Annotated in this window: 50 protein-coding genes (1 of these 50 running past the window's edge); 26 read left to right on the top strand and 24 right to left on the bottom strand. The window is 43.4% G+C overall.

Annotated elements, in window-relative coordinates; genetic code table 11:
* Positions 1 to 412: the final stretch of a PTS transporter subunit IIC gene (locus ACP7AA_RS12290; RefSeq protein WP_296177429.1), read on the top strand. The gene continues 686 nt to the left of window position 1, outside the view; the window shows 412 of its 1,098 coding nt (coding positions 687-1,098); its start codon lies beyond the left edge, outside the window; the stop codon is at positions 410 to 412.
* Between the two features lie 107 nt (positions 413 to 519).
* On the opposite strand, the gene ACP7AA_RS12285 is transcribed toward ACP7AA_RS12290, so the two are convergent.
* From ACP7AA_RS12285 to rdgB, 7 genes are all read right to left on the bottom strand, one after another.
* Complete coding sequence (locus ACP7AA_RS12285) at positions 520 to 1,515, bottom strand: c-type cytochrome (protein WP_426223737.1); 996 nt, start codon at positions 1,513 to 1,515, stop codon at positions 520 to 522.
* Positions 1,516 to 2,259: 744 nt separating this feature from the next.
* Entirely contained in the window at positions 2,260 to 3,258 is a 999-nt protein-coding gene (locus tag ACP7AA_RS12280) for an SDR family NAD(P)-dependent oxidoreductase (protein WP_426223736.1), read from the bottom strand.
* A 222-nt stretch (positions 3,259 to 3,480) separates the two neighbouring features.
* On the bottom strand, positions 3,481 to 4,794 hold the full coding sequence (clpX, locus tag ACP7AA_RS12275; protein ID WP_201620100.1) for an ATP-dependent protease ATP-binding subunit ClpX: 1,314 nt from the start codon (positions 4,792 to 4,794) through the stop codon (positions 3,481 to 3,483).
* 150 nt (positions 4,795 to 4,944) lie between these two features.
* The gene (gene clpP / locus ACP7AA_RS12270; protein ID WP_201620118.1) at positions 4,945 to 5,592 is read right to left on the bottom strand and encodes an ATP-dependent Clp endopeptidase proteolytic subunit ClpP; all 648 of its coding nucleotides are present in this window, start codon (positions 5,590 to 5,592) and stop codon (positions 4,945 to 4,947) included.
* A gap of 604 nt (positions 5,593 to 6,196) precedes the next feature.
* The gene (gene tig / locus ACP7AA_RS12265; protein WP_201554876.1) at positions 6,197 to 7,540 is read right to left on the bottom strand and encodes a trigger factor; all 1,344 of its coding nucleotides are present in this window, start codon (positions 7,538 to 7,540) and stop codon (positions 6,197 to 6,199) included.
* A gap of 53 nt (positions 7,541 to 7,593) precedes the next feature.
* Positions 7,594 to 7,719 carry a hypothetical protein gene (locus tag ACP7AA_RS12260; RefSeq protein ID WP_265089023.1) on the bottom strand — a complete coding sequence of 42 codons (126 nt, stop codon included), beginning with the start codon at positions 7,717 to 7,719 and terminating at the stop codon, positions 7,594 to 7,596.
* 352 nt (positions 7,720 to 8,071) lie between these two features.
* The gene (gene rdgB, locus ACP7AA_RS12255; RefSeq protein ID WP_426223735.1) at positions 8,072 to 8,761 is read right to left on the bottom strand and encodes an RdgB/HAM1 family non-canonical purine NTP pyrophosphatase; all 690 of its coding nucleotides are present in this window, start codon (positions 8,759 to 8,761) and stop codon (positions 8,072 to 8,074) included.
* Between the two features lie 519 nt (positions 8,762 to 9,280).
* Here rdgB and ACP7AA_RS12250 point away from each other — a divergent pair.
* Positions 9,281 to 9,910, top strand: a complete 630-nt coding sequence (locus ACP7AA_RS12250) for a superoxide dismutase (protein ID WP_426223734.1) — start codon at positions 9,281 to 9,283, stop codon at positions 9,908 to 9,910.
* Positions 9,911 to 10,011: 101 nt separating this feature from the next.
* Here ACP7AA_RS12250 and ACP7AA_RS12245 read toward each other — a convergent pair whose 3' ends face one another.
* The 3 genes from ACP7AA_RS12245 to ACP7AA_RS12235 all read right to left on the bottom strand — a co-directional run bounded on the left by ACP7AA_RS12245 (position 10,012) and on the right by ACP7AA_RS12235 (position 12,964).
* Positions 10,012 to 10,785 carry a hypothetical protein gene (locus ACP7AA_RS12245; RefSeq protein ID WP_426223733.1) on the bottom strand — a complete coding sequence of 258 codons (774 nt, stop codon included), beginning with the start codon at positions 10,783 to 10,785 and terminating at the stop codon, positions 10,012 to 10,014.
* Between the two features lie 180 nt (positions 10,786 to 10,965).
* Entirely contained in the window at positions 10,966 to 11,784 is an 819-nt protein-coding gene (locus ACP7AA_RS12240; protein WP_426223732.1) for a DUF72 domain-containing protein, read from the bottom strand.
* A gap of 34 nt (positions 11,785 to 11,818) precedes the next feature.
* On the bottom strand, positions 11,819 to 12,964 hold the full coding sequence (locus ACP7AA_RS12235) for a polyprenyl synthetase family protein (RefSeq protein ID WP_426223731.1): 1,146 nt from the start codon (positions 12,962 to 12,964) through the stop codon (positions 11,819 to 11,821).
* 778 nt (positions 12,965 to 13,742) lie between these two features.
* Here ACP7AA_RS12235 and fadB point away from each other — a divergent pair.
* The 3 genes from fadB (at position 13,743) to ACP7AA_RS12220 (ending at position 18,152) form a co-directional block, all read left to right on the top strand.
* Positions 13,743 to 15,902 (top strand): fatty acid oxidation complex subunit alpha FadB, encoded by a 2,160-nt coding sequence (gene fadB / locus ACP7AA_RS12230; protein ID WP_201565841.1) that lies wholly within the window; start codon positions 13,743 to 13,745, stop codon positions 15,900 to 15,902.
* 244 nt (positions 15,903 to 16,146) lie between these two features.
* Positions 16,147 to 17,319 carry an acetyl-CoA C-acyltransferase FadA gene (gene fadA, locus ACP7AA_RS12225; protein WP_201629586.1) on the top strand — a complete coding sequence of 391 codons (1,173 nt, stop codon included), beginning with the start codon at positions 16,147 to 16,149 and terminating at the stop codon, positions 17,317 to 17,319.
* 257 nt (positions 17,320 to 17,576) lie between these two features.
* Entirely contained in the window at positions 17,577 to 18,152 is a 576-nt protein-coding gene (locus tag ACP7AA_RS12220; RefSeq protein WP_173239808.1) for an isochorismatase family protein, read from the top strand.
* A 136-nt stretch (positions 18,153 to 18,288) separates the two neighbouring features.
* Here ACP7AA_RS12220 and ACP7AA_RS12215 read toward each other — a convergent pair whose 3' ends face one another.
* Positions 18,289 to 19,557: a CynX/NimT family MFS transporter gene (locus ACP7AA_RS12215; RefSeq protein WP_426223730.1), complete on the bottom strand. Its 1,269-nt coding sequence runs from the start codon at positions 19,555 to 19,557 to the stop codon at positions 18,289 to 18,291.
* 262 nt (positions 19,558 to 19,819) lie between these two features.
* Here ACP7AA_RS12215 and ACP7AA_RS12210 point away from each other — a divergent pair, with 262 nt between their 5' ends.
* Complete coding sequence (locus tag ACP7AA_RS12210; protein WP_426223729.1) at positions 19,820 to 20,479, top strand: HD domain-containing protein; 660 nt, start codon at positions 19,820 to 19,822, stop codon at positions 20,477 to 20,479.
* A 164-nt stretch (positions 20,480 to 20,643) separates the two neighbouring features.
* Here the strand turns inward: ACP7AA_RS12210 and asd are convergent, their stop codons facing one another.
* Positions 20,644 to 21,480, bottom strand: coding sequence for an archaetidylserine decarboxylase (asd, locus tag ACP7AA_RS12205; RefSeq protein ID WP_426223728.1), 837 nt, complete (start codon positions 21,478 to 21,480; stop codon positions 20,644 to 20,646).
* 129 nt (positions 21,481 to 21,609) lie between these two features.
* Between asd and dtd the strand changes: the two genes are divergently transcribed.
* On the top strand, positions 21,610 to 22,062 hold the full coding sequence (gene dtd / locus ACP7AA_RS12200) for a D-aminoacyl-tRNA deacylase (protein ID WP_426223727.1): 453 nt from the start codon (positions 21,610 to 21,612) through the stop codon (positions 22,060 to 22,062).
* Between the two features lie 80 nt (positions 22,063 to 22,142).
* Here the strand turns inward: dtd and ACP7AA_RS12195 are convergent, their stop codons facing one another.
* Positions 22,143 to 22,751, bottom strand: coding sequence for a M23 family metallopeptidase (locus ACP7AA_RS12195; RefSeq protein ID WP_426223726.1), 609 nt, complete (start codon positions 22,749 to 22,751; stop codon positions 22,143 to 22,145).
* A 232-nt stretch (positions 22,752 to 22,983) separates the two neighbouring features.
* Here ACP7AA_RS12195 and ACP7AA_RS12190 point away from each other — a divergent pair, with 232 nt between their 5' ends.
* Positions 22,984 to 23,673, top strand: coding sequence for a putative quorum-sensing-regulated virulence factor (locus tag ACP7AA_RS12190; protein ID WP_426223725.1), 690 nt, complete (start codon positions 22,984 to 22,986; stop codon positions 23,671 to 23,673).
* A 36-nt stretch (positions 23,674 to 23,709) separates the two neighbouring features.
* On the opposite strand, the gene ACP7AA_RS12185 is transcribed toward ACP7AA_RS12190, so the two are convergent.
* Positions 23,710 to 24,600: an alpha/beta fold hydrolase gene (locus ACP7AA_RS12185; RefSeq protein WP_426223724.1), complete on the bottom strand. Its 891-nt coding sequence runs from the start codon at positions 24,598 to 24,600 to the stop codon at positions 23,710 to 23,712.
* A 475-nt stretch (positions 24,601 to 25,075) separates the two neighbouring features.
* Here ACP7AA_RS12185 and ACP7AA_RS12180 point away from each other — a divergent pair, with 475 nt between their 5' ends.
* Entirely contained in the window at positions 25,076 to 25,753 is a 678-nt protein-coding gene (locus ACP7AA_RS12180) for a TIGR00730 family Rossman fold protein (protein WP_201541104.1), read from the top strand.
* A gap of 117 nt (positions 25,754 to 25,870) precedes the next feature.
* Here ACP7AA_RS12180 and ACP7AA_RS12175 read toward each other — a convergent pair whose 3' ends face one another.
* A complete protein-coding gene (locus tag ACP7AA_RS12175) occupies positions 25,871 to 27,421 on the bottom strand; it encodes an FAD-dependent oxidoreductase (RefSeq protein ID WP_426223723.1) in 1,551 nt (516 codons plus the stop codon).
* A 658-nt stretch (positions 27,422 to 28,079) separates the two neighbouring features.
* On the opposite strand from ACP7AA_RS12175, the gene ACP7AA_RS12170 reads away from it, so the two are divergent.
* The gene (locus tag ACP7AA_RS12170; protein ID WP_201565752.1) at positions 28,080 to 28,514 is read left to right on the top strand and encodes a COG4315 family predicted lipoprotein; all 435 of its coding nucleotides are present in this window, start codon (positions 28,080 to 28,082) and stop codon (positions 28,512 to 28,514) included.
* A 342-nt stretch (positions 28,515 to 28,856) separates the two neighbouring features.
* Positions 28,857 to 29,138: a type B 50S ribosomal protein L31 gene (locus ACP7AA_RS12165; protein ID WP_426223722.1), complete on the top strand. Its 282-nt coding sequence runs from the start codon at positions 28,857 to 28,859 to the stop codon at positions 29,136 to 29,138.
* 150 nt (positions 29,139 to 29,288) lie between these two features.
* Here ACP7AA_RS12165 and ACP7AA_RS12160 read toward each other — a convergent pair whose 3' ends face one another.
* The 5 genes from ACP7AA_RS12160 to ACP7AA_RS12140 form a co-directional block, all read right to left on the bottom strand.
* The gene (locus ACP7AA_RS12160; protein ID WP_426223721.1) at positions 29,289 to 30,161 is read right to left on the bottom strand and encodes an SGNH/GDSL hydrolase family protein; all 873 of its coding nucleotides are present in this window, start codon (positions 30,159 to 30,161) and stop codon (positions 29,289 to 29,291) included.
* Positions 30,155 to 31,552 carry a nicotinate phosphoribosyltransferase gene (locus tag ACP7AA_RS12155; RefSeq protein WP_426223720.1) on the bottom strand — a complete coding sequence of 466 codons (1,398 nt, stop codon included), beginning with the start codon at positions 31,550 to 31,552 and terminating at the stop codon, positions 30,155 to 30,157. Before ACP7AA_RS12155 ends, ACP7AA_RS12160 begins: the two co-directional genes overlap by 7 nt.
* Positions 31,553 to 31,683: 131 nt before the next feature.
* Positions 31,684 to 32,730 carry a bifunctional nicotinamide-nucleotide adenylyltransferase/Nudix hydroxylase gene (locus ACP7AA_RS12150; RefSeq protein ID WP_426223719.1) on the bottom strand — a complete coding sequence of 349 codons (1,047 nt, stop codon included), beginning with the start codon at positions 32,728 to 32,730 and terminating at the stop codon, positions 31,684 to 31,686.
* Positions 32,731 to 32,896: 166 nt separating this feature from the next.
* The gene (locus ACP7AA_RS12145; protein WP_426223718.1) at positions 32,897 to 33,910 is read right to left on the bottom strand and encodes an alpha/beta fold hydrolase; all 1,014 of its coding nucleotides are present in this window, start codon (positions 33,908 to 33,910) and stop codon (positions 32,897 to 32,899) included.
* 243 nt (positions 33,911 to 34,153) lie between these two features.
* Complete coding sequence (locus tag ACP7AA_RS12140) at positions 34,154 to 34,501, bottom strand: carboxymuconolactone decarboxylase family protein (protein WP_201565742.1); 348 nt, start codon at positions 34,499 to 34,501, stop codon at positions 34,154 to 34,156.
* Between the two features lie 660 nt (positions 34,502 to 35,161).
* Between ACP7AA_RS12140 and nfuA the strand changes: the two genes are divergently transcribed.
* Positions 35,162 to 35,845: a Fe-S biogenesis protein NfuA gene (gene nfuA / locus ACP7AA_RS12135; protein ID WP_183621311.1), complete on the top strand. Its 684-nt coding sequence runs from the start codon at positions 35,162 to 35,164 to the stop codon at positions 35,843 to 35,845.
* 269 nt (positions 35,846 to 36,114) lie between these two features.
* A complete protein-coding gene (locus ACP7AA_RS12130) occupies positions 36,115 to 37,419 on the top strand; it encodes an O-acetylhomoserine aminocarboxypropyltransferase/cysteine synthase family protein (protein ID WP_201565740.1) in 1,305 nt (434 codons plus the stop codon).
* Positions 37,420 to 37,717: 298 nt separating this feature from the next.
* Here the strand turns inward: ACP7AA_RS12130 and ACP7AA_RS12125 are convergent, their stop codons facing one another.
* Positions 37,718 to 38,737 (bottom strand): adenosine kinase, encoded by a 1,020-nt coding sequence (locus ACP7AA_RS12125; protein WP_201619278.1) that lies wholly within the window; start codon positions 38,735 to 38,737, stop codon positions 37,718 to 37,720.
* A gap of 71 nt (positions 38,738 to 38,808) precedes the next feature.
* A complete protein-coding gene (rsmI, locus tag ACP7AA_RS12120; RefSeq protein WP_426223717.1) occupies positions 38,809 to 39,762 on the bottom strand; it encodes a 16S rRNA (cytidine(1402)-2'-O)-methyltransferase in 954 nt (317 codons plus the stop codon).
* A gap of 128 nt (positions 39,763 to 39,890) precedes the next feature.
* Between rsmI and ACP7AA_RS12115 the strand changes: the two genes are divergently transcribed.
* The 8 genes from ACP7AA_RS12115 (at position 39,891) to hisC (ending at position 48,176) form a co-directional block, all read left to right on the top strand.
* The gene (locus tag ACP7AA_RS12115; RefSeq protein WP_426223716.1) at positions 39,891 to 40,406 is read left to right on the top strand and encodes a YraN family protein; all 516 of its coding nucleotides are present in this window, start codon (positions 39,891 to 39,893) and stop codon (positions 40,404 to 40,406) included.
* Positions 40,407 to 40,666: 260 nt separating this feature from the next.
* Entirely contained in the window at positions 40,667 to 41,503 is an 837-nt protein-coding gene (locus ACP7AA_RS12110; protein ID WP_426223715.1) for a BON domain-containing protein, read from the top strand.
* Positions 41,504 to 41,695: 192 nt separating this feature from the next.
* Positions 41,696 to 42,679, top strand: coding sequence for an alpha/beta hydrolase (locus tag ACP7AA_RS12105; RefSeq protein WP_426223714.1), 984 nt, complete (start codon positions 41,696 to 41,698; stop codon positions 42,677 to 42,679).
* A gap of 164 nt (positions 42,680 to 42,843) precedes the next feature.
* On the top strand, positions 42,844 to 43,095 hold the full coding sequence (locus tag ACP7AA_RS12100) for a BolA family protein (protein ID WP_011514505.1): 252 nt from the start codon (positions 42,844 to 42,846) through the stop codon (positions 43,093 to 43,095).
* A gap of 119 nt (positions 43,096 to 43,214) precedes the next feature.
* The gene (gene murA / locus ACP7AA_RS12095; protein ID WP_201565732.1) at positions 43,215 to 44,483 is read left to right on the top strand and encodes a UDP-N-acetylglucosamine 1-carboxyvinyltransferase; all 1,269 of its coding nucleotides are present in this window, start codon (positions 43,215 to 43,217) and stop codon (positions 44,481 to 44,483) included.
* 100 nt (positions 44,484 to 44,583) lie between these two features.
* The gene (gene hisG / locus ACP7AA_RS12090; RefSeq protein WP_201619273.1) at positions 44,584 to 45,279 is read left to right on the top strand and encodes an ATP phosphoribosyltransferase; all 696 of its coding nucleotides are present in this window, start codon (positions 44,584 to 44,586) and stop codon (positions 45,277 to 45,279) included.
* Between the two features lie 288 nt (positions 45,280 to 45,567).
* Entirely contained in the window at positions 45,568 to 46,863 is a 1,296-nt protein-coding gene (gene hisD, locus ACP7AA_RS12085) for a histidinol dehydrogenase (protein WP_426223713.1), read from the top strand.
* A gap of 179 nt (positions 46,864 to 47,042) precedes the next feature.
* Positions 47,043 to 48,176 (top strand): histidinol-phosphate transaminase, encoded by a 1,134-nt coding sequence (gene hisC, locus ACP7AA_RS12080; protein ID WP_426223712.1) that lies wholly within the window; start codon positions 47,043 to 47,045, stop codon positions 48,174 to 48,176.
* 271 nt (positions 48,177 to 48,447) lie between these two features.
* Here hisC and ACP7AA_RS12075 read toward each other — a convergent pair whose 3' ends face one another.
* Both ACP7AA_RS12075 and ACP7AA_RS12070 read right to left on the bottom strand, forming a co-directional pair.
* On the bottom strand, positions 48,448 to 50,154 hold the full coding sequence (locus ACP7AA_RS12075) for an anthranilate synthase component I family protein (RefSeq protein WP_426223711.1): 1,707 nt from the start codon (positions 50,152 to 50,154) through the stop codon (positions 48,448 to 48,450).
* 2 nt (positions 50,155 to 50,156) lie between these two features.
* Positions 50,157 to 51,392, bottom strand: coding sequence for a beta-ketoacyl-ACP synthase II (locus ACP7AA_RS12070; protein ID WP_426223710.1), 1,236 nt, complete (start codon positions 51,390 to 51,392; stop codon positions 50,157 to 50,159).
* Positions 51,393 to 52,019: 627 nt separating this feature from the next.
* On the opposite strand from ACP7AA_RS12070, the gene ACP7AA_RS12065 reads away from it, so the two are divergent.
* From ACP7AA_RS12065 to ACP7AA_RS12045, 5 genes are all read left to right on the top strand, one after another.
* A complete protein-coding gene (locus ACP7AA_RS12065) occupies positions 52,020 to 53,198 on the top strand; it encodes an EcsC family protein (protein WP_426223709.1) in 1,179 nt (392 codons plus the stop codon).
* Between the two features lie 523 nt (positions 53,199 to 53,721).
* Complete coding sequence (rpsL, locus tag ACP7AA_RS12060; RefSeq protein WP_183621325.1) at positions 53,722 to 54,096, top strand: 30S ribosomal protein S12; 375 nt, start codon at positions 53,722 to 53,724, stop codon at positions 54,094 to 54,096.
* Positions 54,097 to 54,319: 223 nt separating this feature from the next.
* Complete coding sequence (gene rpsG, locus ACP7AA_RS12055) at positions 54,320 to 54,793, top strand: 30S ribosomal protein S7 (protein ID WP_183621326.1); 474 nt, start codon at positions 54,320 to 54,322, stop codon at positions 54,791 to 54,793.
* A gap of 414 nt (positions 54,794 to 55,207) precedes the next feature.
* On the top strand, positions 55,208 to 57,334 hold the full coding sequence (gene fusA, locus ACP7AA_RS12050; RefSeq protein WP_201625842.1) for an elongation factor G: 2,127 nt from the start codon (positions 55,208 to 55,210) through the stop codon (positions 57,332 to 57,334).
* Positions 57,335 to 57,570: 236 nt separating this feature from the next.
* The coding region (locus ACP7AA_RS12045) for a GTP-binding protein (protein ID WP_372829846.1) at positions 57,571 to 57,671 on the top strand (101 nt) is incomplete at its 3' end.

Below are 57,671 nucleotides of genomic sequence, written 5' to 3'. Positions count from 1 at the left end.
TGTCGTTGGCTGTGCGGCGCATATGATTGGTTTTGCGGTGGCCAGTTTTAAAGATAACGGCGTTAGTGGCGTCATATCTCAAGGACTTGGCACCAGTATGCTACAAATCCCTAACGTCCTTAGAAAACCGATTGTTTTACTGCCAGCCGTTATCGCCAGTGCTATTGTTGGTCCTATCGCAACTGTTGGCTTTGGGCTGGCTTGTACGGCGACTGGGGCCGGTATGGGTACGGCAGGATTGGTCGGGGTATTTGGCGTCATTGAAGCATCACAAGGAATTATGAGTAGCGCTCAATTATGGACGGCGATTATTTTATTGATGTTTATTTTACCTGCGCTTATCGCTGGGGTGGTCGCTTATGTGATGCGCCGCCTTGGTTGGTTGGTCGATGGCGATATGAAACTGCCTTAAATTAAAATTAAATCAATCAAATTATACTAAGCATCAATAACTATAAAAAAGCCCAGCTATTTAAGTAGCTGGGCTTTTTTTCATGCTAACACTTATCATTTTTTTAATTAACGACGGACATCTTTTGGTGCATCGCCGTTCGGCCAATCTTTGTCTTTATTGGCTTTTACAGGGCGTGGCAAGTGGGTAAAGTAGGCGGCAATATCGACCGCTTCTTGGTCGCTTAGCGTATTACCTTGTCCAAATGGCATTTTACCTTTGATAAAGGCGGCGGCAGTATAAGTACGTGCCATCCCTGCGCCATCATTAAAGGATTTATCGCCAGCTACCGCAGGATAGATATAAGTACCATCGTCATTATACTGACCTTCGCCATTATCACCGTGACAAACGCTACATTTTTCTGCAAATAGCTTTTCGCCCGTTTCAGGGTTTGGCTCTAACTCTTTATTCACTTTGACAAAACCGCGGCCTTCAGGAGATACGCCGACGGGCATATCTTGCGACAGCCAAGTCATATAAGAGATAATGGCGTTCATATCATCTGAGCCCAAATCAAGCGCTGTACCGTTCATTGAGCGTTCAAAACAACCATTGACACGCTCTTGCAAGGAGTTGATACGACCTCCGCGCGAACGATAAATAGGGAAGATGCCCGGCAGACCATTCCATGGCGCCGCAAACGCTTCTGAGCCGTTGCCTAAATGACAGCTGGTACAGTTGAGCTGGTTGCCAACGTTATTTGGCATCTCTTTATAAGTATGATTGACAATCTGTAAACCTCGACGAATGGCGGCACCGCGCTCGTCATCTGGGATGGTAGATTCGTCTGGCATATTAATCGCTGGTTTGCCGCCTGCTGCCCCTGCCGCATCACCGCCGCCTGCGCTAGCGCTCATATCACTGGCAGCTGGCATATTGCCTTTTAGCGTTTCGGCACGGGCTTCGAGGGCTTTAACGCGAGCCAAGGCTTCTGCTTCTTCCAAACGGTTAACGGCTTTGGTCTCATTGCTATTACTACAGCCGGCCATACTGACAGCGCTGATGGCAAAGATAGTGGCTACTAACAGGGAGGAGGGCTTGGCACGTGGAAAGTTTATCATTGGAATATCCTTATGTTAGAAAATAATATGTAAATCTATATTTATATGATAGTTTGGTCGTCATGATGGCAAAACTTATTTTAAGATTTTAGCTAAATAAATGGCTCGGATTTCAGTATTGATCAATGCCAACATATAGTGAGTGAAAAGTAATATCGACACATCACGCACTGCTGATATCAATTTTTCTTGCTTGCTGCGCCTGCGCAGACAGAGGCTACAAAAAATTGATATCAGCAATACCGTAGCGTTTTTAGGGTATTTTGACTATAGTTGGCGTCATATCATTCAACTTATCGCTACTGCCTAATATTAGCTATTAATCCGCTTGATTCTGCCTATCAAAACTCGACCAGTAATTAATCTGTAATTTGCTAGTAACATAATTGTATCAAATACAAATACAAATACGTAAAGTGTTTTTAAATTGAAAAAGAACACTAAAGCGACAAATGATGCCAACAGATGGTGAACGTTCTAAATAGCAAAGCATACTACTTTTACTAAAAAGCGCGTAAATATGAAATTATTTACGCGCTTTTTTTGATGAAGACATTTTAATATAGTAAGTGCAAAATAAAATCGATACGTTAGTATTCTTGTGCTAATGGGATAGATTTTTCTTGCTTGCTGTTCGCAGGCGTGACAGAGGCTGCAAAAAACTCACCCCGTTAGCACTTTGTATCGGTTTTAGATCGGATAAACGACAGCTGTTTAACTTATTATCGTTTATCTGCCGCTATATTAATTAACAATCGCCGCTTTACGGTTAGCCGTTTTTGCGCGTTTTTTGCCTTTTAATTGACGCGATAGCTTATTGACGTCATTCAATACCTTGCTATAGCGTGCTGGGAATACGCGCTGAACAGCATCTATCATTTTGGCATCACTGCCAATCAAGCAGCGTGGCTGATTGGTCGCGGCAGCCTGCAAAATAATCCAAGCAGCAGCGCTGGCATCAAATTTTAGAAATTTATTAAAGCTACTGATGGCTTTGCGGCCGCTACGCATGCCAAGGTCGCTGATACTGTCGTTACCACGGGCGCTATTGGCGATATTGGTTTTGATGCCACCGGGATGAATGCAGGTCGCTGAAACGCCGCAGCGCTGAATATCTAGCTCTTGACGCAGACTTTCAGTAAAGCCACGTACGGCAAATTTGCTGGCGTTATAAGCAGACTGTGACGGCTGCGCGGTCAAACCAAAGAGGCTGGATATATTAATAATATGGCCGTTTTCTTTTTCGCTTTCTTTCACGCTATTTTTAATCAATGGCAAAAACGCCTTGGTGCCGTAAACCACGCCCCAAAAGTTGATATCCATGACCCATTCAAGCTCGCTAATGCTGCTACCTTCTACGCTTGAATAAAGCGCTACGCCCGCATTATTAAAGATAAAGTTTACTTTACCATGCTCCGCCATCACGCTATCCGCCCACGCTTCGACGGCTTTATTATCTGAGACATCGAGTACCGTGGTGGTGACTTTGACATCATAGCTGACCAGTAAATCTTTGGTTTGTGCCAATTGCTCAGCATTGATATCTGATAGCGCCACATGGCAGCCCATTTTTGCTAAATGAATGGCAAGCTCGCGCCCCATGCCAGAGCCAGCGCCAGTGATAGCGGCGACATGGTTGCGGTAATAGGAGGTAATGTCAAGGTCTTGCTGCGAGGAAAAAGGCAGATATTGGCGTAGTGAGGTTGCTATTGCAGAGACATTTCCAGAAACAGTGTTAAGCATGATAAACAGTCCTTTGTATCATTAATTGTATTGGTATTTCTACTTTAGCATGATTGATGATAAGCGCTGATAGCAATTGATAAACGCGGCTGTTATTTTTACCCACTACATTCGCTGCAAGAAATAAAATGAGAAGTAAGCGGACATAAAAAAAGTGTCTAGCATAATTTACACTAGACACTTTTACTTTAATTACCGCTTCAATAAAGCAGATAAGACCTTTTAAGCGTCTATCGCTATCTGTTCTGAGTCACCGTTAGAGAAGGTGATTTCAGGGATTTTACCGTCGTTGATTACTGCTTCATCAACGAGTACGGTCTTAGCATTTTCCATTGAAGGCAGCTCATACATGGTTTCAAGTAGGGCATTTTCTACGATAGAGCGCAGACCACGGGCACCTGTTTTGCGTGCCATTGCTTTTTTAGCAATCGCATCAAGCGCTTCTTTGGTAAAGGTAATGTCAGCGCCTTCCATATCAAAAAGATACTTATACTGCTTAACCAACGCATTCTTAGGCTCTGTGAGAATTTGCACCAAAGCTTCTTCATCAAGCTCTGTAAGGGCAGCAAGCACAGGAAGACGACCGATCAGCTCTGGGATAAGACCGAACTTGATTAAATCTTCCGGCTCTACTTGTTGCAGTAGCTCTGAGCTACGTTTACTGTCGTCTTTTGAGCTGACATCGGCATTAAAGCCAATACCTGTTTTTTCAGTACGCTGCTGAATCACTTTATCAAGACCGGCAAACGCACCACCAACGATGATAAGAATATTACTGGTATCAACTTGGATAAGCTCTTGCTGTGGATGCTTGCGACCACCGTGCGGCGGAATAGCGGCAACCGTGCCTTCGATAAGCTTAAGCAAGGCTTGCTGCACACCTTCACCTGATACGTCACGGGTGATAGAAGGGTTGTCGCCTTTTTTGCTGATTTTATCAATCTCATCGATATAAATGATACCTTGCTCAGCTTTACTGACGTCATAATCTGATGCTTGCAATAGCTTTTGCACGATGTTTTCAACATCTTCACCGACATAACCAGCTTCGGTTAAGGTAGTGGCATCTGCCATCGCAAAAGGTACATCAAGTAAACGTGCTAGAGTTTGTGCCAGTAAGGTTTTACCAGAACCGGTAGGACCAATCAGCAAGATATTACTTTTTGCCAATTCAACCATGGCATCATCAGCACCGATTTTAGCTTTTTTGCTGTCATTGGCTAAGGTTTGGCTGACTTTTAGGCGTTTATAATGGTTATAAACCGCCACTGCCAAGGCTTTTTTCGCCGCATCTTGCCCGATGACATATTCGTCAAGCTTGGCACGTAGCTCTTTTGGTGTTGGCAGCTTTTTATTGACCCAAGAGGTATCAATGTCGCTGTCGTCGTCACCATCTTCGGCGCTATCGGCAATCAGGTCTGTACATAGCTCAATACATTCATTACAAATATTGGCGTCGTCAGCGGCAATCAGCTGCTTTACTTCACTTTTTTCTTTGCCGCAAAACGAACACTGCGGGGTGTTATCTTCTGCCATATACAGGCACTCCTAAAATTTTATACTGATCAATATTCTGATTATGGACATCGATGCAAAAGCGCCGGGCACTTAATATATTTTCTCTTACCCTATCGCGCTTAGGCATCTGATGTTTTAAAGTCTCTTAGACGGCTGCTATTAAAGCGCTTATAGAGAAGTCGGGCGACGCTCTAATACTTCGTCAACCAAACCATATTCTTTGGCTTCTTTGGCATCTAACCAATAGTCACGCTCAACGTCTTTTTCGATTTTCTCGACGGGTTGACCGGTACGCTCAGCCAAAATCTCGTTCAAGCGAGCACGCGTTTTTAGAATTTCACGCGCATTAATTTCGATATCGGTTGCTTGACCTTGCGCGCCGCCTGAAGGCTGGTGAATCATCACGCGAGAGTTGGCTAGGGCATAACGTTTGCCTTTTTCGCCAGCTGCCAGCAAAAATGAGCCCATGCTATAAGCGCCGCCCATACAAATGGTCGAAACTTCAGGTTTGATAAAGTTCATGGTATCAAAAATAGCCAAGCCAGCACTGACTGAGCCGCCTGGCGAGTTGATATATAAATGGATGTCTTTATCAGGGTTTTCTGCTTCTAAAAATAATAGCTGCGCCACAATAAGATTGGCCATATGGTCTTCAACTTGACCGGTCAAAAAGATAACGCGCTCACGTAATAGGCGTGAGAAAATATCAAACGAGCGTTCACCGCGCGCTGACTGCTCAACCACCATTGGAACTAATGCGGCTTGGGGCGCGCTTTGGTTATATTGTGCGCTTTGGGCAGTGGTGTGCGCACTCATCAACATATCAAAATGCGGGTTAGCAGTGATGCGATCATAATCTGTCATAAAGATGTCCTGTTTATAAGTACATAAAGTAAAGAGGTATAGGCTAGCTGTTGGCTAAATTTTTATGGTGGTTATCATTGTAAACATTGCCGCCTATGAATAAAAGCTGCCTGTTAATAAAAGCTGTCTGCTAATAAAACCTATTCGGTTTAATTAAATGCTCTAAATATCGCTAGCAAGTAGCCAATCATATTCATGATTTAAGACGGCGCTTAAAAGTTATTCCATCTACTTGCTATAAATAGCAGCTGTCAAAAATAGCAGCTGCTAAAAATAATTGAGCTAATGGTAACTTTTTTATTGCGGCAATAGTAACTTTTTAATGTGACAAATGATAAATGACTCCCTATTAATAAGGCGTCTGTGCCCATTTATCAAGGGCAGTAGCAATAAACACCAGATAAAAGTAGCTAATAAGCCAGTAATTTATAAGCTTGCAATAAAAATGCCCTAACAAGATGTTAGGGCATTGTATTAGGGTATTGTGTTTAGCATTTTTACAGTAAGAGTAGCAATGTGCCATTAATGGCAAGTTGCCAAGTTATCTCTTACTAAATTACATACCTTGCTGCTGTTGTTGCTGAGCAGCTAGCAAGTCTTGGTAGCTGACTTCTTTGTCAGTTACTTTACCTTGCTCAATTAAATAATCAACCACTTGGTCTTCTAGAACCACAGACTCAATGTTAGCGCGTTGCTGCTTGTCATTGGTGTAGTACTCGATGACCTCGCTTGGGTCTTCGTAGTTTTCAGCGGCTTCTTTGATAAAGCTTTCAACACGCTCTTGGTCGACTTCTAAGCCTTTGGTGTCGATAACGCGAGCAACGATGATGCCAAGACGGGCAGCACGTAGCGCTTGCTCTTCAAACAGCTCATTTGGCAGCATGTCTTTATCGAAGCTATCAGCATTGGCACCGAACTGCTGAGAAAAACGTTGCATCATCATGTTGCGTTGACGCTCGATTTCTTGCTCTAGCATGGCGTTTGGTACGTCAAACTCGTTCTTTTCTAGCAGCGCATCAAAGGTCGCTTGTTTTACTTGGCTACGCGCCGCATTTTTGATTTCGCGTTCCATGTTTTTACGCACGTCTTCTTTTAATTTCTCAACGCCGCCTTCTTTAACACCGAATAGCTCTAGGAACTCTTCGTTGATTTCAGGTAGTTTTGATTTTTCAACCAATTTTACGTTGATTTTGAACTGGGCTTCTTTACCAGCCAAGTTTTCAGCTTGGTAATCTTCTGGGAAAGTGACGTCAATGACTTTTTCTTCGCCAGCTTTCATGCCTTTGATGCCATCTTCAAAGCCTGGAATCATCTGGTTGCTACCGATAACCAATTTGAAGTCTTCAGCAGAACCGCCTTCGAATTTTTCGCCGTCGATTGAGCCTTCAAAGTCAAATGTTACTTGGTTGTCTTTGGCCGCTTTACCTTTTTTCTCAACGAATTCTTCACGTTGTTTTTGTAGGTTTTCAATCATGGTGTCAACGTCTTCATCGCTAACCGTCGCTGTGTGACGCTCAACTTCGATCTCATCAATACCTTGCACGTCGATTTCTGGGAAGATTTCAACAGTCGCTTGATATACCAAGAAATCATCTTCAAGTTTTACATCATCGATGTTAGGCATGCCAACGGCGCGGATGTCTTCCGATTTGATCGCTTCAAAAACGGTATCACGGATCACATCGTTGATAACTTCTTGTTGAATGCCAGCACCGTACTGTGAACGGATATGTGACATAGGGACGTTACCTTTACGGAAACCGTCAATCTTGGCAGTTTTCGCAACTTGGCGAATACGGCCTTCAACTTTGTTTTGAATTTTTTCAACGGGTACTTTAACCGTTAGCTGAGTTTCTTTGTTAGACAGCTTGTTGGTTGTAACTTGTAAATCTGTAGCCATGTTCATTACACCTTTAGGATTTAATAGTACGTTTGATTAAATAGTACTTAGGGTTAAATAGTAATAGACAACCGTGCCTCAAAATACGGGCGGGTGTGACCGATTGCCGTTGGAATAAATAGGGGATATTGATAGCGCGCAATTTCGCAGTCCGTGCCCGTAGCAATCGCTACTGACACAAAAATGTGAAACGCTTTATCTGAATAGACGCTATCTGATATCAATATTAACCATGAATAGGTCGCATAATAACGCTTTTTGCGCAATTATACAGACAAATAACGGCTTTCAACAAAATTTTAAAAGTAGAACAGTATAATCCATCTGTTTATCAAAGTAAAAATTATCTGTTTGCGGTCTATATAGGGCAGCGCTGCTATCGTCCGTTTAAATAAAATCGCTGGGTTAATATTGTCGTATTATGGGTAATAACTATAATCGGTATTAACTATTATGGGTATTAATAACATAGCAAAGCAGTAAACGCTATGGATCGACGATAAGTTAGGACTGCTTTTATTCGGATTGCTTTTATAAAGACAATAAAGGCAACTGTGCCAATAATTGCTCAATCGCCTGACCGCGATGACTGATGCTGTTTTTATCAGCAGCGCTGAGGCTTGCCGCCGTTGCTTGCAAATCTGGCAACCAAAACAGCGGGTCATAACCAAAACCGCCATCGCCATGCGGCGCCGTCAAAATCTCACCGTGCCATAAACCTTGGGCGATAATTGGTAACGGGTCATCGGCATGACGTACCATCGCCAATACGCAAACGAACATGCCTTTAATAGGCTCATCTGGCTGTGCTGCGCGAATAGGCTGCAAGTCGGCAACAAGTTTGGCATTATTTTTACTGTCATTGCCGTGCTCGCCTGCATAGCGAGCAGAGTAGATGCCGGGTGCATTGCCCAATGCTGGCACGCATAACCCTGAATCATCAGCAATCGCAGGTAGACCGCTTGCTCGGCTGGCATGCCGCGCTTTGATGATAGCGTTTTCAACGAAGCTTAATCCATCCTCGATTGTATCGTCGATATCAAGCTGACCTTGCGGGACAATCGTCACATCCAAATCTGCCTCAGCAAATAGGCGAGTAAACTCAGCAAGTTTGCCTTTATTGTTACTGGCGAGCACCCATTGGTTTTGCGGCGTGTCTGGATTTGAATCATTTAAGGTGGATGCTTGTTGATGAGTCTCTGTGGCGCTGGCTTGATTCATATTCTTTGTCCGTAATTGAGTCGCTTATACGTGCATATTCTAGGCTAGCATCGGCTAAATTACCAATTAGCATAACGAATCGCTGATTCATAACATTTGGTAACTGATATTTGTCGTCACTATTGCTATAATAGGCAACAAGCTACAGTGAATTATATCTTATAGCTTGTGTACTTAAAGTTAATAATAGCTTTAATCGTTAGTAAATAGTTTTAAACGCTAATAATGGTTTTTAAGTCCCTGTTTTGGTATTTGATAGTTTTGATGTTTAATGACTTGGCATTTAAAAGCTTGAGTGTTTAAAATTTCTCGTATTTAACGATATAATAACTATTGAGTGTTGCTCGCTTAAGATAACTTTCAAATTTAGCGCTTTTTTAGGTTTACCGCATTATGTGTTAGCCTAGTGAGTGTTAAATTTCTCTAACAATAAACTAAGCCAATTTAGTCTCATAATTTATAGCGTTCGTTTTAAGCTATACCTAATACTAATGGCTAAACCAGCAAGGATAAAATAATATGTCAAAGATTACATTACCAGAACTACCGTATGCGAAAGACGCGCTAGAGCCACATATCAGTGCTGAAACGCTAGAATACCATCATGACAAGCATCACAACGCATATGTGACTAAGTTAAACGAATTGCTACCAGGTTCTGGTCTAGAAGACAAAACTTTGTCAGAAATCATCGTAGCAACCGCTAAAGATGACAGCAAACAAGTTATGTTTAACCAAGCAGCCCAAGTATGGAACCACACGTTCTACTGGAACTGCATGACGCCAACAAACGGCGGCGGCGAACCTACTGGTGACTTGAAAGCGAAAATCGAAGAAGATTTCGGTAGCTATGACAAATTCCGTGAAGAGTTCAAAAACGCAGCATTGACTCAGTTCGGTTCAGGTTGGGCTTGGCTAGTGGCTGATAAAGTCGGTGGCAAATTGTCTATCGCCAAAACAGCTAACGCTGATACCCCATTAGCACATGACCAAGTTGCCGTATTGACTTGTGATGTATGGGAACATGCTTACTACATCGATTATCGTAACCGTCGTCCTGACTATGTTGATACGTTCCTAGACAAACTAGTGAACTGGGACTACGCAAACGCAAAATATAAAGGTCAAGATGCTGGTGTTGAAGAGTAATCTTTAACCACTAAGGTTTTGATTAATAAAAAAGGACGCTGAGAGGCGTCCTTTTTTTGGTTTGAATTTATATAAAAAGCGGCTCTTTTGGGATTGTCTAATTAGTTAGGTTCCTTCTCTTCTAATAGTTGTATTTTAGTGGAACTTAAATCAATGAAGTTTACGATTTCTCTTACAGCAATTAATGGTAGCTTTTTAGTATTTAATTCATAATAGCGTTGGTTATTTTGCCAGCTAAAATTGTATAAAAGCTCTTGTCTATCAGAATATAGGCTTTCTAGTCTTGCAGGCTTATCATTGACTTTATCGTTCAAGAAATCCTCAATTACTGTTAGCCTGACGGAACCGTTTTTAGGTATATAATGTTCTGTGAGCTCAATAACAGATTGACCATTATTGATATCGTAGACCTGATAAAATATATTGTATTTGTTATTAGCTAATATGCCAGAGCTATTCAAACCTACCAACTTACTATTATAAAAATTATCTAAGAGAACTGGCTCGAATGTTAATTTATATTTAGCTTTATTGATATCTTCATCTAGGGCTTGGAAGTTATTCTTAGCCTCCCCAATCATTGTCTCATCAAACTCTGTTGTCTGTATGCCACCACTAAGGCTGCCAGTAGTTTTCAAATTTTTTAATGCAGTTAAGGCTTCGTTTCTTTCAGATTCTATTAGGTTAGATAATTTGATGTAGTGTATGCCCATATCCTCTTCTTCTAAACCAAAAGCTTTGTAGGCTTTTTGCTGATTATTTTCACTATCTACGTCAATAATATTCGCTACATTAGGGTTTATCAGAAATAAACATATAATAAGAATAAAAGAAATTGTACCTAATCCTAAAAACACTATAAGGTTTTTTCTCATAAGAACGACTCTTTACTATAGTGATAAATGGCAGCTTTTTACAGCAGTAAAAGGGTGGATTTAAGTTCCCAAGCTAACTTTTCTACTATGTTTCTAAGAAGCTACAATAACCTAAAAATATAGATTTTCATCTAAACTAGAGTTAGTCAAACCCTCTGATATATAGCGTGGGGAGTAGTGCTACAACACCTCAAACCCAAACCTACCCAACGCCTCTCTGAGCATCGCAATATTATAGTAAGCATGCGCGTTGACGGTATTTTGAAAGAAAATATACAGTGTATCAAAATGCTGACGCTGATTGGCAATCGCTTGCGCCCAGTCCTGCATCTCAGCTTCGCTATAGCGATAATCATGACGGTCAGCAGCGCTCATCGCATCCCACCAGTTTAGATTATTACCATGCATGCGCAGATAGCCCGTGCGCTCGGTAAATATCAATCGTGACGGTGGTAGACCGCTGACTTTGGGATAATCAACGCTACACCAAATCAAGCCTTGTTTGACAAAACTATCAACCACTTGCGGGGTATGCCAACCATTATGGCGAAACTCGATGGCTAACGGATACTCCTTAAACCAACTGACAAGGTTTGCCAGATATAGACGATGCTCGCGGGTACGATCAAAGCCGTGTGGGAATTGCAGTAGTAGTGGCGCGAGAGCGTTGGCTTCGATAAGTGGCGTGAGAGCAGTAATAAATGCTTGGGCGTGTTCGGCTGTGCCCTTGCGCGCATGAGTAAAGTCTTGATGCAGTTTGACCGCGAACTTCAACTCACTGTCTGCTTGCACGTAGGCTTTATCGACCATGCCAGCAAAGGCTTTTTGCCCGATGGGCGCGTAGAAAGTGCTATTAATTTCCACCGCGCCGTATTGTTTGGCGTATTCGCGTAAGAAGTCGGTTTTTTTGGTGCCGATTGGATATAGCGTACCAAGTAAGTCGGTATCGCTATAACCGCCGGTGCCAAGATAAATACGCGGAGTAGGGGTACTGTCCATGTTGACCACCCTTTGCTATTTATAATTAATAAGCTTATTTTTTACGTGACCAGAGCCATTCGATGAGTGCCAATAATGCGTTGTTGTCTGCACTGTCTTTTTTGCCACTCAGCTCACGGCTGCTCAGCTCGCGAATAATGGCTGCGCGTCCGTCATTAAATAGCGATTGCGCATAGGTGGTTGCCTGCTCAACGCCCATCAATTTTACATAGGTAGATTTGTCTAATTTTTCATCGCTGCCAGCAGGTTTGCCAAGCGTATCGGTGCTGGTGGTGACGTCTAAAATATCGTCTTGTACCTGAAAGGCTAGACCAATATGCTGCGCACACTCTTGTAGAGCCATACGCTGTGGAGCGGTCGCGCCAGCACAAATACCACCCATCAGCATAGCCGCTTCAATCAATGCGCCCGTTTTATCACGATGGATAGCTTCCAAGTCGCTTTGTGTGATGTCTGTACTGGCTTCGGCATTAAGATCGAGCATTTGCCCCGAAACCATACGTCTGGCACGCGGTGCAAATATCGCGATGAGCTGGCTTGCGATAGCTGAGTCAAACGGCGCAAAGGTTGGCAGCTCAGCCGTCAATACTTCGAAAGCGAGCGTCTGTAATACGTCACCGGCGAGCAGGGCGGTTGATTCTTCAAAGACAATATGAGCGGTTGGCTGACCACGGCGCAGCTCATCATCGTCCATACATGGCAAGTCATCATGCACCAATGAATAGGTATGCAGCAGCTCTACTGCCAATGCCGCACGGCGACACATATCATAATCGGAGTCGTTTTCTAGTAGTGATTCTAAATCGCTATTATAAGTGGTTCTTCTATCAGTGCTTTTATCCGCGCTTTCATCGTCATTACTAACATTGTTATTAGCGCTGTCATTAACATTAACATTGTCATTAGCGCCGTCATTAGCATTGCTTTGATTGACACTATCAAAGGCGCTGGCGACCAATAATGGACGTACCAATTTACCTTGACCGGTCATCACATAACGGCAAGCATCAATCAGTGGGCTTGGCAGCTCAGCGTAAGCAAATAGCACCTCGATATCTTGCGACAGTTGCGCGCGCACGGCGCTATGAAATTGCTCGGTGTTGTTATCAAAGCCAGCAAAAGATACGAGTCTTGTAGGCATCAGGCTTGGCGTATTATTAGAAGAAGTAGAAACAGTCATAACCCAACCATCTATCAGGTGAATAATAAAAATAGTGCTAGTGTAGCATGATAGATTATATTCCTTAGCGAGCGGGTATCATCAATGACGCATTTTTGGCACTTTAATGTTAAAAAATTGGCTTAAGAAAGCCGGAAATAATACAACAAGCCCTCGTTACGTATGGGCGATGTATCTTGGCCGTTGGATATGTTTTGATAAGGGATAGCGCTTATCGATAAATAAGCGGTATTTATAAGCGTTCAAAGCATGATTGTCAGTATATAATCTCAGTATACAAGCAGTCACTTAAAGCACCTTGGCAGCAAGGTAAAGGGCTAGTATCGACTTAAGAGTGACTTGCGAGTATGGTATTAGCTTGTGACAGTCGGGGGCATAATCCCCTACACTAATTGGCGTGAAAATGGTCTGGTGCTTAGCAGGTGGGTTTTTAGCCCTTATCTATGTGACATATCAGCTCAATATTCAGTCAGTATTTATACGACGGGTATTCGCACCATTAGGATTTATCACAGCATACCGGCAACAATCGTATATAAATAAAGCGCCGTATTCAGTTGTGCTAACGCGGTAACATTCGGCATAGAACATGAATATATCAGCATGAGCGCTGGATAATAAAGACACCTTCACTGCTTACTTTATACTGACTTTATTTTATAAGGCAGTAGGTTGGCAGTGTTATTACTCGTTTTACTAACAATAACTGGCTATGTACTTTAATTTTAAAACTTTTAATTTTAAAACGTAGCTTTCGTTATATAGCAAGGAGTTTCAAATGGTATACCAAGGAAATCGCATCACGGTGACAATGCTAGAAGATGGCATCGCCAACATGCAGTACAACGCCGAAAATGAGAGCGTGAACAAGTTTGATGCTGAAACCAATAAGCAATTTGGCGAAGCGGTTACTGCTTTAGAAAAAGCGGATAACGTAAAGGGTCTTATCGTGACGTCGAGCAAAGGCGTATTTATCGCTGGTGCTGATATCACAGAATTCGTCGGCTCTTTTAAAAAGCCAGAAAGCGAAATTAAAGACTGGGTTGTTAACATCAATGACGCCTTTAACCGTTTTGAAGACTTGCCGTTTCCAAAAGTAGCCGCTATCAATGGCGCAGCGCTTGGCGGTGGTTGTGAGATGACCTTGGTTTGTGAATACCGCGTCATGAGCGACAAAGCCATCATCGGTCTACCAGAAACCCAATTGGGTATTTTCCCAGGTTTTGGTGGTACGGTTCGTAGTACGCGTATCATTGGTATCGACAATGCGCTTGAATTGATTGCCACTGGTACACCAAAGAAAGCACTTGATGCGTTAAAACTTGGCTTAGTGGATGCGACTGTTCCTGCCGATGATTTACAAGATGCAGCGATTGATCTGGTCAAAAAATGTATCTCAGGTGAGCTTGATTGGCAAGCGAAGCGTGAAGAGAAGCTTGCGCCTGTTAAGCTAAACCAGCTTGAGCAAGCGATGGCATTTAACAGCGCAAAAGGTATGATTTTTGCCAAAGCCAATCCTAAGCAGTACCCAGCGCCAGCAATCGCTATTGAAGCAATTGAAAAGCATGTAAATCTGCCACGTGATAAAGCAATCGAAGTGGAAGCGACTTACTTTGCAAAAGCGGCGAAAACCCCACAAGCAGAAAGCTTGGTTGGTCTGTTCTTAAACGATCAGTTGGTCAAAAAATTAGCTAAGCAGCACAGCAAAAAAGCACATGAAATCAATGAAGCGGCGGTACTTGGCGCGGGTATCATGGGCGGCGGTATCGCTTATCAGGCAGCCAGCAAAGGCTTGCCAATCATCATGAAAGACATCAAGTCTGAGCAATTAGACCTTGGTATGGGCGAAGCCAGTAAGCTACTTGGCAAAATGGTTGAACGTGGCAAGATGACCCCAGCAAAAATGGGTGAAACGTTAAGCCGTATCCGTCCGACTTTGAATTATGGTGACTTTGCTGAGACTGACATCGTTATCGAAGCGGTGGTAGAAAATCCAAACGTGAAGCGTGCGGTACTAAAAGAAGTTGAAGGCTTGGTTAAAGACGATTGTATCCTAGCGTCAAACACCTCAACGATTTCTATTACTTATCTAGCTGAAGCGCTAGAGCGTCCAGAAAACTTCGTTGGTATGCATTTCTTTAACCCAGTAAACCGTATGCCGCTAGTAGAAGTTATTCGCGGTGAAAAATCTTCTGAAGAAGCTATTTCAACGACCGTTGCTTTGGCCACAAAAATGGGCAAAGTGCCTGTCGTCGTGAATGACTGCCCAGGTTTCTTGGTAAACCGTGTGTTGTTCCCATACTTTGGTGCCTTTGACTTGCTCCTTAAGCAAGGTGCGGACTTTGCTCATGTCGATAAAGTCATGGAAAAATTCGGCTGGCCGATGGGTCCTGCTTACCTAATCGACGTCGTTGGTTTAGATACTGGCGTACACGGTGCAGAAGTCATGGCAGAAGGTTTTCCTGACCGCATGAAGCCTGATTATAAAGGTGCTATCGAGCATTTATATGAAAACAAACGCCTAGGTCAGAAAAACGGCATTGGTTTCTATAAGTATGAGATGGACAAACGCGGCAAGCCTAAAAAAGTTGCTGATGAAGCCACTTATGAGCTCTTAAAAACTACCACTGATAGTGACAAGCAAACGTTTGACGATCAAGCCATCATTGACCGCACCATGCTAGCGTTCTGTAATGAGACCGTACGTTGCCTAGAAGACAATATCGTCAGCACGCCATCTGAAGCCGATATGGCGATGATTATGGGCGTTGGTTTCCCACCATTCCGCGGTGGCCCTTGCCGTTATATCGACCAAATGGGTCTAGATAACTACTTGGCGCTGTGTGAAAAATATGCATACCTTGGCAAAGCCTATGAAGCCCCGCAAAAGATTCGCGATATGGCAGCAGCAGGCGAGACCTTTTACGCTACGGCGTAATGGGCAGTCATTACTAGGATGAAGTGCCGTACGTTTGTTATTAAGGCTGAGAGAAAATTAGTTATTTATGCTCTTTAATGCCAATATTCTTTAATAGCAGACGTACGATTATAGTTGGTTGAATTTAGGCCAGTACAAGAAAATCGAGCGCAGAGGTACCTATTGTACTTTAAGCGAGATTGACGCAGTCATAGCCTAAAATGAACTGACTACACTGACAATAAAAATTGAAAAGGAAGATAGTATGACAATTTTAAGTCCAAAAGACGTGGTCATCGTAGATGGCGTACGCTCAGCAATGGGTAAATCTAAAAACGGTATGTTCCGCCACGTTCGCGCTGATAGCTTATCAGCTGAGCTGGTACGTGCCTTGGTTGAGCGTAACGATTTTGACCCACGTGACGTCGAAGACATCATCTGGGGCTGTGTAAACCAGACTTTAGAGCAAGGTTTGAACATCGGTCGTAACATCGGTCTATTGGCTGGTATTCCAAAGACTGCTGGCGGCCAAACTGTTAACCGTCTATGTGGTTCATCTATGCAGGCGCTACATACTGCTGCTGCGCAAATCATGACCAACCAAGGTGAAGTTTTCATCATCGGTGGTGTTGAGCACATGGGTCACGTCGGCATGATGCATGGCGTTGATCTCAACCCTGAAGCGTCAAAGCATTATGCAAAAGCCTCAAATATGATGGGCTTGACTGCTGAAATGCTTGGTCGTATGAACAATATCACTCGTGAAGAGCAAGATGCTTTCGGTCTTGAGTCACATCGCCGCGCATGGGCTGCAACGACTGAAGGTCGTTTTGACAATGAAATCATCGGTATCGAAGGTCATGATGCTGCTGGTCGCTTGCAACTATGTACCGTTGATGAAGTGATTCGTCCAGATGCAACGATGGAGCAAATGCAAAAGCTACGTCCAGCCTTTGATCCTAAAGGCGGTACGGTCACTGCTGCGACCTCATCTGCATTATCTGACGGTGCGTCAGCAATGCTAGTCATGAGCGCACAAAAAGCCAAAGACTTAGGTCTTAAGCCTCGCGCTCGTATTCGTAGCATGGCTGTTGCTGGTTGTGATGCCGCTATCATGGGTTACGGTCCTGTACCGGCTACGCAAAAAGCACTTAAGCGCGCTGGCATGAGCATCGATGATATGCAAACCATCGAGCTAAACGAAGCGTTTGCAGCGCAAGGCTTGTCAGTACTTAAAGCCTTGAACTTGTCGGACAAGCAAGACATCGTCAATATCAATGGTGGCGCGATTGCACTAGGTCATCCACTAGGCTGTTCAGGTGCTCGTATTACCGTCACTTTGTTAAATGCGATGGAGCAGTCTGATACTGAAATTGGTCTTGCGACCATGTGTATCGGTCTAGGTCAAGGTATCGCGACCATTATTGAGCGTGTGTAATTTTTAGACTGTATTAGCTTTGCAATATTTTAGCGTTTTAAAAGGAGCCTCCAATCAAGCGATTGGGGGCTTTTTTTATTTATAAACAATAACGAGGTATCTATGACGCAACGTTCATAAGTTGTTAATAAAAATTATCTCCATTGACGCCCTCAGCAAACTATGACTAAATAAGAGCTAGGTTTAATAATAATGATATAGAGGCCAAATATAGCGTCGCCTTTACCTATTAATATCAGTCGTACAAGGAGTGTACTATGTCTACCATGATTACCGATCGCACTTATCGTATCGCCCGTGAAAATACCCAAGCGATGATTATCGATGTTCAAGAACGCTTAACGCCGCATATCTATGACCATGAAAATATTGTCAAAAAGACCGTCACGCTAATCAAAGGGCTGCAAGCGCTTGATATTCCTATTATGCTCAATGAGCAGTACAAAAAGGGACTTGGCGATACCCTGCCTGAGATACGTGATGTGCTAGAAGGCGACAATGCCAAAAGCTTTGAGAAAGTCACTTTTAGCGCTTGTGATAATGACGATTCGTGGCATTATTTAGCGCAGCAGAATCGTAGCATTGTTCTATTATTTGGGGTGGAGGCGCATGTCTGCGTTATGCAAACGGCGCTTGATTTGCTCGATAATGGCATGCAGCCGGTTATTATTGGTGATGCCGTCGGCTCACGCTTTCCTTATGATAAAAAGCAAGCGATTCGCCGTATTCGCCGCGCCGGTGGCGTGATTAGTACCGTAGAATCCATTCTTTTTGAGCTGTGTCGCAGTAGTAAAGACCCTGCTTTTAAGACCATTAGTAATTTGATTAAGTAACTTAATTAAGCGGATTGAGTGGTTACAAAACAGTTTTTTTAATGATTAATAACAAAAGATAGCGCTGAAGACTTAGGCGCTATCTTTTTTAAATACTAACTTTTTCGCCTTTAAGTAACGATTTGAAATAACGCTTTTAAACAACGTTTGAACTTGGTTTAACAGTAGATTTAATTGCTGGCTTATCCTTTATTTTTAAGACTAAAAAAGTAGCTGAAGCAACGGCAATAATCAGTACCCAACCAGTCGGCGTCCAACTGCCAGTCAGTCCTTTCACGCCCTGCATCAGCAACACCATCATAACGCCACCTAGATTGCCCATCATCATTAGCATGGCAACTGCTTTAGCCGCTTGTGAGGCGTGTACGGTATCTTCAGCGGCGGCAATCAGTAATGGATAACCTGCCAGCAAGAAAAATCCTAATATAAAGCTGAGCAATAATGTTGTGGTTCCTGTGGTTAAATACAGTAAAGGATAGGTGGCGCTAGCACCAATTAGCGTTGCCAATATTAAAAAAATGCGCCGTTTTTGCAGGTAATCTGATAGTAGCGGAATCAATAATGCCCCTAAAATACCGCCGACGATCAGCATGGCAGTAATGATGCCCGCCGTCGCTTCATCAATACCGCGGGGCGCAAGAATAGGCGCAATCCAGTTACTTAATCCATTAAAATAACCCATCGCAATAAACACCGCTAATGAGATAAACCATAGGCGCTTATTTTTTAATAGCGATTCGATTTCGTGCAGTGAGATAGCGCTATCTTGTTGTTTGGGTTTTTCAGCGACGACCAACAAAAATCCTACTACTGCCACCGCCGTAATAATGACATTGATAAGTAGCATACCAGAGAAGCCAAATGCCTCGATTAATGGGGCAGGGGCAAAAGCGCCAAGGGCAGTCGCCAAAAACATCCCACCCATAATCACGCCCGTTACGGTGGCGATTTGCGATTTATCAAACCAGTCGGATGTCACTTGATTGATCGCATTGGTAATATACGGCTGAGCAATGGCAATCAGTAATTGCCCTGCAAATACTAGCCAATAATAATCAGCGCCCAACCAACGTATTATTGAGCCTATCAGCATAAGCAGCGCCGCTAAGCTGACGATTTTTTTATAGCCAATGTTATCGAGTACCTTGCCTGAATGGATGGCGAGCAGCACAAAAACGATAGGGAACATCAAGGTTAAGAGATTGGCGAAAAATTCATTAACGCCAAAATGTGCCTCGGTGCTAATTACGATGGTCGCAAAGGTTAGCCATAAAAACTGATTGACCCCCAGTAAAAGAGAGAAGCCTGCGATGATAAGCCATTTATTGGGCGGTTTTTTCTGAATACGTGCTGAAGTTGCAGTTGATGAATTAGCACGCGTTGTGGCGTCAGTGGTGGGTGGCATCGACATATCCTTGTCTGGTGCAGGTCATTATCCATTATTTTGTGCATAGCCTTGTCCATAGCCTTATGCATTGCCTGTTGCCTTATTATGAGCATTAGTTGAGTTTTAAACAATAAAAAATTAAGACACTTGCCATTATCGCCCGTCGAAAAAAATAGATGGTTAGCAGTAGGCGTAAAATATCTACTATAATAAGCACCTTTGCATAAAGATTAGAGTTAGATAAAGCGCTAACCATTCACCGAGTAAAGCAGAGCAAGCCATGCCGTTAGAAACCATTTCAGCAAACGCCAAATTAGCAACCAAACAAACACCATTACCCAATCCAAAGCTTGCTGCAAATATCGATATCGATGACGTGACGCATTTTTTATTAGAGCTTGATGCCCTTAAGCGTGTCAATCGGCGCAGCTATGTGACGGGTACGACTCGCTTAGAAAACTCTGCCGAACATTCTTGGCATTTGGCGATGGCATGTTGGTCAATTGCTGAGTTGTTTGAGCTAAATGTTAATCACGAAAAATTGCTCAAGATGGCATTGATACATGATTTAGGTGAGATTGATGCCGGCGATACTTTTTTATACGCCGATAGCCGTAGTGATGCGCACGTTGATGAGCGTGCCGGAATTACTCGATTGCAGAGCGAGCGTGGAAATGGGATTGCTGATTTAAGTGGCGTTTGGGAAGAGCAGGAAACGGGTCATAGTAAAGAAACCCAGCTGCTGAGGGTGGTTGATCGCTTGTTACCGTTTTTGCTTAATTTAAATACCAATGGAAAAACCTGGATTGATGCTAACGTTACACGCTCGCAAGTTGCTGGCGCGCATGAATTTATTAAAGACAGCTTTCCGAGTATCCATGAGTGGCTAGCAAAACAGATTGATTATGCGACTAAGCAAGGATGGCTGATTGATGCTTAAGTAAAGCCAAAAATTACCGTTTAGATGCTTAAAAACAACTCGTTCTTTTTAAACATTAAAGCATTTATAGTTAGGGCAATGAGCTGTAAAGTCCATTAAAAAGCCCAATTAAGCATGATGATTCATACTTAATTGGGCTTATATTTTTATCATGAAACAGCGGCTTATTTAGCGTTAGCAACGCCCAATAGCTGTCCCATTTGTACCACGCTATTGGCTTGCATGTTATCTTGCCAATCGGCTTTTGCGCCCTTTGGTAATACCACAATCGCAGTTGAGCCTAAATAAAAGCGTCCAAGCTCATCGCCTTTTGCAAAGCTCATATTGTGCTCGGCTTCTTGGATATCATCAGTGCGGCTGATTTTGCCGGTTGCTACCGTTTCGATACCAGCGACAATCATTGCCCCAACCATGACAACCGCTGCTTTGCCGTATTCTGTGTCAAATAAACACACCAAACGCTCGTTACGCGCAAATAAATCAGGGACATTTGCTGCCGTGGTATTATTAACAGAAAATAGCGTACCCGGTACATAACGGGTTTTGGTCAAGGTACCAGCAAATGGCATATGCACGCGGTGATAGTTGCTCGGCGCTAGATATACGGTCGCAAAGCTGCCATCAGCAAAATAGCTGCCCTCTTCGCTATTGGCCAGTAATTGTCCGATGTCATAGTCACGACCTTTGGCTTGCAGCAATTTATGGTCGCGGATTTGCCCGAGCTGGGAGATAACGCCATCAGCAGGGCTAACAATACCGTTTGCGCTGCTATCGATGATACGCGCGTCGTCTTTTAGCTCACGGGTAAAAAAGTCATTAAAGCTTTCATAAGCGTTAAAGCTTTGGCGCTCGTATTCATCTAAGCTCACATTGTAAGCTTTGGCAAAACTGCGAATAAAGGTGCGCTTAACATAAGGATGGCGGCTGGCGGCCAAACGTCCAGCTACTTTACTCAACTGCTGCTGCGGCACAAATTGTTGAAGGGTGGCAAATAAATTCATAATGAGGCTACCAAAATAGGGTTTGATGTAATAATTAATTAGGCAAGTTAATGGCGGTATTTTATCATGGTCAGGGTATTGTTGTATGGCCATAAACTGTAAGCTATTTATAAATAAGGAAGGCCGTAAATGAGAGCACTGATACAAAGGGTGCACCATGCGAGTGTCACTGTCGATGAGCACTGCGTTGGTGAGATTGAGCATGGCCTATTGGCCTATATTGGCTTGGGTCATGATGATAATTTGCAAAGTGCGCAGCGTATGATTGATAAAATTCTTACTTATCGCATTTTTGATAATGATGATGACCCTGCTAAGTTTGGTAAATTGGATAAAAATGTTCAGCAAGTAGGCGGTGGCTTATTATTGGTCTCACAATTTACCTTAATGGCAAAAACCGATAAGGGGCGTCGTCCTGACTTTGGCGGAGCAATGGCACCCGATGCCGCGCAAGCCTTATTTGAACAACTGGTAAATTACGCCAAAACCCAACATCCTAATGTAGCAACTGGTGAGTTTGGCGCTGATATGCAAGTGGCAAGTATCAACGATGGACCGTTAAATTTTTTATTGGAAGTTTAGAGGTTTAACGTTTTAGAAGCTTGATTTTTACAAGCTTAATTTTTTACAAGCAAAAATTTTAAATGTTAGAAATCCAAAAGCTAGCTTTCAGGCTTTTGTAGCAAAGTATAAGGATTGACCGCGCTGCCATTGATATAAATCCCGTAATGGACGTGCGGCGGCGTACCTTTGGCATTACCACTGTCGCCGACGTAACCGATGATATCGCCGGCATTGACCCAGTCGTTTGGGCTAATATCGGCATAATCCTCTAGATGCGCATAATAATGTCCTGCGCCGCCCGGTCCAATGATGAACACCACGCGACCGCCTAACGTATTTTCACCGACTTTACTGACGATGCCTTGTGTCGTGGCCTGTATCGGCGTACCTCGCTTGGCAAATATATCGATGCCTTCGTGAGAGCGACCTTGGCTGCGCGCGCCGCCCCACGTATCGGTTAGGTGCTGTGCTGGTAATGGTGAGGGCAAACTGTTTTCTGTGGGCAGTGGTTGTTGTAATAAACTGAGCTGTTGCCATTTTGCCATCACAAACGACTGGGTTTGTTGACTGATACTCGGTAAGAGCTTGTCAAATACAAATAACAGCATCAATAATACAGCTGCCTTGATGAATACACTTATTACACGGCGTAAAAAGGTTGGTTTTGAATTTGGATTTGGCGGAAGCTTATTACCATCTGCTAGCATCGATATCTCTTTATTTTTTTGAGTTCACTCTAATGGGTAGTATAAGAGTTAATATCTCTACTCTTTGTATACCATTGTTATTTCTAGTTTTTATCCCCATAAACATAACGTAGTTTTTAAAAGTTACGTGGCTTTTAAAATTCACGCGGCTTTTAAATTTACCTAGCTTTTACAATTGCACTTAAAACACCAATGTTGCTACCTATTTTTAAATAATGATGGCTAAATCTTTATGACTGATACTGCGCTGATTATCGATACCGAAACCGACCAAGGTCGTGATCCGCGTCCGATTCAAGTGGCGACTATTAATGTGGCGACGGGTTTTGAGTGGATGAAATACTTTAATAGTGGGCGCTCGATATCACCCGTGGTCATTAGAATTCATGGTATTACCGATGATGATGTCGCCGGTCTTGAGCGCTTTGAGTTAGAGGCGTTTGAGTTGCCGCAGTATTTGATTGGGCATAATGTACGCTTTGATTGGCGGGTGATTGGCAGTCCGTCTGCTAAGCTGATATGCACGGTGCGGCTGGCGCGCGTCGCCTTTCCAGAGTGGAGAGCCTATGGTCAGTCCAAATGCATCGAGCAGTTATTAGGTAAAGGGGAAGCAAGTAGGATGACGATTGCCGCTCATGATGCGCTCGGCGATGCGCGCATGTGTTATCTGCTTTATCAGGCCTGCTGCGAGCGTTTAGAGATTGCACCGACAGATTTTGCGGCGGCCCACGCTATCGCCAATAAAGCCAATCCGCTGAGCAAAATGCCCTTTGGTAAACATAAGGGTATGCCGATTAAAGACGTACCTATCAGCTACGTAAAATGGATGCTAGGTAACATCCATAATATGCAGCCGTCGCTTTATTCTGCTTTGACCAAGCGTGTTAAAGCAGAACAAGCATTAAAAAACACGCAAGACTAAATAGACTTGCGCTTAAATGGATTAACTAAACAGAACTTATTGCTGCTTAGCTAACCAATCGACTGCCATTTGCCAAAGCTGCGGGGCTTTAGTATTGGTTCTGCTACTAAAATAGCGCATATGACCGATACTGTTTAAACCGAACTCTTTTGGCTCAAAAAAGCGTTTTTCGACTGGCATTTTGCTAAAGACGCGAATCATATCATCCATGTTTTTGCTATTGGCAATCTCATCATCGCTAAAGCCAAGCCACAATGCTGGCATATCAAGCTCATCATAAAAATGGGTATGAATGCTTTTGCCAAAAGCGGTCTTGATATAGCCTGCGCCATTGCACCACTCGCGCCATTGACGAGCGACGCCGCGTGGTAGCGGCTCGCCCATACCGATTTTATCCGCCGGGGTATAACCGAAGGTTAAGTTAGTGAGTGGGATAAAGGCATCCATAAACCCCATTGCTTTGAGCTTATAAGGCATGTCCATATTTTTGATGCGCCCTGATGAGCAAGCGACATTGAAGACCGACGCAATAGCTTGGTAGTTTGGCATTAAACCAATCAGCTGACCACCGGCGCTATGACCAATTAAATGATAAGTCGCATCGGCAAATTCGTCTTGTAAGGCATCAAGCACGGCTGGCATGTCATGGCGACCCCAACTGATTAAAGAGGCGTCACATTTAGCCAAATCAGACGATAGCGATTCGCCGATACCTTCATTATCAAAGGTTAGGACACCAAAGCCACTGGCTGCTAAATAAGTGGCAAAATTGTGATAAAACTGTCGTTTGATACCGGTCGCTGGCGCTATCATGACCGCTGCTTTCACCTTATCTTTAGGGCGATAGACAGTCGCTGCCAATGCCCGATTGCGATCAGTCATGATGCTTAGTGCATAAGTATCCGTTTGATTCTGCGCATTTTCCATGGTTTAACCTTAATATGTTTTTGTCATTTTTATGAGTAAGTGCTTTTTTATCAGTAAGTGCTTTGGGTAAATAAAAATGCTTAAGATGCGCTGAGCGTTTAATAATCAATGTTAATCATATCGTCATTGAGCTGCGATTAATTTAATCTATGGCATAACTTTGCGATAACCGCATGATGACCGAGTTACAGCACTGCTTATGGTAAAATAAATCTTAGGTAGGAAGGTAGGCGAAAATGACTTCTAAGTTCTATAAGCAGGTTCTATGTGCGAATTCTATGCGGCTTGTTTTGCACAATATTAACCAAAAAAATTAATCAGTATTTATTTTGACCAATCAACACACATCAACAAACCACCAGGTATGAATAAACGTGTTTTAATAGCTAAGAATTTAATAGCTAAAAATTTAATAGCTAAGTATCTAATAGCTATATATTTAATAAAAAGTCGATATAAAAATTAAGGAAGTTTTATGCAAATGAAAATTAATAATGACACTTATGAAGTCATTACCAGTCAAGATATTACCAATATTGAAAAAGCAGTGGATAAATCAGCGTTGACGATGCCGTTAGTTGCGGTTTATTGTGGTTCGCGTTTGGGCAATAATGAAGTCTACGAGCAGGCAGCGCGCGAGCTTGGCCGTGAGCTTGCCGATAATGGCATGGGTCTGGTTTATGGCGGCGCGAGCATCGGGCTGATGGGCGCAGTGGCAGATGAAGTCATCCAAGGTGGCGCGCAAGCGGTTGGTGTGATTCCAACCTTTATGCTCAAGCACGAAATTGCTCATGAGCAGCTGACCCGTCTGCATTTGACGGATACCATGCATACCCGTAAAACGGTGATGGCAGAATATGCCGATGCCTTTATTACCTTGCCGGGCGGGCTTGGAACGCTTGAGGAAATTATGGAAATTGCTACGTGGCGTCAGCTATATCAGCACGAAAAACCGATGATTATTCTGAATATCAATGGCTTCTACGACCGTATGATTGAGCATTTAAAATATACCGCTGACCAAGGCTTTATGAAACAAGAAGACCTTGAGCGTTTGGTCGTTTGTAATAGCATTAGTGAAGCGATTGACATGCTAAAAACAGTGGTAACCATAGAAGGTGCGGTCGATACCGAAAAAATGGCCGGTAATTAAGCTAACTAAGCGCTAATATATACTGCCTTTACATAAAAAAGGAGAGAAGGGCTTATCATTAGCCTTTCTCTCCTTTTTTATTTTAATTTTATTAACATTTAAATCATTTTAACTCGTTTAACAAATACCATGGTTTACGCCCGCCATTGCTAATGGAAAGCCACGTTCTTGCGCCAAATGACGCGCGACTTTATCAATCGCTACGCTACCATTTTGCGTTAAATACGCCCATTCATGCGCATAACGCTGACTATTTTCTGCCATATCATTAGCAATTAAACCAAGCTCAGTCAATTCATTGACGATTTGATCGGCAGCAATCAGCGTTGATGAGGCTTTGACGTTTTCCGCGCGCGCATAGCGAATATTAGAATACAAACTCACATCGGCAACCCGCAAAGTATCGTCTTGACCGGGTATTTGCTGGCCACCGTATAGCGCGTTACCGACCGTACGCGCGCTATGGAAAGTGGGCACAAACTCAGCGACATAGTCAATCGCTTGTTGGCTACGCGCTTGCAGCGGCGCTTTATCCCAGCCATCTTCGATATAGTGCAAGTATTGCGACGGCAATTCAGGTTGGGCGCTGTCTTTATTGGAGGCGACCAAACCATCATCAAATAAGGTGATAAATTTACTCATGCCATGTATTTGAAAATAGCCACCGGGGTAAGGTGTTAGCTGTGCCATGCCTTCTGGCGTACCACGATCGCCATAGACGATAATCTCTGGTATCTGCCCGCCGGTGTCATCCCAGTGGGTGATATAAGAGGATTTAAACTCGACCATACGCGTGACTTTGACCCCGACCATATCATCGATGACGCCGGTACGAAAACCGCAAGCATTGATTAAGTAATCGACTTCGATAGATTCAGTTGCACGTTCGGTTGCAAGCTTAGTTTCAAGTTCGTTTTCAAGGCTAGCTGCTTGCTGATAATCGATACGCCATTTAGTCACATGGTGATCAGCGTTTGAGCAGTTTTCACAATCAACAGGCATCACTTGCTTAACTTGTGTATCGGTAAAGACATGCGCGTGCTTATAGCCTTCTAAAGCCAATTGCGCAGACGCTGCCAAGCGGAAGATATTCCAGCCATATTCTTGTACGACAATCAGCGGAAATTTGACTTTATTTAAATCCAAATACTTAGCGACCGGTATCATCCATTCGTCAACCGACCGCGGAACTGAAACTTGCTCGCGCTCAGACAATGCAATCAGCTGCTCATGGCTATAGAGCTGATAGTAATTTTCAGGTTCGCCGAGTACTTTATTATCGGCATCTTCAGCGATAAGCTCGCGATAAGCGTCAGTCAAGATATCAAGACGCGGTAGCAAGTCTTCAGGCAAGCCTTCATCGCGGGTAGGCACAGCAAATACCGTCGGGCGTACATCGATGGTATAAGGATAAAGGCGTAAAATATCGATACATTGTTTGAGCAGAGCGACGCAATCTTCATCAGGAATTTCACGGTATAGATTGCCGCCAGCATGCAAATGACACATCGGTGGACCATCGATAAGCGAGGTGTTTTTTTCAAATAAATAGGTCTCAAGCCCTAAGGCTGCGAGACGAATCGCAATGGTTGCCCCAGCTGTGCCGCCACCGAGAATACCAACCCGTTTGGTGGCAGGCGCTTGATTGTTCGTAAAAGAATGAGTCATTGTCGTTGTTATATCCTTAATCGCATTCCTGTCATCAGGAGCTGCTCGGCGTATTCGTGAAATGATTTGTTTTTAGATAAAGTGTTTTTGGATACCAAGTTACTTTTAAATACCAAGTTACTTTTAAATACCAAGGTGCTTTTAAATAATCGAGGTCTAACTATTTTTATTTTAAACCGCTTATGTTTTATATAGGGTGTCGCTATCGATATGCATACAGACGATATGCGTGCATGGGCAGCCAAGTTCAATACGTATCTTAAGCCGCGATGGTCATATTTGCCATTGTGCTGTCATTCCTAATTTCTATAGCGTTATTCTACGAAAAACTGCTACTTATATAAGGATAAATAGGTAAGCACGTGCATCAGTTTTGTCAATGAATAGCACTGGGGCGGTAGGCTAAAGCCTGAGCGCTGCTAAGCGTATTTATAGAGTTAAGTATTTAATTTTGCGTTATTTGTAAACTTTAGGCGCTTTTGTAAATTTATATGCTGAGAGAAACGTGCGCTTTGATGCCTATGCTATATTAAAAACACTTGAAGTCAGCGCTAAACCATTTCACGTATCTCAATCATTGTACGTATTATGATTAAAAGCAGCAGACGACAAGAAGAAATCCAATAAAAAATTTTTCACTATTAACAAGGAAGTTATTATGAAACACATACTGGTATTATCTGCTCTTAGTGGCATGCTAGCGCTCAGTGGTTGCTCAACCCTAAATAATATGGTCGGCAATGACGATTCGGGTATGCACGATGTGCAAGCGACCAATAAAAACACGGCTCCTGTCGCTAGTAAAAACGGCATGCTCGTCGATGCTAGCAACCATATGACCTTATATACTTTTGATAAAGATTCTATGAATAAGTCAGAATGTGGCAGCGCCTGTCTGCTCGTTTGGCCTGCATTTATGGCACCGAGTAATGCCAAAGCGTCAGGGCAGTTCGCCGCCTTTAAACGCGAAGATGGCAAATATCAATGGGCGATGAATGGTAAGCCGTTATACTTTTATGCCAACGACACAAAGGTTGGCGATAAAGATGGCGATAATAAACTTGGCGTTTGGCATATTGTAAAAACCAAATAACTTTCAATTTTTCCAAAAATAAGTTTTCCATAAAAAGGCAGCCAGCGTGGCTGCTTTTTTTTGGTTATTTATGCGGTTTTTTAACATAGCAGGATGGCTTTAAGACGAGCTCTTATCGTAGAAGCTGCTTGCATCGAGCGACAAAAACCGTTAAAATCGCGGTTTGATTTTCCCGCTGGGGAAAGGCTAAGTGAGCAGCGGTGTGGTGTTGGGTGCTGGAATAAGCCAGTGACGCAGTTGCCAGACCAGAAGATGTCCTTAGTGCCTCAGTTACGTATGTCATTGTTTGGTTGATCTGTCAATCAAAAGCGCTGTACATACATCGGACATAGAGAGTTTATTATGCGTAAAGATATCCATCCAAATTACCAAGAAGTTTTGTTCCATGACACTAACGCTGACGTGTTTTTCTTAACTCGTTCAACCGTTAAAACCAAAGCCACTCGTGAATACGAAGGCACAGAATATCCATACTACCCACTTGATATTTCAAGTGCGTCGCATCCATTCTATACTGGCGAACAACGTAAAACTTCTACTGAAGGCCGTGTTGCAAGCTTCAACAAACGCTTTGGTGCGTTTGGTGGCCGTAAGAAAGCTGCTGATACTGACACTGCAGAGTAATTTATACTTATGGTATAAATGTATTTCGCTAAGCAGTCTTTTGCTAAGCCATAAAAAACCGCTGAACATTCAGCGGTTTTTTTTGTTTAAATTTTGACGTTAAATTTTAAGCTGCCAGTGTTTAGAAAGTCAGTTTTTAGCTGTTATTATTTAGAAGGTAGTGCTGTTTAATTTAGCAGCTGGTGAATCAAGCAAATCGACAATCAATTCTGCCAACTGCTGGGCCCAATAACCGTACATAAGGCTGCTAGGATGAAAGCCATCACTGGCAAACATCACCCTGATATCGATTGGGGTGCCATTAGAATGCTCGTCTATCATACGGGCAAAGTCGGTTCCCATGTAGGTGACACTATCGTGAGCGGCACAAATTTGCTGTAAGGTGTTATCAAGGATAGAGGCTTTGGCACCGACGAAGTTATTCAACGGTGCAGGTATTGCCGGCATCTGTGCCATTGGTGGCAAGCTTAAAAAAATCAGCTCTCGCACACCAAATTTGCGCTGGGCAATAGCAATGATATTTTCGATTTGCTGTTGCCATTGATTAACAGAGACGTTGGAGGTGGTGTCATTAACGCCGACACTTAGTACCATCACATCGATAGGCTGGCTTGGCGCAGGCAACACATAAAGCCTGCGCAAGATATCAAAGCTGGTATGACCAGTCGTCGCTTGCAGAGACCAGTTTAATGTATGAAATGCGCTCTGAATAATAGGCTGCTGGGTCAAGATGGGAATCAAATTGCCGACAAGCGCCTCTTGCTGGGTCTGACTACCGACGCCCGCCGCTGCCGAATCGCCAACGACCATCAAGTTTAGCGTTTGCTGTGTATCTTTTGAGGTATTGGCAGCGCTGCTATTTGCATTGTTTAATTGAACTTGACCATGCCTCTCGCCATTTGGTTCAGGCAAGCGCACGGTATCGCGCTTGATTTTGTGCCCTTGATACAGGTAAACAGGGGCGAACAGCACGTCTCTTGCAACCGAAGCTATTTTATTCTGCATTTTTTTAGTGGCTACCATCCTGCTCGCTCCCGAATAGTGGTGAGATTGTCTTCAATAAGTAATTTACCATCGATATATACATCGCGTAATAGGTTGTCTTCTGCTGTCGATAAATTATCAACTTTAATAGTTTCTAACGTTCCGTTGCTGTTTTTTATCAGCGCCAAACGGCCTTTTTTCGAGCGTTTTGAGCGGCTAGTGACGGGGTCTTTATAAATGTCGGTCCACACGCCATCGATAGAGATGGCACTGGCTTTCATCGCCCAACTCATGGTATCGCGATTGACTTGCTGTAGTAGCCCGCCGCCCATCCCAAAGGTGATATTGTCGGCGCTAAAACCTGCCTTCAATATCACATCGATGATTTTGCCCAAGCTTTGCGGGCTGATACCATCACCTTGGATGACCCGTACATAATCAGGCAGCACTTTATAACCTTTACTATTAATAGTCGTGCCGAACTTTACTGCCAAGCGCTCCAAGGCTTCGCGAACCACTTTAGCCGGATCGCCACTGTCAGGTCGAATAACTAAGGTGCCGCCCATATTTTTGACGTCGTCTTTTAGGCTACCGCCCCAAATATTATCAATGGCATTCCATAAATCATAGCTGTCAGATACCACGGAAAAACTCTTACCAGCACCGCCAAACTGCTCAATCATATTGGCAAAGGCGGCGGTTTCTCCATCACGGCCCCAAGCGGTCATGGTACTGTGCTCAGCGGCAGGAATAGAGAAGGCTGGCATCTCTTTATCCATGTGATACCAACGGCTAGCGGCAACCAAAGCCGTCATCGAATCAGTACCAGCAAAGTTCACCAAATGCGCAAGGCTGCCAAGTGCCACAGATTCTTGGCTCGAAGCACCGCGTGAACCAAAATCATGTAAACGGAAAATCAGAGACTCGGTATTATCTGCAGATTTTTCTAGTGCCTGACGTATGATGCTTTTGCAATAGTGCGAGACGCTCGCAACCGTTGAAGGATACCAAATTGCACGCAGTAGCGCCGTTTCGATATAGCTTGGTAGCCAATAGAACTCAGGGTCAGTATTGATGATTTGACAGACCACATTGGATGATGTAACGACGCTGCCTTCAGGAATGGCTTCGATGCGTAGTGGTAGATAGCCGCCATGCTTATCGACTATCAGCTCCCAACCAGCACGGTTAAAGGTTAAGCCATGCGCCTGAATAACCATTTCGGCTTCATCGATATCTTGATGGGTAATAGGTGTGCTGAGGTATTCTTTAATAAAGGCTTGCAAGCCAAAAAAAACCACATCGTAATCGCCTTTACGCGCCTCGATATAGCTTGATAGATACTCACTACCGCTTGGATATTGCACCCAATGGGAGGTTTTATAGCTGTCGCTATTTAAGATTAAATTGTTTAAATTGCTGGTATACATCACAGAACTCCTCTGCTTTGAGATGCCGCAGCTGTTTTTTAAATAACAGTTGCGGCGCTAAACCATTGCCGTCTATCGGCGCTGGCGTGAAAATTTGTCAATAAAAGATTGAATAGCCGTCTGATAAAACTCTATAAACCAACCATTTTGGTAATAATTGCATAATGGTCTTCAAACATCATGGTGGCATCAAGCTCAGCAAGCGGTAGCCAAAAAGCCTTGGCAGCATCGTCGCCGCCTTTTACTTTTGGTAAGCCTTTTGGGTCATTTTTCAACTGAAAGTAAAATGCTTGGGTAATCGTGCGACCACGTGCCGAGCGGTAAGGGTCGTCAAAGGTATGCTGGCTATGACAAGAGCCGCGTAGCACTGGTTCAGGAACTTTTAGACGGGTTTCTTCGCGTAGCTCGCGGATACAGGCATCAAATAAAGTTTCTTTTGGATTCAAAAAGCCACCCGGTAATGCCCACAGCCCACGCCCAGGCATACTACGGCGCTCAACCAATAAAATATGCCCTGATTGTACGACCAAGGCATCAGCAGTCATAAAGGTTGGTGGGTAGGGCGCAGATTCCCATTGTCTTTTATATTTATCGACAAAATCCGCTTCTTCATGCAGGTTTTGATAAATATCGGTCTTTTTAAAGTCATTGAGGACGTTGCGGGTCGACTCAGGGGTGCGCTCAGGCGTTGGCGTGGCACCCATCAGGTAGCTGTCACGAATAGGGGTGGCGGATAAATTGTGATAATTGGGCACAGAAACCGACGCCCAACTTGGGAATAATGACAAATAATATGATGAGCTGTCTTTTGAATGGCCAATCAGCCCAATGTCAGTTTGCAAGTCGCCGGTGACGGATTTGACGCCCGCTTGCACATATTGCAGCCAGCGCGTGTCGTTGTAGAGTGCATCGTCGAGTGCAACGCAGTGGATACGTGCTGCTTCTGCTGGCGAGTAGGCGTTTTTTATCATCGTCGCGCGCTCATCGACGCTAAATGGATTACGCAGACTACGTGGTAGGTTGGCAGAACCGATCAGCATAATGACGTTATCGGCACGTTTTAACGCTTCATCGACCACCGCTTTGTGACCGCAATGAAACGGCTGAAAGCGCCCAATAAATACCAAATAACGATAGTGTTTGTTTTTATCTGCATGCCGCTCTGCTGAATCGCTCATATACGCCACTTTCCTACTACTGATATTTCATTGATTAAAAAAAGTAATGCCGCCAATACTGACACAGCAGAGGAGTTGCTGACAAGTGCAAAGATGTTTAGAGGGGTATCATCATTGGCTATTACCTGTATTCAAGTTTGTTCAGACAAATAAATATAAGACTCTTTTAATTGGCATGCTTATCAATCCACGCAGTAACCGTTGGCCAAATCTCTTTGGCGGCAGGACGACTGTTTAAGATACGGCTATGGGTGTAATCGTCTAAATCGCCATTAATAATTGAGTACTCACGAAAAACGTTATCAGGATTGCTAAAATCGTTAAAAAGTGACTGGCAGCCTTGAGAAGGCGAGATAAATGTATCACCCTTGGCGCTGATGGCATAAATCGGCGTAGTAATCTTTGCCATATGTTGTCGATAATCAAAGCAGTCATTATCCGTTAACTGAATAGCATTTTTCTGACAGCTATAATTATCAAAAGCGCTGTCCTTGACACCAGCAACGTCTATATCTTTTTGCTTAATAAAACTGCTATGAAAGTTTTTACGCAAGTTCCATTCGTACCATTGATTCATGGTGTGATGGCTTTCGTTAATGGGTCCCATGTTAAGTTTTTTGGCAGGTATATAGCCGACTATACGCGTAAATATCTTGGCGGCGACTATTTTAAAATAGTTCTTGGGATTGACTATTGCACCGTAAACTTGGCAAGCAAACATACTGATACTATTGATTTTAGCGATGTAATGCGGATTTTGGATTAAAAACATCGTTAAGCAAGCACCGCCGCCGCTATGAGTGACGCAGTGTAAATTGCTGAGCTTTAATTCATTAAATAAATAATCGAAAGTGGCAGAAAAATCATAGGTTGCGACGGTTTCAAAGTTAAATTTGTCCTTTGATAACGAGCTTGCGCCATGACCGCGCCACTCCATGATATAACAATGATGGCCAAGCTCAGCTAGGTATTCAGCGATTCTTAAGCAGGTGTTTTTATCTGAAAAAGTACCATGCGTTAAGAAAATGTTTTGCCCTTGATTAGCAGTGTCATTTTTAGCAGAGCCATTGTTAGTATCAACATTAGAACATTGATGGGTTTTTTGACTATCGAATATCTCCCAAACAGCGATTTGCACCTTATCTTTGGTCGTCACTAACGTTAGATTCTCAGTCATCATAAAGATTTTCTCTTAAACTCATATCATGCTTATTAGTATATAAATGCCGTAATGGCTAAGTTATAGCACAACTTAGCCATTTATAGTTATGCTTCCATAACTGTGAGTCTACAGACATGAATGAATCTACAGGTATGAATCTAGGATATGAGAGCTATCAGCATCGTATAGACAAAAAAAACTGCCAGTGATAGATTCAATCACTGGCAGTTTTTTAACAATGAAGCTGATTAAGAATAAGGTTTAAGCGTCTTTACTAAATTCATTAAATGAAGCAACGGCTTCGGCAGCGTACATCATTGACGGACCGCCGCCCATATAAACACACATGCCCAAGGTTTCAGCGACTTCTTGCTCGGTGGCGCCAAGTTGTACCAATGCTTTGGTATGAAAACCGATACAAGCATCACAGCGCGCGCCAACCGCTAAGGCGAGGGCAATCAGCTCTTTGGTTTTTTTGTCCAATACGCCATCTGCGGTTGCCGCTGCACCGAGCTGCGAGAAGGCTCTGCTGGTTTCAGGAATATGCTTGTGTAATTTTGCCATATTGGTTGAAACGTGTTTAGTGATGTCTTTAAATGATTTAGTCATGGGATGGATGCTCCTCGTTACGCCAGATTAAAACGCTTATAAAGTGCAAGCGTGGTTTATTGAATGTGAGTTCAATGCAAACGTACTTTTAGGTAAAAACTGCTACGTTTTCTTGAACGGTTATTTCAATCATGCAATAGGCTAGGTATTGAATTCGAAAGTTTTTGTTATATTTAATTATAATATATAAAATTATATATTAAATCAAGAGGCTTATTTGATTTGCTTACGTCAAAATTGAACGGATGCGTTCATGAGGCTATGGCTTTTAAAAAACTTTAAATGGTTTTTGTTGACCAAGCACATGGATAGGGCTAATAAAGTTTAAAATGCTGATTATCATTAAATAAGCGCTTTAAACTTGATAAGTTGGCTTGTGGTCTTAATATAGAATGGACAATTACGATAAATGGATTATTAAGGTAGCAGTCAGGCCACTACTAAATCGCAGTAGCACGGTCGGAATTATGCGTTAAGTGCGCTATAATAGAGCCAATAACTGCGAATAACTGCTAACAAATACAACCGTCATGACGGTTAAAGCAATAAAATCATATACCAAGATGATGGATAATTTCATTTATCCCACCCTCACATGACATTGACGACACAGTAGACGTGACCAATATAACGCTTGTGTCATAACACATAGGAAGCATTATGAGTGAACACAATCCAACTGATACTCAAGTAGAACCTGCTGCCGATTACGAGTCAGCGTTAGATACTGAGCAAACGGAAGCCAAAAGTAACATCACCATCACTGAAGCCGCGCAAGGTTATTTGGCAGATTTACTGGCGAAACAAGATACTGATGGTATCGGCGTGCGTATTTTCGTTGAACATCCAGGTACGCCGCGTGCCGAGTGCTGCATGGCTTATAATCAGCCGGGCGAAGAAGACAGCGCTGATTTGAAATTTACTTATGACAATTTTTCGGCATTTATTGAAGCGGCATCGGTCCCTTATTTAGAAGATGCGGTGATTGATTATAATAAAGACCGTTTCGGTGGCCAGCTGACATTCCGTGCGCCAAACTCAAAAGTGCCAAAAGTCGGTGCCGATGCCAGTGTCGAAGAGCGTATCAACTATGTCTTGCAGTCTGAAATTAACCCAAGCTTGGCCGCTCATGGCGGTGATGTACAGCTGCTTGAATTGATTGATGAAGAAGGCGTTGGTCTGACCGCCGTATTAAAGTTCGGTGGCGGTTGCCAAGGCTGTTCAGCGGTTGATATGACTTTACGTCAGGGCGTTGAAGTACAGTTAAAACAGCAGATTCCAGAGCTGACGCAAGTGATTGATGAGACCGATCATACCCGTACGGAAAACGCTTACTATAAATAAAAATTGACGAATCGTTATAAAAATAGCGCCGATATCACCTAGGAATATGCTTATTAGTTTCATTGCTTATAAATATTGCTTATGAATATTTGTCATTAAGAGATGAGAAATTTGCTATTCTTTTAATAAAGAAGCTGGGTTATGATTAACTCAGCTTTTTTTATGACCTTTTCTTTTTTATGAATGCCATTTAGCGATAGATATCTTGGTATGAATTTTTTAATCATAAAATCTCGATTTAATAATTAACGAATATATAGGAGCACATTATGAGTGATGGACAACCAGCTAAGCAAAATACCCAGCGTCTTGAGACCTTGGCAATTCACGCCGGCTATACTGTAGAGCCAACAACCAAAGCGGTTGCCGTGCCTATTTATCATACCAGCTCGTATGCGTTTGATAATACCCAGCATGGCGCAGATTTGTTCGATCTAAAAGTTGCTGGTAATATTTATACCCGTATCATGAACCCAACCAACGCCGTATTAGAAGAGCGTGTGGCGGCACTTGAAGGCGGTATTGGCGCACTTGCGGTAGCGTCTGGTATGGCGGCCATCACTTATGCGATCCAAACCATTTGTGAAGCGGGCGATAATATCGTCGCAGTATCAACGCTATATGGCGGCACTTATAATCTATTTGCGCATGCTTTGCCGCGTCAAGGTATCGAAGTCCGCTTTTTTGACCATAAAAACCCGGAAGCGATTCGCGATTTAATCGATGATAAAACTAAGATGGTCTTTGCGGAAAGTATCGGTAACCCATTAGGTAACATCGTTGATATCCAAGCACTGAGTGATATCGCGCATGAATACGGCGTACCAGTGGTGATTGATAGCACGGTTGCGACCCCTGCGTTATGCCGTCCATTTGAGTTTGGCGCTGATATTGTCATTCATTCATTGACCAAATATATGAGCGGTACTGGTACTTCGATTGGCGGGGCGATTGTTGATAGCGGAACTTTCCCTTGGGGCGATTACCCTGAGCGTTTCCCACTATTAAACACCCCAGATGAAAGCTATCATGGCGTAAATTTCGTCAAGGACGTTGGCGCAGCGGCCTTTATCGCTCGTGCTCGCGTGGCACCACTGCGTAATACCGGCGCGGCACTTAGCCCGCTTAATGCTTTTAGTATTTTACAGGGCTTACAGACTTTAGGTTTACGTATGGAGCGTCATGTCCAAAACGCTCAAGCGGTTGCCGAATATCTACGCGACCATGATAAGGTTGCTTGGGTGAAATATGCCGGTTTGCCAGACCATCCTGAGCATGAGCTTGCTAAGAAATATATGAAAGGCACGCCATCCGCTATTTTAACCTTTGGGGTAAAAGGTGGCTTGGAAGCAGGCGCGCGCTTTATTGATGCGCTGCAACTGATTACGCGCTTGGTTAATATCGGTGATGCTAAATCACTCGCTTGTCATCCAGCCACCACTACCCATCGTCAGCTCAACGAGCAAGAGCTAGAGAATGCTGGAGTAAGTACGGATATGGTCCGTCTATCGATTGGTATTGAGCACATTGAAGATATTAAAGCTGATTTAGAGCAAGCACTTGCCGCTGCTTAATTAAGCAATAGCTTTCTTCTGCTTTGTAAATGAATACTAAAAAGCCCATATCTTAGGATATGGGCTTTTTGTTATTAGATGCTAAAGACTTGTAGTTAAACCCTAAATAAAAGCGCGAAACTATTATAAGGTGTTACTGGTACAAATTTTACTTGCTTGCTGTGCGACTTCGTCGCTCCAGATGCTGCGCAAAATTTATCCCAGCAGCACTTTTTTTATTAGGGGCAAACTAGAAATGCCTTCTAAAGCACTTAGAAACTTAGATTTTTAGCGCTTTAGTAATCAAATAATTCAGCCGCTACACAGTTAAAACACGGCGTGAGATATCTTGATACTCTTGCGATGATAAGCGTGGACCAAACTGCTGAATCACTTGTGCGGCTACTTCGCTGGCAAGTCGTCCGCATTCTGGCAAGCTATAGTGCTGCGATAAAGCATATAAAAACGCCCCAGAATAGTTATCACCAGCGCCATTGGTATCGATAACATTGGCAACAGCTGGTGTCGGAATCTCATAAATCTCAATCTCAGACTCATCATTTGGCTTATGGGCGATGATGGCGCCATTTGGACCATCGGTAACAACCGCCGTTTGGCAATGCTCAAGTAAAGCTCGCGCTGCCGATTTGTGCTGTTTTTTATCGGTAAATAATTTGGCTTCTTCACTATTACAGAATATCACCGCGACTTTATTGCCGAGCATATTAAGTAAACCTTCTTTGGCAAACTTTACCACCGCAGGATCAGCAAAGCTGACGGCGATTTTGGCACCATGAATACCGGCTTGTTGGCGCAGTTGGGTCATTGCGGGCTGAATACCTTCAGACATCGCCAGATAACCTTCTAAATACAACCAGCCAGCTTGGGTTAGTGCCTCAAAGTCGACGTTATCCGCGGTAATATCGCTTGAAGTACCAAGGAAGGTTTGCATGGTACGCTCGCCATCTTCGGTCACTGCCACCACGCACGAACCGGTCACACCGCCTGCATGGATTGACTGAGGGGAAGTGGCAACGCCCGCTTCATGTAAGTCTTTTAGATAAAATTTGCCTTGTTTATCATCGCCGACGCGGCAGGCATAAAAAGGTTTACCGCCCAAACTTGCAAAGGTATACATGGCATTGGCAGCTGAACCGCCGCCCGCTTGTTTTGATGGCTCAATCTCGGCCAGCTTAAAATACGCCAATAATTGCTGCTGCTCTTCAAGTCCTGCCAGCGTCATATTGCCTTTGGTCAGGTCAGTTTCTTCTAGCGCTGCATCCGACAGCAGATATTCGTGGTCAACCAAGGCATTACCTATCGCCATCACATCGTACATTATCTCTCTCTCCTCAATGAATTTTTCAGTGCTTAATTTATCAATGCTTCGCTTATTTTTTATAGTAAAAATTATTCTGCTTGTAGCTCAAGTAGGCGCTGATAGAGCGCGTTCTTTTTGACGCCTGTGATATCGGCAGCTAAGGCAGCCGCTTTTTTAACCGATAAATCCTCTAATAAGCGCTGTAATAATTTATCATGAATACTGATATCGTCATCGTCTTGCGCCACATTTACCCCAGCAACGACGACGACAATTTCACCGCGTTGCTGATTGTCATCGGCTTTGACAAATTCAACCAATTCGCCAAGCGTGCTTTTATGCACGGTCTCAAAGGTTTTGGTCAATTCACGGCAAAACGTCACTTCGCGCTCTGCCCCAAAGATAGCAGCCATATCTTCTAAGCTGGCAATAATACGATGCGGCGCTTCATAAAATATCAAGGTTTCGGTACGTGCATTCAGAGCCGTTAATTGTTTTTGGCGACCGTGGGTTTTGGCCGGTAAAAAGCCAATAAAGCTAAAGCGGTCTGATGGCAATCCTGCAACGGATAATGCAGCAATAGCAGCAGAGGCACCAATAATAGGTGAGACGCGAACGCCAGCAGCATGGGCGGCTTGCACCAATTGATAACCGGGGTCACTAATCAGCGGCGTGCCAGCATCACTAATCAGCGCAACCGAATGACCTTGCTGAATCATCTCAATAATTTTGGGTGTTTGAATGGCGCTATTATGTTCATGATAGGCCCAAAGCTTATTATGACCTTTTTGCTTGGTTGCGCTATCAGCATCTTTTACAGTGTCAGTTGTGCTGGTATTGCTATCGCTAGCAATAGTTTCTTTCGTATCTTTGGTATGGATACCAAAATGTGATAACAGCTTGCCTGAAGTGCGGGTGTCTTCACAGGCGATGATAGCAACCTGCTTTAGGGTATCGATTGCGTGCGGTGTCATGTCGCTCAAATTACCAATCGGCGTGGCAACGATATAAAGACAAGCTGGCATCGCGGTAGGGCTAGACATGAAAACCTCTGAGTATTAAGAAAGACTATTAAAGTATTAAAAAAGGATATTAAAAATGTGTGGCGCTATAAAGGCTGATTTAAATAAAAAGTCAGTCAGCATAAGAACGCGAAAGTGGTTAGTTTAGCATGATGTGCTATGATAATTCTGAAATGTTCAGCTGGCCAATAGACGTGATGGCAAATGACAAACCCTTAACCCTGACTTCACCGACACAGCGTCAAGGCAGCCGTTTTGAGCAGCAGGCGTGTGAGTTTTTACAAGCGCAAGGCTTGATATTGGTGGCGCAAAATTGGCAGCAACCAAAAGTGGGTGAGCTCGACTTAATTATGCTAGAAAAAGGGCAGGCATGGTCGACGCTTATCTTTATTGAGGTGCGGCAACGGCAGCGTTCAGGATTTGGTGATGCCGCCCTTAGCGTGACAAAAAATAAGCAAAATAAGATTATCAAAGCGGCGCGTTATTTTTTGTGGCAGCATCCTGAATATAGTGAGTATGACTGTCGGTTTGATGTGATTGCCTATGATATCCATGCTAGTACTAATGCCAATAATAAAAACAAGATGAATGATACCAATCAAGCACCGTTGAAAAATACGCAAGCAGAATGGCTACAAGGCGCTTTTATCGCCTCAGCTTGGTAATCATAGTGATAAGATTTCTGAGGACTTAAGTAGAAAGCTTAAGTAGTTTGAAAGTTACATGCATTTAAAGGTTAAATTAAACGGTAAAATAAATGCCAGCATCAAGCCGTCGTTACCAAAAGCCTAACCGCCTAGCGTAAAAATTCAGTAAAGTAGCTGAACTAAAAATTATTAATTGAAGCGAAGTCGTATTATTCTCACTACGACTTATTAGCACTATTCATCATTTAATTATTACATCATGTTCTAAGAGGTAAATCATGACACGGATGCATTTGCGCACTGCTATTTTGGGCTCATCACGCCGCAAGGCGATTGGCGTTATGCTACTGACCAGCATCGCCGCGACTGGCTGTACCACCAACTATTTGACCAATAGTACAGAAGGTACGTATGGCGTACCGATGACAGAGCGCACCATTCCGCAGCGTCTGCTCGATCGCAGTATTGAGCATACCGTCAAGATTAACGTCTATGGTCTGCAAGAAAATTTACAGCAAACCAGCCGTATGAGTATTGATAGCTTTAATAGTGAAGTACTGCTCACCGGTGAAGTGCCAACGCAAGCTATCAAAGCAGAAATTGAAAAAGTCGTCAGCTCTATGCCAGACGTGCGTCATGTCTATAATGAGCTTAACGTCAGTGCTTCAAGGGGCTATAGCTCAACCGTCCACGATGGTTATATCACCTCTAAACTACTGGCAAAAGTCGCCTCTAGTAATGGCGTGAAAGCCTCGCAGATTAAGGCGGTGACCAATGATGGCGTGGTTTATATCATGGGGCGTATGACACCAACGCAGCAAAGCCACTTGATTGATATTGCCAATAATACCGTCGGCATCACAGAGTTGGTGCTACTGACCACCGTTGTTGATGATAGAGGGGTAAAGATAGGTGATGATGACATCATGTATGAGAATAATTTGGCCAATCCTGCGGCCATACCAGTCGTTGAGAGTGGTGCTGCGCCAGCACTAGCAAGTTCGGCAGCGGTAGATCCAACGATTAATGCCACGCCGATTATCGTCAACGAAGATGGTACGCCCGTTAATCAGCCGTCATCGAGCCCTTATATTGACCTTTATCAAAATCCCTAACTAGCTGTTTTGATTACAAGCACAAGAATGCTAAACAGTCATAACAGGAACAGCACGATAAATCCCTAGCCAGCCAGTAAGATATAGACCGTAAAAATAGAAACGATAGCTTGAATAAAACAGTCGTTTTATTATCAAGTATAAACCGACGACTGATGTATTAATGATTGACCGATAATAGGACTGCTGGCGATGACGGATTTAAATAAAGAAACTTTAGAAACTGTGCAAACTGGGAAAATAAAGAGTCGCAAGCCTAAACGTATCAGCGTGGGCGTTACGGCGGCATTGGCCGTTGGCGGCATTGCGCTTGCAACTCAGCAAGTACAGGCATTATCGGCGCTGGCTATCGTCAATGGTATTACTTCAAACGGCGGTGTTGGTGTCAGTAAAAATATTTTGTATGGTGACGAGCCCAATCAAGATTTAGATATCTATTATCCTAAACCTTTAACAAAAGCCATGAAGTCAAAAAACGTGACTGATGATAACGCTATTAATGACAGCTATCCGATGGTGGTTTTTGTCCATGGCGGTTCGTGGGAAAGTGGTAGTAAAGATGAATACGCCTTTGTTGGTCAAAGCTTGGCGCAAGCAGGCTATGTCACCGCAGTGATTAATTATCGTAAAGCCCCTGAGCATGTGTATCCTGATTATGTGCAAGATGCCGCGCAGGCCATCGCTTGGAGTTATAACAATGCCAAGAGCCTCCACGCTGACCCTAAGCGTTTGGCGGTGATAGGGCACTCTGCGGGTGCATTTAACGCGGTTGCTGCCGTCGCCAATGAAGACTTTTTAGCGCCGTATGGGGTAAAGCCAAAAGATATTGCTGCCGTAATTGGCATTGCAGGCCCTTATAGCTATGACTTTCGTAAATTCAGTAGTAGAACTGCCTTTGGATCAGATGCGACGCCAGAGACAGTGATGCCAGACCGCCAAATTAAAGGTGCGCAGCCACCGTATTTATTATTGACTGCCGAAAAAGACAAAATCGTCCATGTGACCAATACCACTAAAATGACACAGGCATTAAAAGCGACGGGCGTTAAAGTGGAAACAGGCGAAATCGCAGGCGCCAGTCATGCGACCAGTATCGGTGCGATGGCACCGCCATTACGCTGGGTCAATGATGTGCGTGCACAAGTACTCAGCTATCTTGATAAAACCCTTAAGTAGTTAATGTCACAAATAGTTAGCGCTCATTGATTACAGTACGTTTGCCGCTATGATAAATAGTTAAACGCAGTTGCGTAAGACAGTACTGTAAGATGGTCAAACTCTTGTTATAATGACGTTACTTTAATCCTATACCCTATTTAAACTTTAAGGCAGAATATTCTATGAGCATGAACGCTGACGATTTGATTGCATTTTTACAAACTCACTTCCCAGATGCTTTTATTCAAGCTGCCAATCAAGGTACCAAGTTTGATGTACGGGTGGTTGATGCCAGTTTTGAAGGCAAGCGCGCAGTACAACGCCAGCAGGCTGTTTACGCCTTGGTAAACGACAAGATTGCGAGCGGTGATATTCATGCGCTCAATATTCAAGCCTTAACGCCAGCCGAATGGGACGTTCAATCTCAAGGCTAACTCTTTTTACCTATGACTTTTATCTATGACCTGAATTTGTCGCACCGGCACTTTATATTGCGGGTTTTATCATTTCTGGTTTCTCATCATTTTTATACTTATCGCTAGGTTGTCACCTTATGGATCAATTTTTAATCACCGGTAGCAGTCGTATCGCAGGGGAAGTCACGATCTCAGGCGCCAAAAATGCCGCTTTGCCTTTACTTGCCGCTATGATTTTGGCCGAGACCCCAACGACATTGCATAACGTGCCATCGCTACAAGATGTGCGCACCTTGATTGAATTGATCGGTGGCATGGGCATTGATATTCAAAAGCAGGGCGATACTGTCACCTGCGATACCAAGAATATCGATAATTTTTATGCGCCGTATGATTTGGTAAAAACCATGCGCGCCTCGATTTTAGTCTTAGGCCCTTTACTGGCACGTTTCGGTGAAGCCGAAGTGTCATTGCCGGGCGGCTGCGCTATCGGCTCACGCCCTGTTGACCAGCATTTAAAAGCTTTTGAAGCCATGGGTGCTGAGATTAGCGTTGAGAATGGTTATGTCAAAGCGCAAGCGCCAAAAGGCGGCAAGCTTATCGGCTGTAACTTCTCTTTTGATATGATAACGGTTGGCGGTACTGAAAACGTTATTATGGCGGCCGCATTGGCCAAAGGGACGACAGTGCTCGGCAACTGCGCGCTTGAGCCAGAAGTGGTCGATTTGGCCAATATGCTGGTAGCGATGGGTGCTAAAATTAGCGGTATTGGTACTGCAACCATGACCATCGAAGGCGTTGAGCGCTTGCATGGCTGTGAGTATTCGGTGGTAGCAGATCGCATCGAAACAGGTTCTTACCTTGCTGGCGCTTTGATGACACGCGGTGATGTATTGGCCAAAAACACCTCGGCACTTTTATTAACGCCAGTGTTAGAAAAATTTGAAGATATGGGGGCGATTATCACCACCGGTGATGATTGGATTCGTGCACAAATGAAAGGTCGCCCATTACCGGTTAATATCCGTACCCAGCCGCATCCAGGTTTCCCAACCGATATGCAAGCGCAAGTGATGGCGATTGCTTGTCTTGCTGATGGCACCAGTACTTTTATCGAAAATATTTTTGAAAATCGTTATATGCACGTGCCTGAGCTTAACCGATTGGGCGCGTCTATCCAAGTAGACGGTCATGCGGCTGTCGTCACAGGGGTTGAATGCTTCACTGCTGCTCCTGTCATGGCAACGGATTTACGGGCGTCGATGTCATTGGTGATGGCTGCTGCCGCGGCTGAAGGCGAGAGCTTGATTGACCGCATTTACCATATTGATCGTGGTTATGAGCATGTCGAAGAAAAACTACGCGCCCTTGGTGTCAATATCGAACGCATTAATACCAACGACTAGAATGGTTAATTAGCCGCTGTTATTGGTATTCACGTCTATTTATTAAACTTAATAATGCCTTTTAAGTAAGGCAACTAACTGTACACGGACACGAGTCATTATGACTGAAGCAAGCAATAGCCTTCCAACTGACGGCTTATTAAACGAAGTAAATGATGAGTTTTCAGGTTTGACACTTGCGCTATCAAAGGGTCGCATCTTAGAAGAGACGATGCCTTTGTTACGTGCTGCTGGCGTTGAATTATTAGAAGACCCTGAAGCATCGCGCAAACTTATTTTTCCAACCTCAAACCCAAATGTACGCGTCTTAATTTTGCGTGCCAGTGACGTGCCAACCTATGTTGAACACGGTGCTGCTGATTTTGGCGTGGCGGGTAAAGATGTGTTGCTTGAGCATGGTGCCAATCACGTTTATGAATTGCTAGATTTGCAGATTGCCCAGTGTAAGCTGATGACCGCTGGCGTTAAAGGTGCGCCGCTGCCAAATCGTCGTCTGCGTATTGCGACTAAATACGTCAATGTTGCTCGTGCTTACTTTGCTAGCCAAGGTCAGCAAGTCGATGTGATTAAGCTGTATGGTTCGATGGAGCTTGCACCATTAGTTGGTTTGGGTGACTTGATTGTTGACGTCGTCGATACTGGTAATACGCTACGCGCCAATGGACTGGAAGCGCGCGACCATATTTGCGATGTGTCGTCACGCCTGATTGTCAATCAAGTCAGCTATAAGCGTAAATTTGCCCTGCTTGAGCCGATTTTAGATAGTTTTAAAAACAGTATTGCCAGCGCTTCTTAAACCAATACTTGTTTGGTACTGATGCAACGGGCTTATCATACGCTAGCAATCATTGATAATATCAAGCACGGTTATACAAAATTTTAAACCAGTTTGGCGCTCTAGGATAGATATAGCGTGCTAAACTGGTTTTGTTGTATTTGCTTGCCAGAAAATAAAAGCTCAGTATAATCTGAGTCAGCCATCCATAAATACGCTGGGATACCAGCCTTTTTTATTTTCCCAATTGCCCTTTTATCCCATCTATTCTTTATAGCCGTATTTCATGCTCAACTATAGGATTAAGTCATGCGCCAACTAAGTACTCAAGATGCTGATTTTGACAGTCAACTGACCCAACTGCTTGCTTTTGAAACCGTGAACGATGTTGAATTACTAAAAACCGTTGACGATATCATTGTAAAAGTACGTCATGGTGGCGATAGCGTGGTACTGGCCTTGACCCAACAGTTTGATCAGCATCCAGCGACGACGATACAAGAGCTAGAGCTGACTAAAGAGGCGCTTGCTGCAGCGTTTGCCAATCTTGACGATACCGTCAAAACGGCTTTGATGACCGCAGCGAGACGCGTACAAACATTCCATGAGCGCCAAGTGCAAGAAACTTGGCAATATGAAGACGAGCTTGGCAATCGCTTAGGTCAAAAAGTAACGCCGCTTGATCGTGTTGGTATTTATGTGCCCGGCGGTTTGGCATCTTATCCGTCTTCTGTATTGATGAATGCGATTCCTGCCAAAGTAGCTGGCGTTGCCGAGGTAATCATGGTGGTACCAGCGCCAAAAGGCGTGCTCAATCCATTGGTCTTAGCAGCAGCGCATTTGGCACAAGTTGACCGCGTCTTTACCATCGGCGGTGCACAAGCCGTTGCTGCCTTGGCATACGGTACCGAAACGATTCCGGCTGTAGACAAAATCACGGGCCCTGGTAACAAATACGTTGCAGCGGCAAAGCGGGCAGTATTTGGTCAAGTCGGTATCGATATGATTGCCGGCCCCTCTGAAGTATTGGTCTATGCAGAAGGCGAGGCGCAAGATCGCGCGGATTGGTTGGCGATGGATTTATTGTCACAAGCAGAGCATGACCGTATCGCCCAAGCTATCTTTGTCACTACATGTAGTAAGCAGCTTAAAGAAGTCGCTGCTGAGATTGAAAAAGCCTTGGCAGAGTTGCCAAAAGCTGATATCGCCCGTGATTCCCTAAAAAATCGTGGCGCGCTGATTTTGGTTAAAGACCGCGCGGAAGGTATGGCGGTGATTAATCGCGTTGCCCCTGAGCATTTAGAATTGTCCGTCGATGAGCCTGATGCGTTACTTGATGATATTCGTCATGCTGGTGCTATCTTTATGGGACGTCATACGCCTGAGGCGATTGGTGACTATTGTGCAGGCCCCAATCACGTGTTGCCAACTTCTGGGACGGCGCGTTTTTCTTCGCCGCTCGGTGTTTATGACTTCCAAAAGAAATCATCGATCATTTATTGCAGTGAGGCGGGTAGTAAGCCGCTGGCAGAAACAGCAGATATTTTAGCGCAGCGTGAGGACTTAGAAGCTCATGCGCGCTCAGCCCGTTATCGTTATCAATAACAGCTATAGGTTGATGTAGGATTTGCTTTTGAGTTCTATTTTGAGAAGCTTTTTTAAGCATTGATGTTTAATGACTGTATTTACGAGATAAATTTAACAACTAATTTTTAAGAACTATATTTACAAATTATATTTAATAAAGATGTCTAATAATGATATGGCTAATAGTAGGATAATTTATGAGTGAGTTAAAGATAGACACCAGACTTTGGTCTTCTAAAGCGCGTAACTTGTCACCTTACGTTCCTGGTGAGCAGCCTCAACATGAAAATTTGTGCAAATTAAATACCAATGAAAATCCATTTCCGCCCTCACCAAAAGTCGGTGAGGCAATCGTAAAGGTTTTACAGCAGCAAGCGGATGACCTGCGTTTATATCCTGCACCTGAGTCTGATGAGTTGCGTGCTGCCTTAGCCGAGTTATATAACCTTGATATCAATCAAGTGTTTGTTGGTAATGGTTCTGATGAAGTATTGGCGTTGGTATTTGCCAGCTTTTTCCTAAAAGAGCGCCCTGTTTTAGCGCCTGATATTAGCTATAGCTTCTATCCTGTTTACGCCAATACTTTTGGTATTGAGCTGGTACCAATTGCCCTAGAAGAAGACTTTAGTATCGACCCCGATGCCTATCGTCAACCTTGTAGCGGTATCATCATCGCCAATCCAAATGCCCCAACCGGTTTATTATTATCGCTTGCTGATATTCGTAAGCTTGCTGGTGAGCACTCAAATTCAGTGATTGTGATTGATGAAGCTTATATCGATTTTGCGCAAAAAGGAGAGGGTAGCTTGGATACAGAAGTGTCAGCGGTTAGCCTGATTAATGAGTTTGATAATTTGCTCGTGACCCAAACCTTTTCAAAATCACGCTCGCTTGCCGGCTTACGTGTCGGTATGGCGTTTGGTAATGCGTCATTAATCGAAGCATTGACGCGTATGAAAAATAGCTTTAATAGCTATCCGCTCGATAAGTTGGCGCAAGCGGGAGCGACCGCCAGTGTGTTAGATGTTGAGTATTTTACCCAGACCTGCCAGCAAGTCATCGACTTACGCCAAGCGCTCACCGCAGAGCTGACGGCGCTCGATTATGAAGTGCTGCCATCGCACGCCAACTTTGTATTTGCCCGTCCAAAAGATGGTGAGGCAAGTGCGGTAGCCGGTACGTTACGCGAGCAAGGTATCATCGTGCGTCACTTTGATAAACCGCGTATCAATGAGTATTTGCGTATTACCGTTGGTACGGCAGCGCAGAATCAGCGTTTGATTGACGCGTTAAAAGTGTTGCAAGCAGAAGCTGAAAGCGTTGCTGAGTGATAAGAGGTTTGCGATTTATAATTTGATAATCTAACCCAAAAACACCAAGTTATAGTCAGTTCAAAATAAAATCGATACGTTAATAGTTAGGTGCGACTGGTATAAATTTTCCTTGCTTGCTGCTATCACAGAGGCTACGAAAAATTCATCACAGTCGCACTGTGTCTGTTTTAAAGTGCGTCTACTATATATAAATAAAAAAGCCTGCTAACGTCATGTTGAGCAGGCTTTTTTATTGGTTTTTTATTCATCTCTTAAACAATGCTTAAGTTTATTTATCGCTATTGTCTTGAGTTAAAACGCCTAAAAGGTTACCGACTTTATCAAGGCATTCTTGATATTCAGCATCACAGTTAGAAGCAATGGTAATGCCACCGCCTGCCCATAAGCTGACATGTCTTTCTTTTTTTCCTAGCTTATGATTTGATAAGGTATTGGCTTGTAAAGTACGTATCAATACATTCCATTGCCCGCTACCATCAAAGTTCATATAACCTAATGTGCCACAATAAGCACCGCGCGCTGCACCTTCTAACTCCGAGATAATTTCAACGGCGCGCTTTTTTGGCGTACCTGTGATGGAACCGGCGGGCAAACTGCCAAACAATACGGCAAGCGGGTGGGTATCTGTCTTTAGCTCAGCGGTGATGGTGCTGACCATATGATGCACATTGCTAAAGCTTTCAATCGCAAATAATTGCGGCACTTTGACGCTACCAATCTTGGCATATTTGCCCAAATCATTACGTAGCAAATCGACAATCATGACGTTTTCGGCACGGTCTTTTTCGCTATCGATAAGCTGCTGTTTATAAGCATTATCTTGTTCAGTATTTAACCCACGCGGCATCGTACCTTTAATAGGTTTGGTGCGTATATGGTGCTTGCCAGTATTATCCTCTTTATTAAAGGTAAAAAATAACTCAGGCGAGCAGCTTAACAATTCAAATTGATTATCTGGCGTATTAACGCTGATTTCACTAGTAAAATCATTGACTGCTAAATACCCTGCAAACGGCGCGTGGGTATTACGATGCAAGGCAGGTAAATAATCCATAAGCATCGGTGTAACATTATCATTAGGGCTTTGATTAAAAGCGCCTTGCCATTGTTGGGTGAGATTGATTTGATAGCAGTCACCTTGTTGCAGATAGCTTTGCGTTTTATCAAAGGCTTGCTGATAATCCCGCTTACTCCATTGCGCTTTTAATAATAAAGGCGTCGTTTTATATGACATTTCAAGCGCTGACTTTTCTAATGTTTGGTTAGATAGTTCCTTATCCATTATATCTAAATATGAGATAAGCGCTTTAACCAGTACGCCTTTTTGTTCGTTATCAGTATCAGTGACGCTGTCTTTTATAGTGAGCTGCCAGCTCATTTGCTCAGCATTTGGCGTTAGATAAATATCATAATGTCCTAAGCTGGCACAAGGCTGCGCTGCTAATTGTATTTTAGCGGCTGGGCTAAGCTCATAAGCGGCTATATCATAACCAATAAAACCTATCAAGCCATGATGGTAACTTGACTGCTTATCGACGTCTTTAGTTGAGAACGAGTTGTTATCATCAGTGTTATCTGCGTTATGAGCCTGACTATAAGCAATCAAATCCTCTTGCCAGTCGCTATAACTCATATAAGTGCTAATAATCGCTTGATTGGTTTTAGCCTGACTATGTGAGCCATCACGGCAATTTTTTATGACTTTATAGATGTTCGGTTGTTGATTAGGCAATTTAGAATCAGAAAGATAATAAACCGACCAGCTCATTTTTGGTAATAAACCAATCACAGGGCGTCCATCGTTATTCAGCCAAACCAATTGCCAGTTTGCGTTAGGATTTTGTCCATACAGATGACGCTTTAGTTTTGGCAGTAACTCTGCGGCAGACAGATCACCAAAACGCCAGCTAGTTTGAGTAGCTGGCGATGAGGCAGATGCTGTCTGCTCAGTTTTAAGATGCGGTGCTACGAGCATAGTTATGCGTCAAACTTTTTAATAATTAAGGTGGCATTAGTACCGCCAAAGCCAAAGCTATTGCTCATAAGCGTTTCAAGCTTAACATCACGCTTTTCAGTGACAATATCAAAGCCTTCAGCAGCAGGGTCTAATTCTTTAATATTGATACTTGGGGCAATAAAGCCTTCTTGTAGCATCAGTAAGCAATAAATCAATTCTTGCGCGCCGACTGCACCGAGGCTATGACCGGTCATGGACTTGGTTGAGCTGATAGCAGGTACTTGACTGACATCGTCACCAAATACTTTAGCAATGGCTTTAAGCTCAGTCACATCCCCTAGCGGCGTACTGGTACCGTGGCTATTGATGTAGTCAACGCTTTCTAAGCCTGCTTCAGTAAGAGCAAGCTGCATACAGCGGACAGCGCCTTCACCACTTGGCGCGACCATTTCAGCGCCATCAGAGCTGGCACCATAACCGACGATTTCAGCTAAGATATTGGCACCGCGTGCTTGGGCGTGCTCAAGACTTTCAACCACGACCATCGCGCCGCCTGCTGCAATCACAAAACCATCACGGTTTTTATCATACGCTCTAGAGGCAAGTGTCGGCGTGTCATTATACTGCGTACTAACGGCGCCCATGGCATCAAACATACAAGACTGCGTCCAATGTTCCGCTTCACTACCGCCAGCAAGTATCACATCGGCTTTACCAAGTTGGATAAGCTCAGCAGCATGACCGATACAATGCGTTGACGTTGCGCAAGCAGAAGATAATGAGTAGGAGATACCTTGGATTTTCAAACCCGTTGCCAGCGCCGCTGATACCGAGCTGCCCATGGTTTTTGGCACCGCCATCGCACCGACACCGCGCAGACCTTTTTCACGCATCGCATCGATGGCATTAACTATATTTTCGGTTGATGCGCCGCCTGAGCTTGCAACGACACCCACACGCGGATTATTATTAATGGTCTCAAGCGTTAATCCCGACTGCTCAATGGCGTCTAAAGCGCTGACATAAGCATAAAGGCTTGCGTCACTAAAAAAGCGCTTTAATTTACGGTCAATGCCCGACGTATCAAGTTCTGACTTATCAATACTACCGCTAACGTGTGATTTAAAGTCGTGCTCAGCATACGATTCATTGAACGTAATACCTGAGCGCCCTTGTTTAAGAGCATCGGTGACAGTAGCCAAATCATGTCCGATACAAGAGACTATCCCTGCTCCAGTGATAACAACGCGGCGCATATACTATTCCTTATGAGTAACGATTTTTTGATAATTACCTTTAACAATCGCTTTTAAATATTTACTGCTATTATCTAACATCCAAACCCTTTATCGTTGCTAATAAAATTAATAAATAAGGTTTTGGACGCTAAATGCTTATTTGACAGTCATTATAATGGTTAGAATAAAACACTATTCTTTATAAATACTGCTCGCTAAATAAAAGTACAACTGTACTTTGAATTATGGCCTATGATAACGTATCAAGGGTTTAAAATCTTGGCGTAAGTGTAAAATAACGACAAAACCACGCTTATTATTAAAAATAAACAGTCAGTATTCTCGTAGGAATAGCACGGTGTACGCCTCGTAATTATGAGGCTAAAAGGTGAGATTATAAATAGCATAAACTCATTTCAGCCACAGCGCATTTAGTTATATACTAAAGTCCTTGGCAGTCATAGATAAAGGATACTTTTAGATACAAAACTGGCGCTGGCGATAACATTGTTGGCACTGACAGCCATTATCAGCGTTCGCTAGAATGGCATTCAATTTAAGAAGTAGCTATTTCAGAAGTAGCTATTTAAGAAGTATCTATAAATAATATTAATAACAAACACTCATCATATTAAGGACATCAAGATGGCAAAGCGTAGCACTCTATATAAAGGCATTAGCAGCGTTGGCTCTTTTACCCGCAATAATCTAGAACGTATGGGCGCGATGATTGATAGCGTCAATGCTAAGAGCGGCAAACCGCGTCAATTTAAAGCGGTAAATCTAGGCGATGAAGACTATCAACAAGACTTGTTCCGTGAGCAAACATTAAAAGCAACGCAGCAATTATTGGGTAACCGCTTTGCTACTTATGGTAAATACGCCAAAAAAGTAGTACCAAACAGTTTGTTTGAATCAACGGTTGATGGCGCTTTTGCCCAAGTCGCTAAGCTTGCTGCCAATTGGAGTCAGATTGACCTGCCAAATCAGCATCGTTTTGCCAATATCGCAAGCTTGGACGACGAAGAGCGTTATGCATTAGCGACTGATATTGCCAATCAAAACCGTGCTTTGGCAACGATAGGTGGCTTGACCGGTTTGGCTGGATTGCCAGGTTTGCTTGCTGATACCTTGTGGTTGTTATTGGTATCATTACGTACCGTCTATCAGTTGGGTGCTGTTTATAACAAGCCGTTAACGGGTAAGCAAGGCGTCAAGATGGCTTATGAGCTGCTTGCCAATGCTGACTTAAGTAAGATGCAAGAAAAACAAGCCTTACTAGCGGGTCTTGGTATCGGTAAAGGCTTACTCGATAATGCGCAAAACAGCGGTCTGCACAATGAACTGAAAAACCTAGGCTTGCAGAATAAAAGCGTCAATTTTTATGCTGAGCAAGTAGATAGCATTGCCAGTCAGGTTGGCATTGATTTAGACCAAATTAACTTGTCATGGATACGCCGCTTCTTACCAGTGACCGCTGTGATTATCGGTATGCGCTATAACAGCCAGCTGATTGATGAAGTGATTGGCGTGGCGCAAGCGACTTTTGCCCCTGAAGCCAAACTTGCTAACCGTGCGATTACCGACGATAGCAGTAGTGAAGCCGAAGTGAGCAAACCTGCTAGCGATGATAAGCAGCAGGATACTGAAAAACAAGATACTGAGAAAAATGCTAAGAAAGAGTCAGGCGAAGATACTGACAGCAAAAAAGAATCCGCTAAAGGCAATGATAAAGACGTCGCGGAAGAAACCGAAAAAGTAAGCGATAAAAAAGACGCTAAAAAGGGTAGTGCGGACAAAGCGGCTGACAAGCAAAGCAAATAGAAGTAATGTCGCCGCCTTACAAGCTTAGTACTTAGTTGTTTTTTTAATTTATCTTTTACTATATTATAAGTACGGTGCGCATTTAGTGCTAAAATGGGCGGTGCTCTCTTTTTTCCATTGAGCTTTTACTCATTAAGATTTATCTCATTAAATATGAGATACTCTCTGATAATAAGCTTGAAAAATAAGATAGCATCGCCATTTAGCTCTCATAAATTGCTATTTGTTTATTTCTAAATATCTTATCTGAACGATGTATGACGCTACTTTCGATACCATATTTAACAAACTGCTTTTTAGCCAGATTTTAACTAAAAACAGATAAAGTGGTATAGTGGTAGGCGTAATGCATATCTATCGAATGTTGTAAAGTACAATCACTCATAAGTGGTTGAAATAGCAGCAACAACTCTTTATAATACACTGTCCTAAAAATGGGTGTTCCGAAATCTGTCGTTAATGTCAGATGGTTGGCGCATTGCCCCATTTTTTTGTTTTATACCAAACGGGAGAAGGATGCCTCATGGCAACAACTAACCAATTGATTCGTAAAGGTCGCAAAACCATCAAGGAAAAGTCAAAAGTTCCTGCGTTGGAAGCGTGCCCACAACGCCGTGGTGTATGTACTCGCGTATATACTACTACCCCTAAAAAACCTAACTCAGCCATGCGTAAAGTATGTCGTGTACGTTTGACTTCAGGCTATGAAGTATCAAGCTACATCGGCGGCGAAGGTCATAACCTACAAGAGCACAGTGTTGTTCTTATCCGTGGTGGTCGTGTAAAAGATCTACCAGGTGTACGTTATCACACCGTTCGTGGTGCACTAGATTGCGCAGGCGTTAAAGACCGTAAACAAGGTCGTTCTAAATATGGTGCTAAGAAGCCTAAAGCTTAATAACTAAATGTTATTAGCTAAGATTTTTTGTATCACCCATTAACTGTGCATGGGTCTGGTGTTAACGGTATTTTGTTAAATTAATGATTATTAAATGAACAATTTGCTGTTATAACATACCGCCATGCAGTAAGGCTGACTGACAACTCGATATAACGCCATCCAATATTAATTGGTGCGAGATTGTGAATGTCAGACACTCCTGAAGAAAAGGATTATTATTATGCCAAGACGTCGCGTCGTTGCTACCCGTGAGATCCTACCGGATCCTAAGTTTGGTAGCCAAACTGTTGCAAAATTCATCAACCATGTCATGAGTCATGGTAAAAAATCTACTGCTGAGCGTATCGTTTACGGTGCTCTTGAAACAGTTAGCGAAAAACGTAAGATCGAAGACCCAGTCGCTTTCTTTGAAGAAGTTCTAGAAAACGTCCGTCCAATGGTCGAAGTAAAAGCTCGCCGTGTCGGTGGTGCAACCTACCAAGTACCAATGGAAGTACGCCCCTCCCGTCGTACTGCCTTGGCTATGCGTTGGTTAGCTGAAGCTGCTGCTAAGCGTTCTGAAAAATCAATGGCTTTGCGTCTTGCAGGCGAATTGAATGATGCTGCTGACGGCAAAGGTAATGCTATGAAAAAGCGTGACGAAGTTCACCGCATGGCAGATGCTAACAAAGCATTCTCTCATTACCGTTTCTAAGCTGGTCTTATCTTTTAATTCTAGCCTAGACGCTTAGGATTAACGGTTTCGGCCAGTTAATCCTTGTATTGTTGATTTATTCTATTGATTGCCGCCATCATCATTGGGTTGTTTAATTATTCTCATCGTAAGGTGATTGAATCGTTAAACCACTTAGATGGCGGACATCTGTCAAGATGCTGTTCTGAAAGGGATACTACTTCGAGAAGCCTGCAAACTTACAAAGCTTGTAACGCTTACAAAGAAAGTTTCCTGAGTTTGATGCCGCTATATTCTTATATTTGCTCTTTTTTTGTCCGTATTTGGCCCAATAATCAGTAAGTAATATTACGAAGTCCGATGGCTTTGTCATAGAGAGTATGAGGTAGAGACACAACACATTATTATATACACGAATTTCCCTAGGAAAACACTATGGCTCGTAAAACTCCCCTAAAGCGCTATCGCAATATTGGTATCTCAGCGCATATTGATGCTGGTAAGACGACCACAACTGAACGTGTTTTGTTCTATACTGGTGTTAGCCACAAGCTTGGCGAAACCCATGATGGTGCAGCTACCATGGACTTTATGGAGCAAGAACAAGAGCGCGGTATTACCATTGCTTCTGCGGCGACGACTTGTTTTTGGTCAGGTATGGCAAAACAGTTCGACGAACATCGCATTAATATCATTGACACCCCAGGTCACGTTGACTTCACGATTGAAGTTGAACGTTCTATGCGTGTACTTGATGGCGCGTGCATGGTTTACTGTGCAGTAGGCGGCGTTCAGCCACAGTCTGAGACCGTATGGCGTCAGGCAAACAAATATAAAGTACCACGCTTAGCATTCATTAACAAAATGGATCGTGTTGGTGCTGATTTCTACCGTGTGGTAGAACAAATCAAAACTCGTCTAGGCGGCAAGCCAGTACCATTGGTTATTCCAATTGGTAAAGAAGATGACTTTGAAGGCGTTGTGGATCTAGTGACCATGAAAGCCATCTATTGGGACGAAGCGTCTCAAGGTATGGAATATGATGAGCGCGAAATCCCGGTAGAACTACAAGAAAAAGCGGAAGAATATCGTGAGTATCTAGTAGAGAATGCGGCTGAAGCATCAGAAGAATTGATGAATGAATACCTAGAAAATGGTGAATTGACGGTAGAGCAGATTCATGGCGCTATTCGTAAACTAACTATTGATAACGAAATCATTCCACTGCTTTGTGGTACTGCCTTTAAAAACAAAGGTGTACAGAAGATGTTGGATGCGGTTATTCAGTATCTTCCTGCGCCAATGGACGTACCAGCTATTAAGGGTATCCTTGATGACAAAGACGAGTCTGAAGGCTTCCGCGAAGCGTCTGATGACGAGCCGTTTGCAGCACTAGCGTTCAAAATCATGAACGATAAGTTCGTTGGTAACTTAACTTTCGTTCGTGTTTATTCAGGTGTTCTAAAGCAAGGCAGTAGCGTTTATAACCCTGTTAAAATGAAGCGTGAGCGTGTTGGCCGTATCGTTCAGATGATGGCAGATGCTCAGGTAGAGCTACAAGAGATCCGCACGGGTGATATCGCAGCGTTAGTTGGCATGAAAGATGTCACTACTGGTGATACCTTATGTGATGAGCAAAATGTTATCACGCTAGAGCGTATGGAATTCCCAGATCCAGTTATCAGCCTAGCGGTTGAGCCTAAGACTAAAGCTGACCAAGAAAAAATGTCAATTGCTTTGGGTCGTTTGGCAAAAGAAGATCCATCATTCCGTGTACATACTGACGAAGAGTCTGGTCAGACGATCATCAGTGGTATGGGTGAGCTACATTTGGAAATTCTTGTTGACCGTATGAAGCGTGAGTTTAACGTTGAAGCAAACATCGGTGCGCCGCAGGTTGCTTATCGTGAAACGATTCGTAACACGGTTGAACAAGAAGGCAAATTCGTACGTCAAACTGGTGGTCGTGGTAAGTTCGGTCACGTTTGGTTACGTCTTGAGCCTCTGGATCCAGCGGGCGAAGTTCTATATGAATTCTCTGAAGAAGTTGTTGGTGGTACAGTACCAAAAGAATTCCACGGTGCGGTTGATAAAGGTATTCAAGAGCGCATGAAAAACGGCGTACTTGCTGGTTACCCAATCGTTGGCGTTAAAGCAACCTTGTATGATGGTTCTTACCATGATGTTGACTCGGATGAGTTATCATTTAAAATGGCTGGTTCTATCGCATTCCGTAAAGGCTTCATGGCGGCAAACCCAACCCTACTTGAGCCAGTAATGAAAGTAGAAGTTGAAACCCCTGAAGACTACATGGGCGATATCATGGGCGATCTTAACCGTCGTCGCGGTATGGTTCAAGGCATGGAAGACTTGCCTGGCGGTACTAAACAGATTCGTGCTGAAGTACCATTAGCGGAAATGTTTGGTTATGCCACACAAATGCGCTCAATGTCTCAAGGCCGTGCAACCTATTCAATGGAATTCCAAAAGTACGCTGAGATTCCAAAATCAGTTGCAGAATCTATCATCTCTAAATTCAACTCTAAAGATGATGACGAGTAAATAATACGTATTAATCTGACAATATCGGGCATATCTCTGTATTGTCAGTAGAGAATCCGCCAATAATTGGTTAAAAGACTTGTTATTGGCCGCGATTTTCTTATAATATCTGCACATTAGTACGTGCACCCTTTTAACAACTATTTTAATGTGGCCAGTAATGCTTTAACCCTAGTACGTAAAATGTCGTACTTATATATGTTAAGCACTGACCCCAAAAAAAAGAGGAAATACCCATGGCAAAGGCCAAGTTTGAACGCAGCAAGCCACACGTCAACGTCGGTACCATCGGACACGTTGACCACGGTAAAACAACCCTAACCGCCGCTATCGCAAC

Source organism: Psychrobacter sp. DWR1-2-3 (assembly GCF_049896465.1).
GTDB classification, from domain to species: Bacteria; Pseudomonadota; Gammaproteobacteria; order Pseudomonadales; family Moraxellaceae; genus Psychrobacter; species Psychrobacter maritimus.
Note: the sequence above shows the minus strand (reverse complement) of the source record. Positions and strands in the feature narration are given on the sequence as shown.

Coding starts and splice junctions, on each gene's coding strand:
- ACP7AA_RS12285 (WP_426223737.1), bottom strand. CDS start 1,515: ATGATAAACTTTCCACGTGCCAAGCCCTCCTCCCTGTTAGTAGCCACT.
- ACP7AA_RS12280 (WP_426223736.1), bottom strand. CDS start 3,258: ATGCTTAACACTGTTTCTGGAAATGTCTCTGCAATAGCAACCTCACTA.
- clpX (WP_201620100.1), bottom strand. CDS start 4,794: ATGGCAGAAGATAACACCCCGCAGTGTTCGTTTTGCGGCAAAGAAAAA.
- clpP (WP_201620118.1), bottom strand. CDS start 5,592: ATGAGTGCGCACACCACTGCCCAAAGCGCACAATATAACCAAAGCGCG.
- tig (WP_201554876.1), bottom strand. CDS start 7,540: ATGGCTACAGATTTACAAGTTACAACCAACAAGCTGTCTAACAAAGAA.
- rdgB (WP_426223735.1), bottom strand. CDS start 8,761: ATGAATCAAGCCAGCGCCACAGAGACTCATCAACAAGCATCCACCTTA.
- ACP7AA_RS12250 (WP_426223734.1), top strand. CDS start 9,281: ATGTCAAAGATTACATTACCAGAACTACCGTATGCGAAAGACGCGCTA.
- ACP7AA_RS12245 (WP_426223733.1), bottom strand. CDS start 10,785: ATGAGAAAAAACCTTATAGTGTTTTTAGGATTAGGTACAATTTCTTTT.
- ACP7AA_RS12240 (WP_426223732.1), bottom strand. CDS start 11,784: ATGGACAGTACCCCTACTCCGCGTATTTATCTTGGCACCGGCGGTTAT.
- ACP7AA_RS12235 (WP_426223731.1), bottom strand. CDS start 12,964: ATGACTGTTTCTACTTCTTCTAATAATACGCCAAGCCTGATGCCTACA.
- fadB (WP_201565841.1), top strand. CDS start 13,743: ATGGTATACCAAGGAAATCGCATCACGGTGACAATGCTAGAAGATGGC.
- fadA (WP_201629586.1), top strand. CDS start 16,147: ATGACAATTTTAAGTCCAAAAGACGTGGTCATCGTAGATGGCGTACGC.
- ACP7AA_RS12220 (WP_173239808.1), top strand. CDS start 17,577: ATGTCTACCATGATTACCGATCGCACTTATCGTATCGCCCGTGAAAAT.
- ACP7AA_RS12215 (WP_426223730.1), bottom strand. CDS start 19,557: ATGCCACCCACCACTGACGCCACAACGCGTGCTAATTCATCAACTGCA.
- ACP7AA_RS12210 (WP_426223729.1), top strand. CDS start 19,820: ATGCCGTTAGAAACCATTTCAGCAAACGCCAAATTAGCAACCAAACAA.
- asd (WP_426223728.1), bottom strand. CDS start 21,480: ATGAATTTATTTGCCACCCTTCAACAATTTGTGCCGCAGCAGCAGTTG.
- dtd (WP_426223727.1), top strand. CDS start 21,610: ATGAGAGCACTGATACAAAGGGTGCACCATGCGAGTGTCACTGTCGAT.
- ACP7AA_RS12195 (WP_426223726.1), bottom strand. CDS start 22,751: ATGCTAGCAGATGGTAATAAGCTTCCGCCAAATCCAAATTCAAAACCA.
- ACP7AA_RS12190 (WP_426223725.1), top strand. CDS start 22,984: ATGACTGATACTGCGCTGATTATCGATACCGAAACCGACCAAGGTCGT.
- ACP7AA_RS12185 (WP_426223724.1), bottom strand. CDS start 24,600: ATGGAAAATGCGCAGAATCAAACGGATACTTATGCACTAAGCATCATG.
- ACP7AA_RS12180 (WP_201541104.1), top strand. CDS start 25,076: ATGCAAATGAAAATTAATAATGACACTTATGAAGTCATTACCAGTCAA.
- ACP7AA_RS12175 (WP_426223723.1), bottom strand. CDS start 27,421: ATGACTCATTCTTTTACGAACAATCAAGCGCCTGCCACCAAACGGGTT.
- ACP7AA_RS12170 (WP_201565752.1), top strand. CDS start 28,080: ATGAAACACATACTGGTATTATCTGCTCTTAGTGGCATGCTAGCGCTC.
- ACP7AA_RS12165 (WP_426223722.1), top strand. CDS start 28,857: ATGCGTAAAGATATCCATCCAAATTACCAAGAAGTTTTGTTCCATGAC.
- ACP7AA_RS12160 (WP_426223721.1), bottom strand. CDS start 30,161: ATGGTAGCCACTAAAAAAATGCAGAATAAAATAGCTTCGGTTGCAAGA.
- ACP7AA_RS12155 (WP_426223720.1), bottom strand. CDS start 31,552: ATGTATACCAGCAATTTAAACAATTTAATCTTAAATAGCGACAGCTAT.
- ACP7AA_RS12150 (WP_426223719.1), bottom strand. CDS start 32,730: ATGAGCGATTCAGCAGAGCGGCATGCAGATAAAAACAAACACTATCGT.
- ACP7AA_RS12145 (WP_426223718.1), bottom strand. CDS start 33,910: ATGATGACTGAGAATCTAACGTTAGTGACGACCAAAGATAAGGTGCAA.
- ACP7AA_RS12140 (WP_201565742.1), bottom strand. CDS start 34,501: ATGACTAAATCATTTAAAGACATCACTAAACACGTTTCAACCAATATG.
- nfuA (WP_183621311.1), top strand. CDS start 35,162: ATGAGTGAACACAATCCAACTGATACTCAAGTAGAACCTGCTGCCGAT.
- ACP7AA_RS12130 (WP_201565740.1), top strand. CDS start 36,115: ATGAGTGATGGACAACCAGCTAAGCAAAATACCCAGCGTCTTGAGACC.
- ACP7AA_RS12125 (WP_201619278.1), bottom strand. CDS start 38,737: ATGTACGATGTGATGGCGATAGGTAATGCCTTGGTTGACCACGAATAT.
- rsmI (WP_426223717.1), bottom strand. CDS start 39,762: ATGTCTAGCCCTACCGCGATGCCAGCTTGTCTTTATATCGTTGCCACG.
- ACP7AA_RS12115 (WP_426223716.1), top strand. CDS start 39,891: ATGATGTGCTATGATAATTCTGAAATGTTCAGCTGGCCAATAGACGTG.
- ACP7AA_RS12110 (WP_426223715.1), top strand. CDS start 40,667: ATGACACGGATGCATTTGCGCACTGCTATTTTGGGCTCATCACGCCGC.
- ACP7AA_RS12105 (WP_426223714.1), top strand. CDS start 41,696: ATGACGGATTTAAATAAAGAAACTTTAGAAACTGTGCAAACTGGGAAA.
- ACP7AA_RS12100 (WP_011514505.1), top strand. CDS start 42,844: ATGAGCATGAACGCTGACGATTTGATTGCATTTTTACAAACTCACTTC.
- murA (WP_201565732.1), top strand. CDS start 43,215: ATGGATCAATTTTTAATCACCGGTAGCAGTCGTATCGCAGGGGAAGTC.
- hisG (WP_201619273.1), top strand. CDS start 44,584: ATGACTGAAGCAAGCAATAGCCTTCCAACTGACGGCTTATTAAACGAA.
- hisD (WP_426223713.1), top strand. CDS start 45,568: ATGCGCCAACTAAGTACTCAAGATGCTGATTTTGACAGTCAACTGACC.
- hisC (WP_426223712.1), top strand. CDS start 47,043: ATGAGTGAGTTAAAGATAGACACCAGACTTTGGTCTTCTAAAGCGCGT.
- ACP7AA_RS12075 (WP_426223711.1), bottom strand. CDS start 50,154: ATGCTCGTAGCACCGCATCTTAAAACTGAGCAGACAGCATCTGCCTCA.
- ACP7AA_RS12070 (WP_426223710.1), bottom strand. CDS start 51,392: ATGCGCCGCGTTGTTATCACTGGAGCAGGGATAGTCTCTTGTATCGGA.
- ACP7AA_RS12065 (WP_426223709.1), top strand. CDS start 52,020: ATGGCAAAGCGTAGCACTCTATATAAAGGCATTAGCAGCGTTGGCTCT.
- rpsL (WP_183621325.1), top strand. CDS start 53,722: ATGGCAACAACTAACCAATTGATTCGTAAAGGTCGCAAAACCATCAAG.
- rpsG (WP_183621326.1), top strand. CDS start 54,320: ATGCCAAGACGTCGCGTCGTTGCTACCCGTGAGATCCTACCGGATCCT.
- fusA (WP_201625842.1), top strand. CDS start 55,208: ATGGCTCGTAAAACTCCCCTAAAGCGCTATCGCAATATTGGTATCTCA.